The following is a 55,602-nucleotide window of genomic DNA, read 5'->3' as shown; positions in this document are numbered from 1 at the left end:
AAGGAGTGACATCGATGGATCTGGGACTGACCGGCGCGAAGGCACTGGTGACCGGCGCGAGCCGGGGCATCGGCCGGGCGATCGCCGCAACCCTGGCGGCCGAGGGCTGCGCGCTGGCGCTGTGCGCCAGGGGCGAGGAGGCGCTCGCCAAGGCAGCGGCCGAACTGCGCGGCGAGGGTGCGACGGTGTTCGCCGAACCGGTCGACGTCACCGACCCGGCCGCGCTCGCGGGCTTCGTGGAGCGGGCGGCAGGTGAACTCGACGGCCTGGACCTGCTGGTGTCCAACGTGTCGGCTGGCAACGTCAAGGGCCCCGAGTCGTGGGAGGCCAGCCTGCGCGGTGACCTGATCCCGTTCGCGGGACTCGTCGAGGCGGCCATGCCCCACCTGGAGGCCTCCGACCGGGCCGCCGTGGTGGCCATCGGCACCACCAACGCCTCCGACACCGCCCGGCCTGCCGGTGCGAACTCCTATTCCGCCCTGAAGGCCGCCGTGGTCCAGCACGCTTCGGCACTCGCGCACGCACTCGCGCCGAAGGGCATCCGCGTCAACACCGTCTCGCCCGGCCCGATCGACTTTCCCGGCGGCGCCTGGGAGACCATCCGCACCAGCCGTCCGGAGGTGTACGCGGAGGTCCTCGCCAAGCTGCCGATCGGCCGCTACGGCACCGCGGAGGACGTGGCGGCCGCCGTGGCGTTCCTGCTCGGCCGGACCGGCTCCTTCTGCGTCGGGGTCAACCTGGTGGTGGACGGCGGGCTGCTGACCCGCGTCCAGTACTGAGCCGTGGTGGGCCCGGCCGGCCGCCTGGACGCCGTACTGGTCTGCGCCGGCAGGTGGCACGATTTCGACTACGCGCGGCTCCGGCTGCTCGAACTGCTCGGAGAGCATCCGAGGGTACGTACGACGGTCTTCCAGGACTACGACTGTGCCGCCGCGCTGGAGGGGGCCGACCTGCTGGTCACCTACACCTGCGATGTCCGGCCAAGCCCGGCGGAGCGGGCTGCACTGGCTGGGTTCGTCGAGCGGGGCGGACGCTGGCTGGCCCTGCACGGCACCAACTCGGTGATCGAGCCGCTGGCTTCCGGAGGACCGCGGGTGTTCACCACGCCGCGGCTCCTCGGCGAAGTAGCGGTCGTGCTCGGCAGCCAGTTCCTGGCCCACCCGCCGATCGAACCGTACGAGGTGCGGGTGACCCGGCCCGGCCATCCGCTGGTCGCTGGGATCGAACCGTTCACGGTCACCGACGAGCTGTACGTGTGCGAGCTGCACGGCGAGTTGGAGGTGCTGCTGCACGCCGAGTACACGGGGCCGTGCCGCGGGTTCGTCGAGGGTGGCGCGGCGGCTGCTGACGATGCACCCCGGCCGGTGCTGTATCTCAAGCGGTACGGGCTCGGAGAGGTCTGCTACTTCACCCTCGGCCATTGCCGCGGCCGCTACGACGTGCAGGACCTCGGTGTGGCGGACACCGGGCGCGTGGACCGGGGGCCGTGGCAGACACCGGAGTTCCTGACGGTGCTGCGGCGTTGTGTGGCACGGACGGTGGGCGCGCGGGGTCCGGTGGCCGGCTGAGCGCGCGCAACCACGAAGCACCCGTACTCGGCAACCGGCCGTGGAGTCTCGGGGCCGCCCGGCCGTTGATCTCCCTGGCGTGCAGGCGCTGGCAAGCAACCGGCGTCTCCTCGATCGAGAAGGTCTCGACGTGCGAGGAGACAAGTCCCTGCCGCGCCGGCTCGGCGACCTCCACCAGGAAACTTATGAGGTAGTACAGCCTCAAGGGCGTTGGAGTGTGTGACATGGCCCAGTGGGCTCTGGGCGGGGGTGGCCCCAGGTAGGTCCACGTGAGGCGGCGTACTTCGTGGAGAGCTCGGACGATGTGACGTTCGGACACCGACGTGAGTGTTGCTCCCGGCCGGAGACAGTAACTACACTCATTCTAAAGTTTCTGCCGGAGGAGAGATGATGGACGAATCATCGGGGCTGGGATCGGCTCGGTGCCCCGGACCCAGCGTCCAGGACTACCTCGACCGGGACAGCCGGCCAGTTCCACCGGCGCTGAGGCTCGACCACAACGACCACCTCGGCAGCGAGGACATCGACACCGCGCGCTTCACCTCCCGCGAATGGGCCGAGCGGGAGATGGAGCTCGTGTGGCGCCGCGTCTGGCAGTTCGCCTGCCTGGAGAGCGAGATACCCGAGGTCGGTGACCACGAGGTCTACGAGATCGGCAACGACTCGCTGATCATCGTGCGGACGGCCCCCGACGAGATACGCGCCTTCGTGAACGCGTGCCTGCACCGCGGCCGCAAACTGCGTACGAACGGCGGCAACGTCGGCGAGTTCCGCTGCGCGTTCCACGGGTTCACCTGGAACCTCGACGGCTCCTTCCAGAGCCCGCCGTGCGCCTGGGACTTCCCCCACATCACCCCGGAGAAGTTCACGCTGCCCGAGGCCAAGGTTGCCACCTGGCGCGGCTTCGTCTTCGTCAACATGGACCCGTACGCGGAGCCCTTCGACAGCTACCGCGGCACCTTCGACGAGTACTACATCTGGCCGTTGGAGGACCGCTACAAGTCGCTCCACATCGGCAAGGTGCTGCCCTGCAACTGGAAGATCGCGCAGGACGCTTTCATCGAGTCCTTCCACGTGATCGCCACGCATCCGCAGATGCTGCCGTGGCTCGCCGACGCCAACTCGCAGTACGACGTCATGGCCGACCAGCCCAACTGGAACCGGATGATCAACATTCAGGGCGCTCCCAGCCCCCACGTGGCGGACTCCGTCACGGAGGAGGACGTTCTGGAGACGTTCTACGACTCGCGCTCGTTCTACTCGGCGGCCCAGGGCCGTGACCTGGTGATGAAGGAAGGGGACGACCTCCCCGCCATCCCGCCCGGCGGCACCGCCCGTCAGGTCCTCGCCCAGCGGATGCGGGAGCAGCTGGCGGCCACCTCGCACCAGGACTTCTCGCAGACCGCCGACACCGAACTGCTCGACGCCATCAACTACCTGCTCTTCCCCAACTTCAACCCCTGGGGCGGCGCCAAGTCCAACATCATCTACCGGTTCCGGCCCAACGGTCTCGACCCGGACTCCTGCACCGCCGAGATCATCTTCATGTCCGCACCGAAGCAGCCCGGTGAGATGCCGCCGCCGGTCAAGATCCGCTGGGTGCCCGAGGACGTGCTCTTCGCGGACATCCCGGAACTGGGTGTGCTCGGGCCCGTCTTCGACCAGGACTGCGAGAACCTGCCCTACGTCCAGGAGGGCCTGAAGACGATGCGCAAACCGGGCATCACCCTGGCCAACTACCAGGAGAGCCGCATCCGTCACTTCAACCAGACGCTCGACCGGTGGATGAAGCGGTGACCGTGACCCACCGGGTGGCGATCCTGCCCTCCGGCGCCGAGATCGACGTCCTCGACGGGGAGGACCTGTTCACCGCCGCCCAGCGGCTCGGCTACCGCTGGCCCACCGTCTGCGGCGGCAAGGGCACCTGCCGCACCTGCTTCGTTCAGGTGGAGGAGGGTGCCGAGAACTGTTCGCCCGTGGGTCCGCTGGAACACGAGGGCATCGAGGCCCTGCGCAAGCCGGCGGACGGCCTGACCCGGCTCGCCTGCCGGCTCCGGGTCGAGGGCCCGGTGACCGTGACCAAGCGCGGCGTGCGCCGCCGAGTGCAGGAGTGAGGGGTCCATGCCCAAGCAAGTGATCCACCCGCTGACCGGGCACGTGTACCGGCTCACCGAGGACGGCCTGGTCGAGGTGACCGATCCCGGGACCGGAGCGCAGGGCATCTTCGACTTCCAGGCCCGCTGGCTGTCGGGCGAACTGCGCCACGCGGACCTCCAGATGGCCGGCTGGGTGGGCCGGTTCGCCCAGCGGCGCGTCGCCCGGCAGCAGGAGGAGTGAGCCGGTGACACCCCGCACCACCCGGGTGGTCTGTCTCGTACGCCGACCTGGGAAAGAACCGATCCCCGGTGACTTCGCCGTCGAGGAACGCCCCCTGCCGCCCCTCGGTGAGGGGCAGGTCCTCGTCCGCAATCTCTACATGAGCGTCGACCCGTCCATGCGCGGGCGGCTGGAGACCACCGAGAAGCACTACACGCACAACTTCGCCCCCGGATCACCGCTCGACGGGCGCGCCCTCGGTGTCGTGGAGGAGAGCCGCTGTCCCTCCGTACCGCCGGGTGCCTTCGTACGTCACCAGCTGGGCTGGCGGGAGCGGGCCGTCCTGGTGGGGGCGGACACCGACGGGGCGGATCGCATCGACCCGCGACTCGCCCCGCTGCCTACTTGGTTGGGGCTGCTCGGTCAGACGGGATTCACCGCGTACGTGGGCCTGACCCGGATCGCGGCGCTGCGCCCCGGCGACACCGTCTTCGTGTCGGCGGCTGCCGGGGCCGTCGGCACCGCCGCCGGCCAGTTCGCGCGCATGCTGGGCGCGGAACGAGTGATCGGTACCGCCGGCGGGCCCGACAAGTGCGCCCTGCTGGTCGAGGAGTTCGGCTACGACGCGGCCGCGGACTACCGTGCCCAGCCAGTGCGCGAGGCGCTGGCCCGGCTGGCACCCGACGGGATCGACGTGTACTTCGACAACGTGGGCGGTGAGCAGCTCGCCGCGGCCCTGCACGCGCTGCGGACCGGTGGCCGAGTCGCCCTCTGCGGCATGATGTCGCAGTTCGGGGGCGGCCGGCGGACCGCGGACATCAACCACTTGATCCAAGCGGTCCTCAAGCGGCTGACGTTGTGCGGTTTCATCGTCCGCGACCACGACGACCTGCGGCCGGAGTTCGAGCAGCGGGTCGCGGGCTGGCTGCGCTCGGGCCGGATCGTCGCCCGCGAAACAGTGGTGGACGGCCTCGAGCACGCGGCCGAGGCACTGCTCTCCCTCCTCGGCGGCGGCAACATCGGCAAAATGCTGGTGAGGCTGACGCCGGACCCGTAGGACGGCACGCCTGGCCTGAGCGGCTTGCTCGGTATGCCGGACACCGAGGGCGTACGCGTACGCGCCCGCCTCTGTCTCAAGCCAACACAGAGCCGCCTGAGTTCCTGGCATTGGCCTTAAGGGCGTGGGGTCTCAACGCATGGTTCGTGTTTCGGCGACGCTGTGCACGTTCAGGGAGACTCCCACCCTGGTCAGCCCGGCCACCGCCGTCCGGAAATCCTTGATGTGCGGGGTGGTGAAGTGTTCGTCGAGGGCCTGCTGGGAGACCCAGCGTTCGAACACCCGAATGCGTCCCGCCTGGGTGGGGTCCGCCGTGATGGCGTAGTCCAGGCAGCCCGGCTCCGTCTCCAGGGTCCGCTCCTGGACCTCGACGAGATGTCCCAGCATGGTGTCGCGCTCCTCGGGCGCGTACTCCATCCATCCGGCGACGATGATTTCCTCGGACACAGTCGTCCTTTCCTCGTGTTACCACCTTGCGCCATCGGCAGGCCAGCACGGCAGGGTTGCCGTCCGACCAGCTGCGCGTCAGCGTGCGGTGGGTGAAGCGCCAGCCGTCGGCGTACGCCGCAATGCGTCGTCGTCGCGCCCGGCGACCACGTGAGCTCGCCGCCCGGCGTGTTCCGGCGGATGTGCTGGGCGAGGATGCAGGCCCTTGCTGCGGACGGCCAGGCTCACCCTCGGGCCACTGCGCACGGCAGCGACCCGAGGGTGGCGTTCGGTCGGTTTCAGAGATGGGCGGCCACCGGGACGCCGTCGACGGTGACCGTGCCCCGCTCACCGTCGACCGTGATCACCATGCCGTCACGCAGCCGCTGCGTACCGTCCTCGACGGAGATGACGGCGGGAATGCCCAGCTCACGGCAGACCACGACAGCGTGGCTGTTGAGCGCGCCGACATCCACGACGGCCGCTCCGGCGACGAGGAACAGCGGGGTCCAGGCGGCGTCGGTGATCGGTGCCACCAGCACCTCGCCCGGCTCCAGCGCCTCGCACGAGGCCGGATCGGTGACGACCCGGACCCTACCGGTGTACGTGCCGTAGCTGCCGCCGACGCCTTTGAGCACGTCGCCCTCGACAGCGGCCTCAGTGTGCTCTTCGCTGCGCCGCGGCCAGCTGTCGATCTCGGTCCGGGAGTCGTCCGCGATGAAGAACGGCGGTTCCAGTTCGCGCAGTTCGCCGTACTCCTGAAGCCGCTGGGCGATGACGGGGCCGAAGCGGTCCGGATCGGCGACATAGTCGTCGAGCTCGGTGTCCAGCAGCATCATCACGTCTTCGGGTTGAGCGAAGCGTCCTGCCTCGACACCGCGCCGGCCGAGTTCGCGGATCGCCATCCGGATTTCGTTGATGACGGTGACGCAGTTCGCCTTGGTTCGCTCGCGCGCCGGGATCCACACGTTGGACGCATGCATTCCGGCGTCGAACATCGGCTGCACGTCCTCGGGGAGGGCCCCACGGACCTCCGCCGCCGTCGCTTGACGGTGTGCCGTGAGCCGCTGGTGCCGCGCGGCCGGGGAATCACCGTCGGAGCTGTGCCGGATCCGGTCGACCAGGGACAGCGCCTGGATCGGGGCGGCCTCCCAGGACAGCGCGTGGATGTCCCACTCGTTGGGGCCGCGGTCGCCGGACGCGGCGAGGAACTCGGCGAAGGAGTCCCGGAACGCCGTCACGTCCCCGGTCGCTTCCTCGAGCGACTGCTCGACCGCCAACGGGCCCTGGTCGAACAGTGCCGTCAGTTCGGCGGAGGCCGCCACCTGCCGGGACAGCGCCCACAGGCCCGCCGAGGGGGCGGCCGAGTCGACGTCACCCAGCCCTCCGATGAGATCGAGCATCGCGCCGGGACGATCGACGCTCGCGCACAGCGGGCCGAGAATGGCGGGTCCGACCGACGCGGGCAGCGACGACTCGACGTGCCGTTGGAAGGTCGTCTCGACGTCGTCGAGCAGGCCGCGCGCCCACGCCACCAGCTCGGCGTCGGACAACCGCGAGAGGTCGGGCCGCTCGCGGCGGATCCGGCGCAGCCGCTCGTGGTCGGCGTCGGCCTCCGGGTAGCCGCTCTGGCCGAGCATCTGCTGGAGGATCCCGCCGGCCTTGGCCGTCAGGTCCGCGTCCTGGTCGTCGGGGTGCGCCACGTACGCCGGGGTGTCGGAGCGCTGGCCGACGAAGGCCGCGTCGATCTGGTCGGCGGTCTGCCCCATGCGGATGCCGAACAGCCGCAGGTGCGAGAGGTTGAGGTAGAAGTAGCCGCCGAAGATTCCGACGAACGGGGGCCGGGTGCCGGCGACCTCCTCATCGCGGTAGATGCCGAAGTCGACGAAGCCGCGGCGCCAGCCCTGCAGGCCGCGCCCCCAGACCAGGCTCCAGCCCAGCGGGCTGGCCGGTTCCGGCAGGGTCTCGCCCGCGTTGGCCCTGGTGTAGTGGGGCAGTCGCTCGTTGCGCTGCCAGTCGATGATCCAGTGCTTCATGGTGATGGGGCTCCTGCTGTCCGCTGCTCCGCTCACCACTGCGCCGTGCCGCCGTCGACGCTGATGAGCGTGCCGGTGATGCCCACGCCCGCGTCGCTCGCGAGCAGCCTGGCGACTCCCGCGATCTGCTCGACGGTGGTGATCTTCTTGGTGGCGGCGTGCTCGGCGAACCGGCCCAGCCACTCCTCGTAACTGATGCCCTCGGCCTCGGCCGCGGCTGGTCCCGCGGCACGCATCAGGTCGGTGTCGACGGCGCCGGGGCAGATCGCGTTGCAGGTGATGCCCAGGGTGCCGTACTCGAAGGCGGTCGCCTTGGTCAGACCGTGGATGGCGTGCTTGTTGGTGATGTAGTGGCTGATCGCGGGCTTGTTGGCCTGCTTGCCCTCGACCGAGGAGATGTTGATGACCCGCCCCCAGCCGCCTTCCAGCATGGGCTTCAGCGCACGGCGGGTGCCGTAGAAGTAGGCGTTGAGGTTCAGGTCGAGCGCCTTGTGCCACGCCTCGTCGCCCAGCTCGTGGATCAGGGCGAAGCCCTCGGTGCCGCCGACGTTGTTGACCATGATGTCCAGTCGGCCGAAGCGCTCGACCGTCCAGTCGACGAGTGCCTCGATGTCCGCCTGGCTGTTCGAGTCGCAGGCGTGGAAGACGGCCTTCTCGCCGGCCTGGAGCTCCTCCAGCGCCTGCTTGCCCTTGACATCCGAGCGGCCGCTGAGCACGACCGTTGCCCCGTCGGCCAGGAAGGCCTCGGCGATGGCGCGGCCGATACTGCGCGTGCTGCCCGTGATCACTGCGACACGTCCGTCGAGGCTGCCCGTAGCCACCATGTTGTTCTCCTGCGAGGGTTGTTGGTTCGTCATCTGGACGCCTCGTCCAGGAGGCGGTGGATGGTGCGGTGGAAGTGCTGGAGCCCGGGTTCGTTGCGTCCGAAGACGAAGTCGGTTCCGGCGAGGGCCTTCAGCCCCCGCTGCACTCCGTAGGTGGTTGCGTAGTCCTCGTCGCGGACCACCTCGTAGAACCACTCGCCGAACTGGTCGGCGGCGTGACGTTCCTCCTCGGTGACGGCAGGCTCGCGCAGCAGGACGATCTGCTGGGTCACCGATTCGGTGGCAGTACGGGGAATCACGAGGGACACGGCGATCTTGTTGCGCCAGGTGCCGGCGATGGCCAGACCGGGGAAGAGCCAGTAGATGGCTCCCACGACGTCGCCCGGATCGCGCTGCTCCGGGGGCAGTTCCACCAGATCGGCGACGGGTCGCAGGGCGGCGCCGAGACGCTGGTGGGGGCCCCAGGTGTCATGGGCCATCATGTTGGAGAAGTTCGTCTCGAAGACCGTCTTCGTGTGCAGTGAAGCGAAGTGGTAGGTCTCCAGGTACCCGTCGAGGGTGATCTTCCAGTTCGGGCTGGTCAGCTCACGGGTCGCGTAGTGGTGGCAGTCCGCGAAGCGGAGTCCTTCCAGGAGCGGCTGCAAGCCTCCCAGCCAGGCGTCCAGGTCGTGCTCGGCGGCCGGATCCAGCGATACGAAGACGATGCCGGCGCGCTCACCGACGGGGAGCTGGATCAGGCTGCGCTTCTCGCGTGGCACTTCGCCGAAGGTCTTCTCGGCGTACACGCCGCGCAGTTCGCCCGACAGGTCGTACGACCAGGCGTGGTAAGGGCAGGTGATCCGCTTCGCCACGCCGCAGCCCGGCTCGACGAGTTCGGCGCCGCGGTGGCGGCAGGCGTTGATCATCGCGTGCACGACGCCCTTGCGGTCCCGGGTGATCAGAATGGGGACGCCGAGCACGTCCAACGCCTTGTAGGTGCCCGGTCCGGGGAGCTCGCACGACATGGCCAGGGGCAGCGGAACGCTCCGGTGGACGGCGTCCATCTCCCGCAGCCAGCGGTCGGCGTCGAGGTAGTTGTCGACGGGTTCCGTCCACTGCTCCTCGGCTTCGTGCGTGGTGTTGTTGATGTAGTGCTCGACGACACGCTCGGCGAGTTCGGCCGCGTCCTGCCGCGTCGCGACGCCCGCGGCGTCCGTGGAGCGGTCCTGGCCGATCCATGAGGTGTATTCCGGAGCGGGGGGCGGTAGGGGGCGATCGTCGTCCGCCGTTCGGGTCTCCGGTGAATTGATCTGGACCACGGTGTCCTCAATCCTCCCAGCCGCGAGCTGGTGAAGGGGTCCTGGTGCTACAGCTGCGCTGTGACCGACACAACAACAGGAGTTAGTGGTGTGTGTCAATAGTAAGTGCTGAACTTCGCGGGGCGGCATCCCAGAGCTCACCCCGCCTTCTGTGAAAGAGACACGCTCGGCTCGACGGGATCTTTCTGTTGAGTGGCTCCAGCTACTCGGTGAGATGGCTGGGCAGACCGGCGGAGAGGTGGCCCGATGGCCGATGGGGCGACCGGTCCAGTCGAGGCGCCCGGACGGGCGCGGATGTCCACCTCTTCGAGGCGGGGGTCGTGGTGCGGGGCCTGGAAGTGGTGGAGCGCTTCTGCGGTGAGGCGCTCGGCTGTGCCCCCGTGCGCCGCTCCCACATCTCGCGGGCGATCGCCGGCTCGGCCGGACTCGGCGGGCAGCTCCTCGTCGTCGTCTGACTCGAGGTGCCGTCCAGTGGCTGGATCAAGCTGACCCAGCCTCGGGTGAGGGCGCGTGGCGGCGGTCCCGACGCCGGTTGAGTCCTGCCCATAGTAATTAGAGAACCTCTTCAGTAAGGTGCCCCTGGCTAGTTACTGTATACCGATACAACAAAGTCCGATCGCTGGTTACACCTCGCTCGGGGCGAAGGGACGGACGATGGCTCAGAGGACATCGAAGAAGTCGGCCGATCCGGCCGCGAACCAGGAAACCGCGCAGGTCGTCAAGGATCTGCACGAGCGCATGGTGCGCATCCGGCTGTTCGAGACCGAGGCAGGCAAGCTCATGGAGGCGGGCAGACTGCCCGGTTTCCTGCACCTCTACGTCGGCCAGGAAGCCGTGGCCGCCGGCGTGATGGCGGCCCTGCGCGACGACGACCAGATCACTTCCACCCACCGGGGCCACGGGCACGCGGTGGCCAAGGGCGTCGGCCTGCGTGAGATGTACGCCGAGCTGTACGGCCGGGTCACCGGCGCCTGCCTCGGCCGCGGCGGGAGCATGCACATCAACGACCTCACCCGCGGCATGCTCGGCGCCAACGGAATCGTCGGGGCGGGCGTCCCGATCGCCGTGGGTGCCGCCTTCGCCGCCCGGTACAAGGGCGAGGACAGCGTTGCTGTGACCTTCTTCGGCGATGGCGCCACCAACATCGGCGCCTTCCACGAGGGCGCGAACATGGCCGCGATCCTCGGCCTGCCGGTGGTCTTCGTCTGCGAGAACAACGGCTACGCGGAGTTCACCCCGCAGTCCGGGCACATGCTGCTCACCGACGTCGCCGACCGGGCCGCCGCCTACGGCATGCCCGGTGTGATCGTCGACGGCATGGACGCACTCGCCGTCCACCGCGCCGCCGCCGACGCCGTCGCACGGGCTCGGGCGGGCGCCGGTCCGATGATGATCGAGGCCAAGACCTACCGCTTCTACGACCACCAGGGCGTCAAGGGACTGCGTCACCCCTACCGCTCGGACGAGGAGGTCGCCGAGTGGAAGGCCCGTGACCCCATCGACCTGCTGGAGGCCCGGGCCGTCGCCGACGGCACCGCCACGCGCGCCGAGCTGGACGAGGTGTGGCAGCGCACCCGCGACGAGGTCGCCGAGGCCATCGCGTACGCCGAGGCGAGCCCTCTGCCCGACCCAGCCGACCTGCTGCTCAACGTCTACTCGGGATGACCGCCATGACCACCATCACCGAAGCACGGGCCGCCGCGCCGGACGGCACGGCCCGCAAACTGAGTTACGTCAAGGCCTTCAACGAGGGACTCGCGCAGGCCATGCGCGAGGACGAGAACGTCTTCGTCGCCGGCGAGGACGTGGCCGGTTACGGCGGCGTGTTCCGCATGTTCGACAACCTGCTCGACGAGTTCGGGCCCCGCCGCATGATCGACACACCCATCTCGGAGGCCGCGCTGGTCGGCCTCGGTGTCGGCGCCGCCGCGCGTGGCCTGCGACCCGTCGTCGACCTGATGTTCATGGACTTCATCGGCGTCTGCCTCGACCAGATCGTCAACCAGGCCGCCAAGATGAAGTACATGTTCGGCGGCGCCCTGTCCGTGCCGCTCACCATCACCACCGCCTCCGGCGCGGGCCTCGGCGCAGCCGCCCAGCACAGCCAGAGCCTGGAGGCCTGGCTCGCCCATGTTCCCGGCCTCAAGGTGGTCATGCCGTCCGACGCGTACACCGCCAAGGGCCTGACCGTCTCGGCCATCCGGGACGACAACCCGGTCGTCGTGATGCTGAACAAGGTCCTGCTGGGCAGCGCCGGCGAGGTGCCCGAGGAGATCTACGGCATTCCGCTGGGCCAGGCGCACACCGCGCGGCAGGGCTCCGACGTCACCGTCATCGCCCTGGGCCGCATGGTGGGCGAGGCCCTCGCGGCGGCCGACGAACTCGCGGTTCAGGGGGTGGAGATCGAGGTGATCGACCCCCGTACCGTGCAGCCCCTGGACACCGAGACCATGTTCGCCTCCGTGCGCCGGACCAACCGGGCGCTCGTGGTGCACGAGGCCGTCACCTTCGGCGGACTCGGCGCGGAGATCGCCGCCCAGATCCAGGACGCGGCCTTCGACCACCTGGACGCGCCGGTCCTGCGCATCGGCGCCCCCTTCTCCCCGGTTCCCTTCTCCCCGGTCCTCGAGAAGGCGTACGTGCCCGATCGCGCGCGGATCGCCGAGGGCTGCCGCCGCCTTCTCGAAAGGTCGTGACCGACGTGGCGGTCGAGGTTCTGCTGCCGAAGATCGGTCTCTCCATGCAGGAAGGCATGATCGACGAGTGGCTCGTGGCCACCGGCGCCGTCGTCGCCGAGGGTGACGCACTGCTGCGGCTGGCCACCGACAAGGTGGACGTGGACATCGAGGCGGAGGCCGGGGGAATCTTCCACCCCGTGGTTCCGGCGGGGACCACGGTCCCGCCCGGGGCCCTCATCGGCTGGCTGCTGGCGGAGGGCGAGCAGCCACCGGATCCAAGGGGTACGCCGATGTCCGCCGGGCCCGCGGCCGTGGAGCCCGTGCTCGTCGGCGCTGCCTCTGCGGTGCCGACCCCGAACGGCGCGGCGAGCTCTCCCAACGGCAGCGCCGCCCCACGCGGCGCCGGTGGCCGGCTCCTGTCCTCACCGAACGCACGGCGGGTGGCGGCCGCGGCCGACGTCGATCTCACCGCGGTACGCGGCACCGGACCCGGTGGGCGGATCATCTCCGAGGACGTCGAGGAGTTCTTGGCTGCCTTCCCCGGCGGCCTCGTCGCACCGGCCCCGCCGGGCGCTTCCGCCTCGCCGCTGGTGCGCAAGCTGGCGAAAGAACGGGGCATCGATCTCTCCGAGGTGAACGGCACCGGCCCGGGCGGCTGGATCCGCAGGGCCGACCTCGAGGCCGTCACGCCGACGCCCGCGCCGACGCCCGCGCGCCGCACTGCGGACGAACCCCAGGCCGGCGATGTCCTCCCGCTCACCGGGATGCGCGGCACCATCGCCCGCCGGATGCACGCCAGCCTCCAGGAGATGGCGCAGCTGACACACGGCTACGAAGTGCGGATGGACGCCGTGGTGTCCCTGCGGGAGCGGCTCAAGGAGGAGTGGGCCGACGGTGACCTGCCGGTGCCCAGCCTCAACGACTTCCTGCTCAAGGCCGCCGCGCTGGCGCTGCGCCGGCACCCGCTGCTCAACGCGACGGTGCGGGAGGACGGCATCCATCTGCTCGGCGCCATCCACCTCGGGTTCGCGGTGGCCGTTCCGGGTGGCCTGCTGGTCCCGGTGATCGAGGACGCTGAGGCACTGCCGCTGCCCGAGATCGCCCGCCGGTCGAGGGCCCTGGCGGAGGCCGCGCGCGAGGGGCGGATCTCTCCGGCTCAGCTGGAAGGCGCCACTTTCACGGTCACTTCGCTGGGCGGATACGGCGTCGACTTCTTCACGCCCGTCATCAACACCGGAAATGTCGCGATTCTCGGTGTGGGCAGGCTCAAGGACGGCGTCGAGTGGGTGGACGACCGGCCTGTGCGGACGCGTGTGCTCACCCTGAGCCTGACCTTCGACCACCGCGCCGTCGACGGGGCACCCGCGGCCGAATATCTGCGCACGATCGGTGAACTGCTGCGCAAGCCCCTGCGTCTGCTGGTGTGATCCGAGGTCTCGGCGACCCCGGTCCGCTCAGGTGGCCGGGTCGGCGATCCGCTCGGCGAGCAGGCCGACCTCACGGACGAAGGAGCGGTGGCCGAGCGAGCGGTAGACGTCGTCACCGCGGACCTGCGAGATCGCCGCGGTCTCCAACAGCGCCAGCAGACCCAGGGCGATCACCGCCGCCTCGGCGTCGGAGACCGACGTGCGGGCCTTGCGGATCAGCAGCACCAGTTCACGCACCAGCGCCGTACGGCTCTCCTGCCGCAGCGCCTCCGCGTCCTGGCTCATGCCGGCCGACGACACGAAGAACACGGTGGCGGCCGACCGGTGCTCGCCCAGCCAGGCCAGCAGCGCGGTGACGGCGGGACCGATGTCGGAGTCGGAAGTGTGGGCCTCGGTGAGCGCCTCCATCTGCTCGCGCAGCGCGGCCGCGAACACCCGCATACCTTCCACCAGGACCTGGTCCTTGGAGGAGAAGTGGTAGTACACCGCAGCCGAGGTCATCTCCGCGCGAGCGGCGATGTCGGCCACCGTCACCTCGTCCGGCGGCTGGGTGGCGAACAGCTCGGTGGCCGCCTCGATCACCCACTGCTTGCGCGAAGGGCGGTGAGCAGCGCGGGTTCTGGGCGTCGTCATGATGTCAAGTATGCCGGGAGCCTTGAGCTCTGGAGTCATCTGTGCAGCTGGAGTTACGCGTTCCAACGTCGGAGTTACTGGATAGCATGGTCAGTAAACGGGACGCGCGGACGCGGTTCACGGCAGTCGCAGGGGAGCATGATGGCCAGCACGGAGAACGGCAAGCAGCCTGCCCACCGCCCCTCGCGACGGCAGCACATCATCACCGCCGCCGTACGGGTGTTCGGCCGGAACGGATTCGCGGAGACCAGCATCCAGGACATCGCCGACGAGGCCCAAGTCGTGCCCACGGCCGTCTACTACCACTTCGACGGCAAGGAGGAGCTGCTCGAACTCGCCATGCGCCGGGTCTTCGACCAGCTGAACGCGGTCGTGGAGGCGGCCCGGCCGGAGTCCGAGCCGGGTGACGCGGAGGGCCTGCTGAGGGTCATCGACGCCGTGTGGGACTGGGTGGAGCGGAACCCGGACGAGGCCCGCCTCTACCAGGTACAGGTCGCCTCGGCCAGCGGCAGCGTCAAGGCGCTGAGGGACGAGTTCGAACAGCGGCACGTCCAGCGAGGCTACGACTATCTGCCCGAGGGCATCACCCGCAGCCCCCGGGCGGCCAAGTCACGGCACGCGGCGCAGGCACTCGCGGTCCGCACCCTGATCAGTGCGACCATGCTCGTCACGGCACTGCGGGCCGAGGGAGGGCCGCTGTCCCAACTGCCGTCCCAGGCCGTGCTGGAGGCGGTGAGGTCGTTGGCGCTGCGCATCGTCGCCGCCGACCAGAAGCCGGCCGCCGCACAGACCTGACGCACACGTCGGCTCACCGGGTCAGCGTTTCACCAGGGCAACGGCTCGCGGCCCGCGACCAGCCCACCCGTCGTCTCGTGGCCCTCCGGCAGCGTCGCCGGCCAGGCCGGGGTATCCGCGCCCCTTCGGGCTGCGCGGGGCGGCCGGACCGCCCATCCCGCTGCGGGTCCGCCCAGTGTCGGCTGCGTCCGCTGCCTCTCAGACCGTCAGCACCGCGCACGCACTGATACCGGGCGCCCCGTACACATGCGTGAAGCCCACCTGGGGAGCGCCCGGTACCTGCACTCCCGGCGCCCGGCCCTGCAACTGCCGTACGACTTCGTGGAACTGGCGCAGCCCCGAGGCGCCGACGGGCTCACCGCCGGCCAGGCAGCCGCCGTCGGTGTTGACCGGGATCCGGCCCGTGGCGTCGGTGTCCCCGGCGGCCAGCAGTTCCTCCTGCTCGCCGTGGCCGCAGAGCCCGGTCTCCGCCAGGTGGATCAGCTCCGAGCCGCTGTCGGTGTCCTGCAGCTGAGCGACCCGCACATCCGCCGGCCGCAGACCGGCCCGGCGGAAGACCGCCTCCGCGGCGTCCACACTCGGGCTGCGGTGCGGCCCCGGCGGCAGCCAGGGCGAGAACACCTCGAACGACCCGAACCGCCGGGTGCGCAGCGCCAACGACGCCAGTCTGACCGGACGTTCGCACAGGTCGAAGGCGCGGTCGCCGAGGGCCAGGACCAGTGCCGCCGCACCCTGCCCTGGCGAGCAGAACATGTACTGGGTGAGCGGGGGACTGACCTCGGCGGAGTCGAGGATCTCCTGCTCCGTGAGCGGCTTGCGCCGCCAGGCCATGGGGTGCTGGGCGCCGTTGCGGAAGGCCCGTGCCGCGACCATGGCCAGCGCCCGTTCCGAGACTCCGTGCTCGTGCAGATACCGCCGGGTCTTCAGGGCGAAGAATTGGGTCGTCAGCATCATGCCGCTCTCGGCGTACCAGTCGCCAAGGCCGTAGCGGGCCGCGGACACGGTGAAAGCGCCCCGCTCGTGCTTGTCGAAGCCCACCGCCAGGCCCAGCGAGGCCTCGCCCGCGCGGAGGGCGTTGGCCACCGCGAGCACGGTCGAGGCGCCGGTCGCGCAGCCGTTCTGCACGTTGACGAACGGCACACCGGTCAGACCCAGGCGGCCCACCAGCGTGTCGGGCTTGCCGGACACGTCGGAGCCGCCGGCCGCGTAGCCGATGTCCTCCCAGCCGACACCGGCGTCGGCCAGCGCCTCGCGCACGGCCCGCTCGGCCATGGCCATCCCGGTGACGGTCTCGTCGCGGCCGAAGGGGTGCATACCGCAGCCGACCACGTAAACCTCGTCGGACCTCGCCCTGGTCATCTGTCCTCTTCCGGGTCCGGGCGGAACGCGAAGGTCAGCACCTCGGTCCCGTCCTCGTCGTGGTAGGCGGGCATCGTGGTGAGCCGGACCGGCAGCCCGATCCGCATCTGCCGGCGGGGCACCTCCAGCCGCGCCTCGACCAGCACCTCACCGAGGTCCACATAGCCCACGTGATACGGCTGGAAGCCCCCGGACGGCGGCCGGTACGGCGGCTTGGGCGGGAACGCCTGGAGTGTCCACGACCACACCAGGCCCCGCACCGGCAGCACATGCGCGGACATGGCACCGACGGCACACCGGGGACACGAGTCTTGCCGGGGGAAGACGACAGTGTGGCATCCGGAGCATCGCGCGCCCACGAGCCGCAGGGGATCGGCACCCTCGAACAGGCCCTCGGCCATGAGCCTGGTGGTCATGACGGTCCCGCCTTCCTCGTCACCAGGCCAGCAGCCCAGCCAGTCGTTCCCGGTGATGCGCGGCGTCGCCCAGCAGGACGGCGTCGGACTGGGCACGCCGGAAGTACAGATGCGCGTCGTGCTCCCAGGTGAAGCCCATGCCGCCGTGGAGCTGAACGCACTCGGCGGCGACGGACACGAAGGCCTCGCAGCACCACGCCTGGGCGACCGCCGCCGCTTCGGCCAGCGCCTCGGGCGAGCCGGCCGCCCGGACCGCGCGTACCACCGCCGACCGTGCGGACTCGACCTGGAGCAGCATGTCGGCGCACGTGTGCTTGACCGCCTGGAAGCTGCCGATCGCCCTGCCGAACTGGGTGCGGTGCCGCACATGGGCCACCGTCATGTCCAACGCCGCCTGCACACCGCCGAGTTGCTCGGCGGCCAGGGCGACCAGGGCCACGTCCAGCGCGCGGGAGACGACATCCGCGCCCTCGCCCCCGGTGGTCAGCGCCCGGACCCTGGCGCCGGAGAAGGCGACCACCGCCTGGCCTCGGCTGAGGTCCAGGGTGGGCACCCGGCGAACCGTGACCCCGGGCCCGCTCGGATCGGCGAGGAAGAGGTCCACGCCGTCGACCCCGATGCCGGCCACCACCAGCGCCTGGGCATCGGCGCCGTCGAGGACGAACGGCACGGTGCCGTCGAGGACCGGGACACCGCCCTGCCAGGAGACGGCCACCGTCACGGCGTCGGACCGCCACGTTCCGTCGGGCGCCGCCACCGCCAGGGCGTGCACCGTGCCCCCGGCCAGCTCGGCGAGCGCCTCGTCGGCCGTATCGCACCCGGCCAGCACCTGCCCGGCCAGCACGGTGGAGGACAGCAGCGGTACCGGTGCCAGCGTCCTGCCCAACTCCTCGCAGACCACGGCGATCTCGGCCAGGCCGCCGATGCCTCCCGCCGACTCGGGCAGACCGAGGGCGGCGAGGCCGACCTGCCGGCCGAGGGTGTCCCACAACGCGGCGTCGATGCCGGGGGAGCGCTCGGGCAGCCGGCGCACCGCCGCGGTGCCCCCGGCGTCCGCGCACACCGACCGCACGGTCTCGCGCAGGTCGTCGAGTTCGCCGGCCGACAGGGCCGTGCCGTCGGTCACGGTGCTCGTCATCGTGCGCTCCCGGTCTCGTCACGCCGCTTGCGCAGGGCACTGTGCGCGGCCGCCATCCGGGCCACGGGCACGCGGTGCGCGGAACAGGAGACGTAGTCGAGGCCCAGGCCGTCGCAGAACGCGATCGACTCCGGATCCCCGCCGTGCTCTCCGCACACGCCCAGCTTGATACCGGGCCGCACGCTCCGTGCCCGCTCGGCCGCCAGAGCGACCAGGGCGCCCACGCCGTGCGGGTCGAGCCGCGCGAAGGGGCTGGCCGTCAGCACACCGCGCTCTTGATAGTTGGCGAGCACCTGGCGCTCGACGTCGTCCCGGGAGAATCCGTAGGTCAGCTGGGTGAGGTCGTTGGTGCCGAAGGAGAAGAACTCGGCGTGGTCGGCGAGTTCGCCGGCGAGCAGTGCGGCCCGCGGGGTCTCGATCATCGTGCCGAACCGGTACGGAACCTGCACACCGGTGCGGGCGGCGACTGCCTCGGCGGCCCCGTGCACGTACGCGGCCGCGGCGGCGAGCTCCTCCGGCACGCTGACGAGCGGGATCATCACCTCCAGCTCGGGCCGGACTCCGGTGGCGGCGACGTCCGCCCAGGCGGCGAAGAGCGCCTCGGCCTGCGCCGGGTAGAGCCGCTCGTGCAGCAGCGCCAGCCGCACCCCGCGCAGCCCGAGCATCGGATTCGCCTCACGCAGCGCGGCGGCCCGCTGCTCCTCGCCGGCGTTCTCGGCCTGCCCGGGGGCCGGCAGGAACTCGTGCAGCGGGGCGTCCAGCAGCCGTACGGTCACGGGACGGTTCCCGACCGCGGCCAGGAGAGCTCTGAAGTCCTGGTGCTGGGCGTGTTCCAGTGCCGACAGCGCCTCGTCGCGGGCCGCCGGGTCGGCGGCCAGGATCACCCGGCGGATCAGCGGCAGCCGCTCCCCGAGGAACTGGTGCTCCGTACGGCACAGCCCGACACCCTCCGCCCCCAGGGCGACGGCGGTGCTCACCTCCGCGGCGCTGTCGGCGTTGGCCCGCACACCCAGTCGGCGCATGCCGTCCGCCCACTGCAGCAGTGTGGACAGTTCGGGCGGCGGTCCGGCGACACTGACGCTCAGCGTCCCCGCGTAGACGGCGCCGGTGCGGCCGTCCATCGAGACGGGGTCGCCCTCGCGCAGCACCCGGTTCCCGATCCGCACCGTCCCGGCGGCCCGGTCCACGCGCAGCCCCTCGGCGCCGCACACCGCGGGCTTGCCGGCGCCCCGCGCCACCACGGCGGCATGCGAGGCGATACCGCCGGTGCCGGTCAGCACGGCGGCGGACGCCAGCATTCCCGGGACGTCCGCCGGGCTCGTCTCGTGGGCCGCGAGCACGACCTGGCTGCCGTCCGCGCTCAGTTCGAGGGCACGTTCACTGGACAGCACGATCACACCGGTCGCCGCGCCAGGGGAGGCGGGCAGTCCCTTGACCAGGAGCTCCTCGCCGCCGGTCAGCCGGAGTTGGGGGTGCAGCAGTTCCTGCACCTGCGCCGGGCTGATCCGGAGCACGGCCTCCTCGGGGCCGAGTGCGCCGTCGCGTGCCAGGTCGGCGGCGAGACACACCGAGGCCCGTAGTGGCGGCCGTTGTTGCGCGCCGGCGGCGAGCAGGGAGATCTCGCCGTCACGCACCTCGAAGTCGACGGAGACAGGTGCGTGCAGATGACGTTCGAGGGTGAGCAGGGAATGCTCCAGGAGAGCTGTTCCGCCGGCGAGCCGGTCCAGCGGTTCACTGGTGTGCGGTGGTGGGGCGCTGCGGCGCACCCCCCGGAAGAACGAGCCGTGGGGAAAGAGGCGGCCGGTCTCGGGATGGCGGCTGACCGCCGTGCCGTAGCCGGAGTGGTCCGCCGGGCCGATGCGCAGCGCCTGCACGTGCAGGGCGATACCCAGATCAGCGGGCAGCCGCTGTGCCTTGCGCGATCTTCTCGCTCGCGGTGAGTCCCACCGGACGAGGAGGGCACGGGCGGCCAGTGCGAGCTGCTGGGCCGGGTCGTCGGGGAAGGGCCGTGCACCGTGCCGCGTGACCAGGGACAGCAGCGCATCGACCCGTGCCCGCGGCTCGGGCGTGTCGAGGAGAGCGTCGTCGAGCACCGCGCCGGGTACGTCGAGGGCGTACTCGGCGATCATCCGCACGGTACCGGCCCACACCTCGTACAGCGCGTCCTCGCGTCCGATGACGGCGCACAGGCCGTCGGCGCCGGCGGAGGTGATGCCGAGGCAGGCGAGGTCGGGCGGCAGTCCGGCGATCTCGATCGGGGCGCTCGCCGACAGACGCAGCAGCAACGGCCGGCCGGCGTCGCCGATCCGCCGCCCCGAGAGCTGTTCGATCAGGTCGACAGCGGCTTCGGCGGTGCCGGGTTCACACAGCGACGCGGAGGCGCCGGCCGGCACGGTGAGCCCCGGTACGACGGGTAGCCCGAGAGCCACCAGACGGTCCATCGCTGTGCCGTGGGCGCCCAGTTCTTCGGCGTCGAGCCCACGGATCCGGCCCTGCCCGTAGGGCACCAGGATCCGGCCGGGGACCTCGGACGGTGCGAGGGAGGCCGTCTCGCGGTCGGTGACGCTCAACCCCGGCTCCTCGTGACCAGTTCCTCTTCACGAGCCTCGTCCTCGGCCCGGCTGATCCCCAGCACGAGCAGCAACTCCTGGTGCAGCCGCATCCACACGGTGTGGTACGAGTCGCACAGGGGCGAGGCCAGCCACTGCACCGCACCGTCGTCGAAGCGGTCGAGGGCTTCCTCCAGGGCGGTGAGGTACCAGCCGCTGCCTTCGAGCACCCGCTCCAGCCTGCGCAGCACGGGCTGGATGGCCTCGTGCACGTCTTCCAGCGACTCGCGCACCCCGGCGTCGTAGACGCTGTCGGAGTGGTCGTTGGCGGTGCCGTCGGTGCGGCACTGCCATGCCGTGCACACCTCGCGGATCTTCCTGTTGAGCGGCAGAAAGGCCTCGTACGCCGCGGTGATCTGCTCCTCCTGCGCTGATCCCGGGGAGATCCGCAGGATCCGCGACACGGCGGCCTTGGCACGCTCGGTCGGCAGCGCCAGCGGACCCTTCACCATCGCCAGCCCGGCGTCGACCAAGGGGCGGTGCTCCGACTCGGGCCTGCCGCGCCACATGCCACGCAGAACGAGGTCGACGACGGCTTCGGCGAGTGCGTCGTCGGGAGAGTCCGGAAGGTCCACGGCAGCAGAGTGCATCGCCACACCTTTTCCCCGGTTCTGTGGTGACCGGTTCCTCGGTTCTGAGTTGCCCGGAGGTTACGCTCCGGCGGGCTTGTTAGTGAAGAGGGAATCAAGAAACACCCTCAGGGTTCCCTGGGTTGTGTCCGGCTGTTGCCCGTCCGGGCGCGGTCCCGGGCGGCGAGGAACGACGCCATGCGGTCCTGGGCCGCCCGTCCGTCCGCCAGCGCGGCGATCTGTCGCGCCTCCTCGACGAGGTGGCGGCCCAGTCCGTGCCCGGCACGGCCCCGCAGCAGGCCCTTCGCGGCGCGCAGTGCGGCACCGGCGCCGGCGGCCAGTCCAGCAGCGGTCCGGTGCGCCGCCGCATCCAGCTCCGCGTCGTCGACCGACCGGGAGACCAGGCCCCACCGTTCGGCATCGTCCCCGGTCAGGACCCGGTTGGTGAGGATGAGGTCCGCCGCCAGTCGAGGGCCGACCAGGCGCGGCAGGAACCAGGAGGCCCCACAGTCCGGCGTGAGCCCGACGTCCGTGTACGCCAGCCGGAACCGTGCGGACCGGCCCGCCAGGACGATGTCGCCCACGAGGGCGAGGCCCACCCCGCCGCCCGCGGCAGCGCCCCGCACGGCGGTCACCACCGGTACCGGCAGCTCGTGCAGGACCTGTATCGCGGTGTGCGCGGCAGTCGCCACGGCATGCACATAGGCGCCCGTCCCCTCGCCGCGACCGGCGAAGGCGCGCAGGTCACCGCCCACGCAGAAGGTGTCGCCCGCCGCCCGCAACAGGACCGCGCCGCCCGGGTCCGCGGCCACCTGGGCGGTCGTGTCCCGCAGTGCCTCGGCCGTTGCCAGGTCAAGGGCGTTGCCCCGCTCAGGGGCGTCCAGTCTGACCTCAACGACTCCGTCGGTGTGACGGACGACCCGGACCGGCTCGGTGCTCACGGGGTGGCTCATTGGACGTCTCTCCTGCCGTCATCCCGTCGCCGGGTGCTCTCGGCAAGATACTCAAGACGCTATACAGTTTCTAGGTACGCGGCGGGCCTGATGCCCGTACGCCTGTCGGCGGGAGGTCCCGTGCCCATCCAGTTCGATGTCGATCCGGCTGTTGCCCAACTTGCCGCCTCCACTTCCGCGTTCGTACGCGAGGTGGTGATCCCGGCGGAGCGCGACTGCGGCGGGTCCCTGCACGACGCCCCCGAGTCCGTGCGGGAAACCCTGCAGAAAGGCGCTCGTGAGGCGGGCGTGTTCGCTCCGCACGTGGCGACGCGGTGGGGCGGGCACGGACTCGACCTGCGCGGGCAGGCGGTGGTGTTCGAAGCAGTGGGTTACTCGCTGCTCGGCCCCCTGGCGCTGAACTGCGCGGCCCCGGACGAGGGCAACATGCACCTGCTGGAGAAGGTCGCCACCGAAGACCAGAAGGAGCGCTATCTGCGCCCGCTCGCCGCCGGCGAGGTTCGGTCCTGCTTCGCCATGACCGAACCGGCACCGGGAGCTGGGGCCGATCCCCGCTCCCTGAGGACCACCGCGACCCGGGTTCCCGGCGGGTGGCGCATCGACGGGCGCAAGTGGTTCATCAGCGGCGCCCGCGGTGCCGGCTTCGCCATCGTCATGGCCCGCACCGCCGGCAACCCCGGAGATCCAGGCGGCGCCACCATGTTCCTGGTCGACGCCGGTACACCCGGCATGAGCATCGTCCGGGATATCGAGACCCTGGACGAGGGGCTCTTCGCCGGGCACAGCGAGATCGTCTTCGACGAGTGTGTGGTGGGGGACGACCAGGTGCTCGGCGCGGTCGGCCACGGCTTCGAGGGAGCGCAGGTCCGGCTCGGCCCCGCCCGTATTACGCACTGCATGCGCTGGCTGGGAGCCGCGCGGCGCGCCCAGGACGCCGCACTGGAACGGGCGGGCAGTCGCATGGCGTTCGGCTCCGTCCTGGGGGACCTCGGCATGGTGCAGCAGATGCTGGCCGACTCCGAGATCGACATCGAGGCGAGCCGTGCTCTGATCCTGCGTACCGCCTGGGAGCTGGACACCGGCTCCACCGCCGCGCAACTCACCTCGGTGTCCAAGACCTTCGTGGCGGAGGCCGTGAACCGGGTGGTCGACCGGGCGGTGCAGATCTGCGGAGCACTCGGCATCTCGGCGGCCGACGCCCCGCTGGCCCGTCTGTTCAGGGAGGTACGACCGTTCCGGATCTACGACGGGCCGTCGGAGACGCACCGTTTCGCAATCGCGCGCCGTGCCGTGCGGCCCTACCGGCAACCGAGCGCGAGTGCCGCCGGCTCATGAGGGCGTAGGCGGCGAACACCTGTGGACGCGCGAGGCCCACGAAGAAGCGGCTTGAGGCGGCTGACGCCAAACTGCGACGGTTTCAGGCGGCGATCGCGGAACCGAAGGGCTTGCCCACGCCGACAACGCTGGTGCTGCCTCTACACCGACCCGCTACGGACCAACGACGCCTTCAAGGCCCGGCGCTGACCACCTGACACAGCGCACAGCCACGCAGGCCCGACCTGGTCGGAAACCGAATGGCGCAGCTTCGGCAGCGAAGCCGACAACCGCCGGTTCGGCGGCGCGTGGGAAGGCGAGCCCGGCACCCTCGACCTGCCCGCCTACCCCTACGACGAACTGTGCGTCATGCTCGCCGGCCGCGTAGCCCTCACCGACGAACGTTGCCCTGATGGCGGGGAGGGGGCTCGACCATGACGTGCGCGATGCCACCATGCACTTCCCCGCATGACCGGCCGCGTCGTGGCTCAGGTGCGCACTTCTTTCGTGTCGCGCATCCGGTGCGAACCCCCGATGAGCATCAGGTTACGTCGGACGCGTCAGCGTCGCGGAAGGCCTCGCGGAGTTGCGCGGGCACCAGATCAGGAGCCAGGTGCGGGTCGTCGAGGTCATGCTGGTGGGTGCCCGCTGTCACCGCTCCCGACCGTCTCGTTGCCCACTGATCCAGACGGCCAGCTCGGTGCGATTGGCGAGGCCGGATTTGGCCAGGATGCTTTCCAGGTGACTCTCCGCGGTGCGCAGCCCGATCACCAGGCGCAGGCGATCCCTGCGACGCAGGTGTCAATGGTCCGGTGTGGACGAATACTGCGGCTCGGACCCTTACCGAGGTCCGACGTGCAGGCGGAGTGTGTGGACTGCCTCGTCCACGTCGAGGGGCCACAGGTGCAGGGTGTTGTCCGTGCTGGCAGACACGAGTGCGTGTCCGTCGGGATGCCAGGCCAGATGCGTCACGTTGTGGGTGTCGTCGCTCAGCGTTGCCCAGTTCTGGCCGGAGGGTATGTCCCACACGGTGATCTTGTGGTCGGTGCTGCTGATCGCCAGGCGCGCGCTGTCAGGGCTGAACGCCAGCACAGCCACCTCGTTAGGGGGCGATGCGATCGTGTCAGCGGCTGCGTCCGAGATGTCGACGGTTACACGCCAGGTTGTGGTGTCCCAGACGGTCACGATGTGACGTGAGGTTGCGACGGCGAGCCAGCGGCGGTCCGGGCTCAAGGCGATCCCGTTCTTGGGACCGTCACATGCGGGCTGCAGCGTCCGCCAGGTGACGATGTTGCGGACGTTCATGCAACCGTCATCGTTCACCAGCACCACGTCGTCGCCTGCGCCAAAGGTCGCCGCGGCGCGCTGCGGCTGGCTGCCGATCAGCGTAGGCTCGTCGGGTCTGTCCAAGCGCCACACCGCGTCCGGGTTCCTGCGGCCAACAGCGAGCAGGGCATGCGAGTCGGGCTTGAAGGCGAGCAGTTGTGGCGCGTCCGGCACGAAACCCGCGCCAGTCAGGTGCGTCTGTCGCCCTGACGTCAGGTCGTGCACGGCGAGTGGCTTTCCTGGGCTTGCGACCGCGACGAGTGTGCGGTCGGGGCTGAAGCGGCCTGTCGTCCCGTCGGCTCCGACGCTCGTTGTGCCGGTGCTGCGCAGTCGATCGTCGAACTTCTGCACGGTGCCCGCTGAGGTCAGCGCCAGCACGCTCGAGCCGGAGGCGTCGAACGAGAGCGCCTGAACAGGGGGCAGAGACGAGTTGAGGTACGTGGCGGCCGGCCAGAAGCTGATGGCGTTGCTGCTCAGCACAGCCAATGTGCCATCGGGGGCGAACTCCAGACCCAACGCTCGTTCACCGATGATCAGGGATCCACGTGGGATACCACGCTGGATGTCCCACAGATTCACCTTCGCGACTTTGCTCGCGACGGCGATCGTGGTTCCGTCGGCGCTCACGGCCACACCGCGCCCTGCGGGCTCATGCGATGGGAGGCTGCCGGCCGGTGCGCCTGCGGCGGTGTCCCACACCACGACGCCGCTGTCTTCAAACGACACCACGACAAGGGAGCTGTTCGGCACGGCCCGGATCCGCGAGATATGCGTATCGCCGAAGCGGTAGCTGCCTCGGCGTTCGCCGGTTTCGATGTCCCAGACCTGGAGTTCACCCCCGTCGCCGATCGCGAGAGTGCGGCTGTCGGACGCGATTGCGTGCGTTCCGCGGACGGCGAGATCTCTGCGTTTCCGGCCGGATGCGACGTCCCAGATTGCCGTTGTCGTCGCGCCCGCGGCGACCAGTGAACGGCCGTCGGCGCTGAAGTTCAGCCCGGAGCCCACGTGAACGCCCAGCTCCTCTGGCTCGGAGGGACTGGTCCTGTCCACCAGGAAAAGGCGGCCGACGTCGTCAGCCACCGCGACGGTCCGGCCATCCTGGCTCAACGCGAAGGTCGCGATGCGGTCGGCACCGGCAGGCGGGCTCACCATGCTGGTGACGGTGAGTGTCGCGCAATCGTACAGCGTGAGCTGTGAGCGGCCGTCGAGGACGGCGAAAATCGTGCCGTCGGGGCTGTATGCCCCTTTCAACAGAGATCGATCGTGGGCGAGAGGGATGTGATGCGGCGGCCGTGCCGCGTTGGCGGTGAGCAGGCGGCTGCGGGCTTCGACGGTGGGATAGGTGTTGTAGGCCTGTAGGGCGGTGCGGATGGATTCCTCTGGATTGGTCGCGGCCTGTTCCTGGGACAGAGCGGCGAGCTGCCGGGATTGGGTGATCAGGCTGAGGCGTTCGGTCTCGCGGCGTTGGTACACGGCGATGCCCGCTCCGGCGGTCGCCAGCACGAGCAGGGCGGCCAGTCCTGCGGCGAGCCAGCGGAGTTGGCGTGTGCGCCGGCGGGCCGCGGTGCGTTCGGCGTTCTCTTCGGTCCAACTCGCGGTGAGAAATTGCTGTTCGCGCGCGGTGAGCGCGGGGCCGGCGCGATCGGCCCATTCCGAGGTCAGGGCCAGGCGTGTGGTCCGGTACAGGGCGCCGGTGTCGCGCCCGAGCTCGTCCCAGATCCGGGCCGCCTCGGTGAGCTGGTGGTGGATGCGCAGCCCGTCACGGTCCTCGGCCAGCCACTCGCGCAATCGAGGCCACGCTCGGAACAGCGCTTCATGCGTGATCTCCACGCTGTCCTGGTCGAGGGTGATCAGCCGGGCGCCGGCCAACACGTCGAGCACCGGGCCCGTCTCCGGCACCTCCGCGCGGCCGATGCGGCGTTTGGTGTCCTCGGTGCCCTCACCCAACGCGGTCAGACGCAGGAACAGATGGCGTGCGGCCGTTCGCTGATCCGCGGGCAACGCCGCGAACACTGCCTCGGCGCTGCGCGCCAGAGCGCCGTGGATGCCACCCGCGGCCTGATAGCCGGCGAGGGTGAGGCTGTGGCCGCGGCGACGGCGCCATGTCTCCAGCAGCGCGTGCGACACCAGCGGCAGCACCCCGCTGCGTCCGGCCGCCTCCGCCACCAGCGTGGTCAGCAACGCGGCTTCGACGCTGCAGCCCGCCTTCACAGCGGGTTGGGTGATCGCGCGGCGCAGCTCGTCCGGGGTCATCGCGCCGAGCAGGATCTGCGCGTCGGTCAGTGCGGCGGCCAGCGCCGGATGCTGGGCGCAGTGCGGGTAGAAGTCGGAGCGCACGCCCAACACCACACGAGTGCGGCTGTTCGATGCGACGACGGCGGCCAGCAGCATGTCGATGAACTGCGACCGTCGCGAAGGGGCGGCACAGAGGGTGAAGATCTCCTCGAACTGGTCGATCACCAGCACCAGATCATCGTCCGGGGACGCGCACCGCACGAAGCGGTGCAGATTGAGCGGATCGGCCAGCAAGTCCTCATACACCGGGCCGGGTGTGCGACCGGTGTGCGCGGCCAGGCGGACAGCGCACTCCTCGACCGGGTTCGGTCCAGGAGTGAATACCACCGCACGGATCCGCGGTGCGAGCCCGGCACGCAGCAGCGATGACTTGCCCTCGCCGGAGGCGCCGAACACCGCGACGAAACGCTGCCGCACCAACCTGGCGAGCAGTGTCTCGACCACGGTTTCCCGGCCGAAGAACCGATCGGCATCCTGCGCCCCGAACGCCGCCAACCCGACATACGGTGCAGGCCCGTCCTCCTCGGCGCGCGCAGGCGGGACCTGCTGGGCGACGGCGAGTTCGGCGGCGACGTCGTGCCAGCGTTGCCGCCACTGCTCCTCATCTCCGCCGCACGCACGGACGTAGCCCAGCACGACCTCCAGGCCGGGAAGCCTGCGTCCGCCCGCCGCATCCGACAACGCCGTGGACGAGAAGTGCGACCGGCGCGCCAGCTCCCGATAACTCAGACCGCCCGCACTCGCCCGCAACCGCCGCAGATCAGCCGCGAACCGCAGCACCGGACCGTCGCCGTCATCCAACGGCCGTTCCCCACGCGGCATCCGCCACCCCCAGCTCGTGTCTCCCAGAACGACCATAGTCCGCAATCCGTTGTCCGCCAGGGCTTACACCGATCGCGGACAACGCGGGTCGGGTAGATCTCCAGATGTGCCAACGGTTACAGACCGGCAAAGGCATCTATCAGGGCGGAGTCGAAATCTGACCGAACTTCGGTAACCGATACCAAACCACGTTACGGAGGTACACATTGTGATCGCGCACAGGGCAAGGGCGCTCAGGAGAATCGGTGCACTCGGCGTCGCGATGATCGTCGCGGTCGCCGGCCTCATGCTGGCCGCCGCACCGGCGTCTGCCGCCCCAACCACAACCTACGCGTACCCAACCACACACTACGAGAATGTGGGCAACCCAACCTGGTGCTTGGACGGCAACGACAGAGGCGACGACGCCTACCTCCACAAATGTGGACATGGGCAAGTCGACTACCAGAAGTGGCAATACACGGCCCCCGCGAGTTACCTCCAACTGATCCACAACGCGACCGGCACATGCCTCACGGCCTGGTCGCCGGACGACGTCACTCTGAGTTGGTGCGCTAGCGGCGTCGACCGCTGGAACGCGCTGCCCACGGGCACGACCGGCCACGTGATGCTGCAGAATGCGTATTGGGGCGGTTGCCTGGCGCCGTACTACACCTGGATTCCGGGATCGTCGACCTACCCCCTCGTCCTGCTGCCCTGTGACCGGACCAACACCCTCGTCAAGTGGCGCTATCACAACTAGCGCGAGCCCAGGCCTGAGCTGCGGAGACGCGGCTCAGGCCCGCCGGGCGGGATGAACGCGGTCACCGGAGTCACCACAGCCCGAGCTTCTTGATGACCTCGGCATGCTTAGTGGTCGCTTTCGGAAGTTCTTCGGGGGTGATCATGCCGCGCGGGGAAGTTCGGCCGAGGCGTCCTGGCGTTCGTGCTCGCTGATCCTGGTGAGAAGGTCGCGCAGGTCACGGCGGGTGAACTTCCAGCGGAAGGGCTGGGCGGTGGCGTTGTGGCGGTTCTCGAACGCGGCAAGTCGTTGCTCGACCTCGGCCAGATCGGTGAAGTCGTTGGGTGACACGACTTTGCGTTGCACCACCGAGAAGTAGACCTCGACCTGGTTGACCCACGAGGCGTGCACCGGGGTGTGCACCATGACCGCGTTCGGGAACCGCGCGGCCAGCCGATCGATCGCCGCCTGGCCGCGATGTGAGGAGCCGTTGTCCACCACCCAGAACACTCGCTTGGCCGAGGCATACGGCTGCTGGGTCATGACCTGCTCGACCAGCGTCATGAACGGCGCGATCCCTGTCGAGGGCGCGCATCGCCCGAACACCCGTGCCTGGTGCACGTCGTAGGCGGCCAGATACGCCACCGCGCCACCGCGCGTGTAGTCGTGGCTGACCCGCATCATCCGCGCCCGCCCCGGTGCCAGGCTCGGGTGGCAGCGGCACCGGGCCTGGATCGAGGTCTTCTCATCGCTGGAGATCGCATACTCCCGCGGGCCCAGCTCCCGGCCCTGCCAGCGACGCTCATACAGGTCCAGCACCCGCTCGGCCTTGGCGGCGAAGTCCGGGTCACGGGGGAACAACCACGACCGGTACTGCCAGGGTTTGATCGCCTCCCGCGTCAGCCACCGCCACACCGTCGAGGCCGACATCGCCTCCGCGATGCCGCCGGTCACCACCTCCCGGGCCAGTTCCGGGCACGACCATCGCGACAACGGCGCCCCCGCACGGGCCGGTAGCTGGCAGGCCAGCGCCTTGACCTGAGCGACCTGCACCGGGGTGAACCGCGGCGGCCGGCCTGAGCGGGCCCGATCGGTCAGTCCCGCCAGCCCCTGCGCCGCGAACCGGCCGCGCCAGGTCCGGACCGTGTCCACGGTGACTCCCACTTCCGCCGCGATCACCGCGTTGGAGCACCCGCGGGCGGCCAGCAGCACGATCCGGGCCCGGATCTTGTCCCGATACGGCGTCTTCTGACCTCGGGCGCGGCGGGTCAGCACCCGCCTGATCGCGCCGGTCACCGTTACCGGGCAGGCCTGGGCCACGGGCATCGCGACGAGGCTCGTTTCATGATCGACGGTCAGAGCGCCGCCCAGGATTGCGGTCGGGCACGATGTCGGTCATGGCTACCCCACCGGAGTCCACCAAGATCTCTGTCGGGCAACGGTTGCGCGCCCACGCCGCCACGCACTGGCCACAGGCGGGTGAACTCGAGTTCCGCTACCGGGACGCGTTCGTCTACGTCGAGGCACACCTGCCCGACGGGACCACACAGCCGCTGATCCGGTTGCGCTACGGCGGCTCGGCCCGCCATTGGGGCTTCGGGCTCTACCTCGCCAGCAGCGACCGCTACGAGAACCAGATCCTGCCCTCCGGATTCCCCAGCGGCAGCCCCGAAGAAGCCCTCGACTGCGCCTGCCGCCTCTACCTCGACAACCCCTACTGATCAGGTCGCCACGACCCCCGAAGAACTTCCGAAAGCGACCACTTAGCTCCGCTGACTCTGGATTAGAACTTTCGTGGCAAATGTTGAATACGCGCGGGCCTTAAACAGGCCACCCATGGCACGTGCTGCGTGAGTGCGAGTGGCACTACAACGAGCATCGCACCCACCGATCGCTCGGCGGGGTCGTCGGGGAAGACCGGCTGGACACCGGGCCGTCGGAGCCAGCGTCCAGTTCGCAGACGCAGATAACGGAGTTCCGCGGCCTGGCGATTTCCAGCGGCACCAGTTTGGTGCGTGGTGCCGAGCTCACGGGCAGCGGCGATCAGCCGGGGCCACTCGTCGACTACCTCGACACCGTGTCCGAGGGCAGGCAGCCGAACTTGCGCCGGTAGGCGGCGGCGAACCGGCCGTGGTGGAAGAACCCCCAGCGAGCTGCGACGGCTGCGACGGTGCCGCCCGCGCGCAGGTCGGCGTGCACGCGGTCAAGTCGCACTTCGCGCAGGTAGGCCATGGGGGAGAGATCGAATGAACGCTTGAACCCGTACTGCAACGTGCGGACGCTGACAGCCACCTTGGCGGCGAGGATGCCGGGTGTCCACGGGCGTTCTGGCGCTTCGGATATGAGTTCGACCGCCTTCTGGATCGCGGCGGGTGCTCGGCGTTGCGGCGCGTCGAGCTGGTCGCGGTAGTTGTGCGGCTGTGTGAGCAACAGGCCCGCGATCACCATGTTCTGCAGATGGGTGGCGAGCAACGGATGGTGCGTCTGCGGGCTTTCCAGCAACTTCAGCACATCGAGCCACGATCGTGCGGCGGGCGTCGTGAGGTCCATCGCCGGCGCGAACTCGAGCGGAGCGCCGAGCGGCCGGCAGAGCTGACGTTCCAGCTCCCGTTCCACTTCGGTGCGGTCGAGCATGAGACACAGCTGACCGCAGTCGGGACCCCAGTGCAGGTCTGCGGGGCGGCCCGGCATGAAGACGGCCGCGCGGCCGGGGTCGGAGGCCACTGGCTCGGCTGATCCGCATCGCTGCTCGCACCGTCCGGTGAGCGGGATGTTCACGTGGAAGTTGGAGGCGTCCACCGTCGTCAGGCGGACCGGCGCGCCGTAGCTCAGGTGTCCGGCGGTGAGTGCACCGACCTTGACCGCGTTGAGCCGCATGTCGAACCGCTCCAACGGTTCCCGCACGGACAGCTGGTGCGGCAGGTAGGTGCGTTCGATGGCGAGGCGGGCCTCGTCGAGGTCGGTCACGTGGACTACGGGGAACGCGGACAACGTGATCACTCAACCGAGCCTAGAACCCCGCGCGTTCCGGCCGGAACTCTGCGTCCTCCGGCTGGCCCGAGGACTTCGGGCGCCAGTTGACTGGCACAGGTGCGGGGGTCGACGGAGTACGAGATGACCGTGTTCCCCTTGGACGACATCCGTCCGGGGGCACGGCTGGTGCGGATCGCCAGCGGATCGCCCGATCGCGCCGTCATCGGCCTCATGGGGCTGGTCGGCAGGCAGATCACCGGCGGCGCGAAGCTGATCGTGCTCGAGCTGGCGGAGCGGGCCGGAATGCACCCCGTCACGGCTCAGCTGCTGGTCAAGTTCGTGGAGTGGCTCGGTCGTCTGCACGTCGAGTTCTGCGTGGTGCAGCGCGGAGGCGCGGTGGACACGGCACTCGGCGAGGCGAGCGCCGCGGGCCTGATCGGGCTGTACGAGACCGTCGAGGAAGCGCTGCGCGTTCCGCATTGAGTTCCCAGGCCTCAGGTGCGGTCGTGCATGGTGTGCACGGTGGTCCACGCCCGCGTGGCCAGCTGCAGGTTGAACCTGGTGTCCGGGTCGTTGAGCTCATATCCGGACACGGAACGGATTCGCTGCAACCGGTAGCGCAACGTGCTGCGGTGCAACGCGAGGCGGCGTGAGGTCTCGTCGTAGTTGCCGCCGTGCTCCAGGTACTCGGACAGCGTTTCCACCAGCTGCGCGCCCTTGGCAGTGTCGTAGTCGAGCAACGTGCCGAGCCACCGGTGGATGAAGGACTCGACCGAGCCGATGTCGCTGATCTCGGACAGCAACCGGTACACGCCGAGATCGTCGAACACGGTGACCTGGGGAGGGCTGCCGGTGGTGATCTGCATCTTCAACGCCAGCTGCGCCTGTCCGTGTGAGCGCGGGAAGTCCGGCGGGTCCACGCACGGTGCGCCCACGCCGACACGGCACCGGCCGCGGGCACCGAGCCGGGTCTCGATCGCCTTGCGCAGTCGTTCCCAGTCGTGGTCCGTGTGGCACAGGACCGCGACTCCGCCGGGCCTGGTCGCCAGCAACGAGCCGATGCCGACCGCGGAGAACGCGTGCCGGACCGCGTCGAAAAGGTGCTCGTGGTTGCCGCGCTGGCCGCCGTGCGCGACCAGCAGCACCCGGTGCGGCCTGGCCAGGTCGTAGCCCAGCGCGCGGGCCCGTTCGCGGGCGCCGCCGGTGTCCGTGCCTGCCAGCAGCTCCTCCACGAGGTCGCGCCGCAGCCGCAGTTCGACCTCGGCCAGGGCACGCTGGTGGGCGAGTTCGAGCGTGAGCACCGTGTTGCCGTGTTCCAGCGCGACCCGTTCGGTGTCGTGCGCGGCGCGCTCCGGGTCGACCAGGGCCAGCACGCCGAGCACGTCGCTGCCGACCTGCGCGGCCACGATCAGCCGGTCGCCGTCGCGGACCGGCTCGTGCGCGGTGATCAGCCGGTGCAGGAGGCGTTCCCGCTGTGCGGCCGGTGCTTTCGGGTACGGGTCCGGCCTGCCGGAGCCTGCCCACGCGGTGAGGTTGCCGTGCCGGTCCTCGACCGCGACGACCAGTCCGGTCAGCTCGTGCACGGCGTGGGCGATCCCCTCCTGCCCGCCGCCCGCCGAAGCGACGGCGGTGAGCCGGTTGTGGATGTCGAGGCTGCGCTGCAGCTCCGCGTTGGCGACACGTTCGCGCTCCAGGCTCTCGCGTTCCCGCCCGCGCATGACGGCGTTCGCGAGCGCGACAGCCGTCTGCTGGGCCAGCACCTTGAGCAGGAAGCGGTGGTGCTGCGCGGGTTCGGTGTCACGGCTCACCACCAGGTGTCCCGGTACGCGCGCCGAGTTGGCCAGCGAGTACGCCCACGCCCAGCCGGTGCCGACGTCGACCGGGCCCTCCGTCTGCCCGAGCATCTCCAGCCGCGACCGCAGCCGCCCGTCGTGACCGTCGGACCACCAGAGGTCGCCGAACAGCACGGCCTCGGTGCGGCACCCGCCCAGCGCGGGCACGGACGAGGTGGCGATGCGCAGGATCGAGGTCTCGTCCCGAGTGTTGGTCATCACCATCGACAACGCGAGCAACGGCCGGAACAACGCGAGCTCGTCGCGCAGCGCGGCTTCGCGGCCGGGTCCGGCGGCGCTCACGACCAGTGGTGGATCAGCTGGTCGGGAGGCACGTGGTAGAGGTTCTCCACGACCGTGGTCCCCATGAGCACCTTCGGGTGCGTCCTGATGACGTCCATCAGGAGCGCGCCGCCGAACTTCTCCAGGTCGTACAGGCACAGAATCACCTGGTGGTAGCGCGGTGCGAACCGGTTGAGCTCGGACTCGTAGGTGATCAGGTTCGCGGGCCCGATGACCTCCTGGACCGCCCACGTCATCTCGCCCAGCACGCGGGCGACGGTGTAGCTGCCGGACAGGGCGGCCGACGACCACGTCTCCCAGAACCCCAGCATCTCGGCGGCGGCGAACTCGCCACGCCCGAGGTAGATGTCTCGCGGCGAGCGGATGTCCAGCTGGCTGCCCTCGGCCTCCCAGGCGGGCAGTTCCATCTCGTCCACCGCGCACAGGCACCTGTCCCCGGCGGTCAGCCCGGTGTCGACGTAGGGCACCACCATGTTCCTCCGTTCGTCGGATCCGCGGTAGAACCCGCACAGGTGCGTTCCCGGTGGCACCGCCAGGTCCGCGATGCCGAGTTCGATCGTCTCCGCCCTCATGCCGAAACCTCCTCACGCTCTGCCGCCTCAGGTGTCGGAGGTGGCGGAAACGGGCAACCACGGCAGCAACCGAAGGGAGCTGTCTCATGGAAGCTCGCGAGTTCTTCCACACCGTCGCGGAACGCTCCGGTCTGTCCCGCGAGGAAGCCGCGGACCTCACCAGGGCGACGCTGAGCGCGCTCGCCGAACGGCTGAGCGCCGGGGAGGCCCGGCACCTCGCCGGTCTGCTGCCGCCGTCGCTGAACGACCTGCCCGCGGGCCGTGCGGAGACGTTCGGCTTCGACGAGTTCGTCCGCAGGGTCAGCGACCACACCGGTCTGACCGTCCGCGAGACCACGGACGGTGTCCGCGCCGTGCTCACCACCGTGCACGACACGGTCGGTGACGAGCAGTTCGAGCACGTGACCGCCCAGCTGCCGCGGGAGTTTCAGCCGGCGTCGTAGAACGTCGCCAGCGTGGTCGTGCCGTCCCGCTCGACGATCCGCAGCGCCGGGCCCGCGGCCACGTCGATCTCGTCGGGCCGCCACACCATGTGCCGCAGGACGACGGGATAGCGCGCGTCGCCGCCGACGGCGATGATCGCGACGTCGTCCTTCGGGTCGTAGGTGGCGTAGGCGAACGGCAGCCGCTCCACCTCGTGCTGGTCCCCGAACTCGCGGTCGAGCACCTCGATGGTCACGGCCTTGCCCTTGGACTGCGCGGTGAGCTGGTCCAGCGCGCCTTTCCAGTCGTCCGCTGTCATGGTCACCTGCTCCTGTCGGTCGGCTGATCTCGCACTTTGGCACTTCCTCTCGCCGGTCTGCTTCGTCCTGACAGGACGAGCCCGGTCGCAAACCTCACCCCGTCAGGACGAGAACCCCGTCACAGCAACAGGTCGAACAGACGGAACGCCGTGTCCCAATGCCGAGTCCGGGGATTCACCAGATCCGGTTCGATGATCTTGAATGTGCGGGCGAGGCCCAGGCTCACCCCACCCGCCACCCGCGGCACCCAGGCCTCTGCCTCGTCGGACAGCACGACGTCCGGCGGCCGGGACGTCATCTCGTCCAGCACGTCCTCGAGCTCGGGGAAGAGCTTCTCGAACTCGCGGACGAGCTCCTGCAGGCCCTTGGTGATCGGGAAGTCGTAAGGCTGCAGCACATCCCGGCCGTTCGTCTTCGCCGTGACCCCGGCCATCAGGTACAGGTCAGCCAGGTTGCGGTCGACGAACTCGTTGTAGCGCTTGAGATCTTCCTTGTCGACGTCGAGACCGGCGGCGGTGCGGAAGAAGTGCTCGAACCTGGTCACGTTCATGACAGGCATCGGTGGCTCCTCGGTACTCTCGGGCCATGGGTCTGGAAATGCGGAAGCGCACGTGCCCCTGGTGCACGGTGACGCACGTGTGGGCGGTGACTGAGGAACGGCTGACGATCGCGCTCAGCGACCACCTGAAGGAGTGCCGGGGCGACGGTTCGCAGCTGCTCGGTCCCGAGTCGGCGGGCTAGGCGTTCACGGCAGCACGCCCGCGAGGTCCTTGGGCATTGACGCCTTGACGTCCTCCCACTCGCCCTCGGTGATGTGGGCGCGCAGTACGTTCGACACCGTCCGGACGACCTCGTCGACGTCGGCGTCGTACACGAAGTCGTGCCGGACCCGGTCGACGAACTCGTCGTGGTGCATCTTGATCGGCACCTCGGCTGGGCGCCAGCCCTCGTAGTAGATGCCGCGCACCAGCATCGGCAGCTGGGCCCCGAGGTGCGCGGCCTCCTGCACGGTCAGCCGGTCTCGCAACGCGTGCAGGACGCCGCGCAGTGCTGCGTAGGACTGGTTGCGGCGCTCGCGTGGCCAGCCGAACGCCTCCTCGATCTCGTGCAGCATCCGGTTGGTCTTGTCGACGGTGGCGGTGAACGGTGCGAAGCCGGTGTCGCTCATCGGCTTTCTCCTTCCTGCCCGGTCATGGCGAACGGGCCGGTGCGGATGCGGTAGAGGGGAGACGGCGCGCGCCGCTCCCGGCGCGCCTGGCGGGCCATCGACCACAGCCACAGCAGGCCGATGACCGAGATCAGCGCCAGGCCGAGCCAGTTCGTGGTCGTGTACACGGCGACCTGGGACGGGGTCGGCTCCGGGAGGGCGCCGCGCAGGAGCAGCTGGTACTGCCACGGTTCGCCGGTCAGGGCCAGGGTCACGAGCACCGCGATCATCGACATCGAGTCCCACAGTGCGTGCAGCGCCGACACCCCGAGGAAGGCGAGCACCAGCGGCCAGGTCAGCACGAAGTGACGCCTGGTGCTCCACGCGAAGAGCGTGCCTCCGAGGATCGCGGTCCACAGGCCGTGCCCGACGGGTGCCAGCAGGCCGCGCAGGATCTCGGTGGTCACCAGGTTGCTGAGCGACAGTCCGGAGTCGGTGAACAGCGACGTCAGTGCGTAGCCGGCGGACTCGAAGGCGGAGAACCCGAAGCCGACCGAGGCGCCGAGGATCATCCCGTCGCGGGTGGATTTCACCGCGAGGTGCCGGGTGAGCAGCGCCAGCGCCGCCAGCTTGACGGCCTCTTCGATCAGTCCCACGCCGACGTACATCCACGGCGACGGGTGGAGCAGGTACGCCTCCAGCACGGACGCACCGAGCACCCCGAGCACGCCGCCGACGACGAACGTGCGGAACACCAGCTCCGCCGTGATCTCCCCGGTATCGCGGCGCCCGAACGCCCACGTCACGAACGTCACCGGCACGAGGAAGCTGCCCAGCAGCACCAGGGTCGGGATCAGGATCGGGTTGCCGGTCAGGTACGTGATCGCGACCGCCAGCAGCCACAGCACGAGACCGGCCAGGAAGATCCGCCACCACGTCATGTCGTCGCTCCGAACGAGAGGTGTTCGTGGACGAGCCGGACCACCATCGCTCCCTCACCGACGGCGGAGCCGACCCGTTTGATGGAACCGCTGCGCACGTCCCCGATGGCGAACACACCCGGTCTGTTCGTCTCCAGCGGGAACGGCCTTCTGCCCTTGTGCCACCAGGTGTCGCCGTTCGCGACGTGCTCGCCGGTCAGCACGAAGCCGTCCTCGTCAAGTGCAACCAGTCGCGAAAGCCATGCGGTGCAAGGGGTCGCGCCGATGAACACGAACAGCGCCCGCACCTGCAGCGTGCGCCGGTGGTGGTTCTGGTTGTCCTCCACGACCACGCCCTCGACCTGGTTGTCGCCGAGCAGCTCCACGACCTCGTGGTGCAGCAACACCTCGATCCGCGGATGGCGCAGCACGCGGTCGACCAGATAGCGGGACATGTTCTTGTTCAGATCGGCGTCGCGCACCACCAGGTGGACGCCGGGTACCCGGTCGGCGAGGAACACGGCCGCCTGGCCACCCGAGTTGCCCCCGCCGACGATCGCGACCGGGTTCGCCTGACACTCGCGAGCTTCGTGGATCGTGGCGGCGTAGTACACGCTGGTGGACTCGAAGTCGGCGAGCCGCGGCAGGCTGAGCTTGCGGTAGCGCGCGCCGGTCGCGATCACCAGCGACCGCGTCCGGACCTCGGAGGAGTCGTCGAAGCCCACCACGTAGTGGCCGTCACGCGGGGAGAACGAGACCGCCTCCACCGACACGTTCACCGGCACGCCGAACTTCTCCGCCTGCAGCACCGCGCGTTCGGCCAGCTCGGGGCCGGAGATGCCGGCGGGGAAACCCAGGTAGTTCTCGATCCGCGACGTCGTCCCGGCCTGGCCACCGGCCGCGACCGAGTCGACGGCCACGACACCGAGCCCGTCCGCCGCGCCGTAGACGACGGCCGCGAGCCCGCCGGGTCCCGCGCCCACCACCAGCAGATCGGTCACGTCGCTCGGAGGGGTGGACGAGTGCAGGCCGAGTGTCTGCGCGAGCTTCCGGTTGCTGGGGTTGCGCAGCGTCTGGCCGCCAGGCACGACCACCACGGGTGTTTCGTCGGTGGCCACGCCGAACCGGCGCAGCAGTTCCTCGGCGTGGTCGTCCTTGTCGGTGTCGACCAGCCGGTGCGGAATCCGGTTGCGGGCGGCGAACTCCAGCAGCCGCTTGGTGTCGGGGGAGAAGCACGACCCGATGATCTGCAGTCCGCCGCCGCGGCCGATGAGCACCGCGCGCCGCATCAGGTACGCGCGCAGGATCACGTCCCCCAGCACCGGATCGTCGTGCACCAACGAACGCAGCTCGTCGGTCGTCAGCTGGACCACCTCACCGGGCTCGGCGACCACGGCCGAGGCGAACGACGGTTGTCCTTCCAGGAGACCGAGCTCGCCGAGAAACCGCCGCGGCCCGTGCACCCGCACGACCTGACCGTTCTCCAGCACGTGCACCAGCCCGCTGACGATCACGAAGAAGTCGTGGCCGCGGTCGCCCTCGGAGTACAGGACCTCGCCTTCTCTCACGGGGCGCCTGGTTCCGTACCGCGCGAGCTGGTCGATCTGCTCGTCGTCGAGGCGGGGGAACGCCCCGTGTTCGTCCGGTGTCTCCAGTACCCCGGATTCCGACGACTCAGACGAAAGCTTCGTGGACATAGCACCACCGCCAGTTCTCGCCGGGTTCGAAGGACCGCACGATCGGGTGGCCGCCCGCGAACGCGTGCCGGCGGGCGTGCTTCATCGGCGAGGAGTCGCAGCAGCCCACGTGGCCACAGGTCAGGCACAGTCGCAAGTGGACCCAGGGCGTGCGGGCGATGAGACATTCCCGGCAGCCCTGCGGGGTCTGCGGTACCACTTCCCGCACCAGGGCGAGATGTTCGTCCACGACGGTGGTCATCGGTCCTCCCGAGTCGCGTCGTCGAGCACCAGAGACAGTCCGATGCCCAGCAGCCACACGTCCTTCGCGAGCGAGGTGCCCTCCTCGGTCGGACGCAGGCTCCGTTCCTTCCGCATGCCCGGTGTCCTCAGGTAGAGGCCGAGCAACGCGCCGGCGAACCCCGTGAGTGCCGCACCGGCGACCATCGCGGGCACGAACGGCACCAGCAGAGCGACACCGGTCGCGATCTCCCCGGCCGCCAGCAAGGTGGCGAACTGCTTGGGATCGAGCTTGCCCAGCACCGGATAGGTGCTCGCGGCCCAGCCCTGCATCGACTCGGCGGCCTCCTGGTCGGCGTGCAGCTTGCCCAGGCCCGAGTTGAGCACGTACGCGCCGGTGGTGACGCGCGCGGGCAGCTGCCGCAACAGGGAACGGTTGATCATGTTTTCACCTCCGGGGTGAGCGCCTGGTCCAGCCAGGCGCGCAGCTGGGGCGCGGGCAGCGCACCCGGTTGCCTGGCGATCACCTCGCCGTGGCGCAAGATCAGCAACGTGGGCACCGCACGCACCTCGAACCGTTGCGAGAGTTGAGGTGCGCGATCGACGTCGACCCGCACGAGCTTGATGTCGCCCGCCCGTTCGCGGGCGAGCTGGTCCAGCACCGGACTGACCATCCGGCACGGCCCGCACCACGTCGCCCACAGGTCGACCAGCACCGGGACGTCCGCCTGCTCGGCGACCGCGGCGAAGGTGTCGTCGAGCGCGTCGGCGATCCAGGGGAGCGGCTGCCCGCAGTTGCCGCACTTGGGTTTGCCTTGTGCGGCAGCGGGAACGCGGTTCTTCTTGCCGCAGTTCTGACACTCGATGGTCATGCGGCAGCCCTGCTCTCGGCGGCCGTGGTGACGGACAGCTCGCCGTCCACCACGTCCACCCGGATCGTCGCGTCCTCCAGCACCTCACCGGAGATCAATGCCCGCGCGACGCGGGTCTCGACCTCGTGGGCGATGTAGCGGCGCAACGGACGGGCGCCGTAGACCGGGTCGAACCCGCGCCGCGCGATGAACTCGGACGCCGCCGGCGTGAGCTCGACGTCGATCCGGCGCTCCGCGAGACGAGTGCGCAGCTCGGCGAACTGCAGGTCGACGATGCGTTCGAGCTGCTCCAGCCGCAACGGGGTGAACAGCACGACGTCGTCGACGCGGTTGAGGAACTCAGGGCGGAAGTGCTCCCGCAACGACGCCATCACCGCTCCGCGCGCGTCCGGCTTGATCTCGCCGTCCGCCGTCACGCCCTCCAGCAGGTACTCCGAACCGATGTTGGACGTCATGATGATCACCGTGTTGCGGAAGTCGACCGTGCGGCCCTGCGAGTCGGTGATCCGGCCGTCGTCGAGCACCTGCAGGAACGTGTTGAACACGTCCGGGTGCGCCTTCTCGATCTCGTCCAGCAGGACGACCGAGTAGGGCTTGCGCTGCACGGCTTCCGTGAGCTGACCGCCCTCGTCGTAGCCGACGTAACCGGGCGGCGCGCCTACGAGCCGCGACACCGTGTGCTTCTCCTGGTACTCGCTCATGTCCAGGCGCACCATGTTGTCGTCGCTGTCGAACAACGCGGACGCCAGCGTCTTGGCCAGCTCGGTCTTGCCGACACCGGTGGGACCGAGGAAGAGGAACGACCCGATCGGCTTGCGCGGGTCCTTCACCCCAGCGCGCGCACGGATGATCGCGTCGGCCACCAGCCGCACCGCCTCGTCCTGGCCGATCACCCGCTCGTGCAGGATCTCGTCCAGCCTCAGCAGCTTCTCGCGCTCGCTCTCCTTGAGCCGCGACACCGGGATGCCGGTCCACGCCGCGACGATCTCGGCGATCTCGTCCTCGGTCACGACCTCGCGCAGCAGCCGGTGCTCACCCTGTTTGGTGGCAAGCCTTTCCTCCTCGGACACGAGCTGTCGCTCCAGCTCGGCGAGCCGGCCGTACCGCAGCTCTGCGGCCCGGTTGAGGTCGTAGGACCGTTCCGCCTCCTCGGCTTCGCGGCGCACGCGTTCCAGGTCGCCGCGCAGCTCCTGCACCCGGCGGATGGCCTGCCGTTCGGCCTCCCACTGCGCCGTCATCGCGTCGAGCTCGGCGCGCAGGTCCGCCAGCTCACGTCGCAGCGTTTCGAGCCGTTGCTTCGACGCCTGGTCGGTTTCCTTGGACAGTGCGGCTTCCTCGATCTCCAGCCGGGTCACCCGGCGGGAGATCTCGTCCAGTTCGGCGGGCATCGAGTCGATCTCGGTGCGCAGCCGCGCGCACGCCTCGTCCACCAGGTCGATCGCCTTGTCCGGCAGGAACCGGTCGGTGATGTAGCGGCGGGACAGCACGACGGAGGACACCAGCGCGGCGTCCTGGATCTTGACGCCGTGGTAGACCTCCAGCCGTTCGCGCAGCCCGCGCAGGATCGAGATCGCGTCCTCCGGCGTCGGCTCGTCCACGAGCACGGTCTGGAACCGGCGTTCCAGCGCCGCGTCCTTCTCGATGTGCTTGCGGTACTCGTCGAGCGTGGTCGCGCCGATCATGTGCAGCTCACCGCGGGCGAGCATCGGCTTGAGCATGTTGCCGGCGTCCATCGATCCCTCGGCGGCGCCGGCACCGACGACGGTGTGCAGCTCGTCGACGAACAGCAGGATGCGCCCCTCGGCGGCCTTGACCTCGGCGAGCACGGCCTTGAGCCGTTCCTCGAACTCGCCGCGGTACTTGGCGCCCGCGACCAGCGACCCCATGTCGAGTGCGAAGACCGTCTTGTCCCGCAACCCTTCCGGCACGTCACCGCGCACGATCCGCTGCGCGAGCCCTTCGACGATCGCGGTCTTGCCGACGCCGGGCTCGCCGATCAGCACGGGGTTGTTCTTCGTCTTGCGGGACAGGATCTGGATCACGCGACGGATCTCGGCGTCCCGCCCGATCACCGGGTCGAGGTCACCCGTCCGCGCGTCGTCGACGAGGTCGCGGCCGTACTTCTCCAACGCCTCGTAGGTGCCCTCCGGCGTCGCGCTCTGCACGCGCTGGTTGCCGCGGATCTTCGTCAGCGACTCCAGGAACTTGTCCCGCGTGATGCCGTGCCGCGCCAGGATGTTGCCGGCCTTCGTGCGGTCGCCCTCCTCGGCCAGCGCCAGCAGCAGGTGCTCCACGCTGACGTAGGAGTCCTTGAGCCGCTTGGCTTCTCGTTCGGCGGCGTCGAGCACGGCCAGCAGGCGGCGGGTGACGTTGATCTGTCCGGGTTGGACACCCGGCCCGGTCACCTTGGGGCGCCGCGAGAGTTCGGTGTTCACGTCGTCGCGCAGGGTCTGCACGTTCACGCCGACCTGGGCGAGCAACCGCGGTACGAGACCGTCCGGCTGGTCGACCAGTGCGAGCAGGAGGTGTTCGCCGTCGGTCTCGGTGTGCCCGAGCCGCTGGGCGATGTCCTGGGCGGACTGCAGGGCCTCCTGCGACTTCTGCGTGAGCCGGTTCACGTCCATCGTCGATCACTCCCGCGTGCTTGTGCTTCCAGGACACGGATCCGGTCGAGCAAATCCAGCACGAGCCCGACCGAGGTGTAGTTGAGCGACAACCCGCTGCGCAGCCGCTGGATCCGCGCGATGCGGGCGACGGTCTCCGGCGGGAACCACAGCCGTCCGGTCTCATCGGCCGCGCACTCGATCAGCCCGAGCGCGGCGAACCGGCGGACCAGCTCCGGGTGCAGTCCGGTGTGGGCGGACACGCGGTTCGTGCTCAGCCGGACGGGTTTGGTCAGCGGGTACATCACGACCCCCTCGGGTCGAAGTCGGACACGGCGGCCAGTTCCTCGAACAGCTCGCGTTCCCGCTTGCCGAGGCGCTTGGGCACCATGATCTTCACGACCGCGTACAGGTCACCCGGTGTGCCGCGCGGGTTCGGCATGCCCTCGCCCCGCAGCCGCAGCCGCCGACCGCTCGACGATCCCGGCACCACCCGGACCTTGACGTCGCCACCGGGCGTCATGATCGGCACGGTGGCGCCGAGTGCTGCCTCCCACGGCGTGACGGGCAGGTCCACGATGATGTCGCGGCCCTCCAGCCGGTACCGCGGATGGGGCGCGATCCGCACCACCAGGAACAGGTCACCGGCGGTGCCGCCGCCCGAGCCGCGCCCGCCCTGGCCGGACAGCCGGATGCGCTGGCCGTCGACCACACCGGGCGGGATCGTCACGTCCAGCTCGCGGTCGCTGATGGTCAACCTGCGCTGCCCACCCCGGTAGGCCTCCTCTACCGAGAGCGTGAGCACGGCCTCCTGGTCGGCGCCCGGAATCGGGCCGCTCCGGCCGCCGCGGCGGAAGAAGCCGCCGAGCAGGTCCTCGAAGTCGAAGTCCTCGAAGCCTCCGGAGCCCGGCCCGCTGGTGTACACCGTGCGGCCGCCGCGACCGGCACCGACGCGTTCGTCGTAGTCTTCGGGGATCCGGCGGAAATCCGCGCCGAACCGGTCGTACCGCTTGCGCTGCTCCGGATCCGACAGGACCTCGTACGCCTCGCTGACCTCCTTGAACCGGTCCTCGGCACCGGGGTCGCGGTTGACGTCCGGGTGGTACTGACGTGCGAGCTTGCGGTACGCCCGCTGGATCTCCTCGCTGTTCGCCCCGCGTGGCACGCCGAGCGCCTCGTAGAAGTCCCTGGCCACGGCGGTTCACTCCCGCGCGGCACGGGAGACGGCGACCGCGGCCGGGCGGAGGACGCCGTAGCCGGGCCGCAGCACGCGCACGACTGTGCTGGGCGGTGCGTCCGGGTCGTCCAGCACGGTCACCACCTCGTGCAGGTTGGGGTCGAACGGCACGCCGGTCGCGTCCTGGCGCGGGTAGCCGAGCCGGGCGAGCACCTCGACCGCCTGGTCGCGGATCGCCCGCACGCCCTCGGTGAACGCGTCGTCGGACGCGTGGCCCAGTGCCAGCTCGAGGTTGTCGAGCACGGGCAGCCACGCCGACGCCACCCGTGCGCGTTCGGCGGTTCGTTCCCGGTCCAGCTCACGGCCGTAGCGCTTGCGCACGTTGTCCAGCTCGGCCACTGCACGCAGCCAGCGGTCCTCCAGCTCGGCGAGCTCCGGGACCGGCGTCGCGGGGGGAGCGGCGCCGGTCCCGTTCTCGGCCGCGACCTCGGGGGCGGAGTTCGCGGCGTTCCCCTGGGTGGTCATCGGCTACACCCGATCGAAGTCGGCGTCGACGACGTCGTCCTCCGACGAGGACGAACCCTGCTCCGATGCGGGCGGGGGACCGGACGACCGCGCCACCTGCAGGCCCTGCAGGACCTGTGTCAGCTCGTCGGTCAGCTCGCGCACGCGCTCCACCGGTGCCTCCGACTTCAGCGCCTCGCGGGCGTCGGAGATCAGCAGCTCGGCACGGGCACGCTCGTGCGACGGGGCGTTGTCGCCGAGGTCCGACAAGGTCTTCTCGACCTGGTAGGCGATCGAGTCCAGGGTGTTGCGGGCGTCCACGGCTTCGCGCAGCCGCTGGTCCTCCGCCTGGTGCGCCTGGGCGTCGGTCACCATCCTCTCGATCTCGGACGTGTCGAGGTTCGAGCTCTCGCTGATGGTGATGCCCTGTTCCGCGCCGGTGTCCTTGTCCCGGGCGGTCACGTTGAGGATGCCGTTGGCGTCGATGTCGAAGGTGACCTCGATCTGCGGTTCACCGCGCGGCGCGGGCCTGATCCCGGTGAGCTGGAACCGGCCCAGCACGCGGTTGTCGGCCGCGCGTTCGCGTTCGCCCTGCAGCACGACGATGTCCACGGCGGGCTGGTTGTCCTCGGCGGTCGAGAACACCTCGGAGCGGCGGGCCGGGATCGTCGTGTTGCGCTCGATGATCCGGGTCATGACGCCGCCGCGGGTCTCCACGCCCAGCGACAGCGGGGTCACGTCGAGCAGCAGCACGTCCTTGACCTCGCCCTTGAGCACACCGGCCTGGACGGCGGCACCGAGTGCCACGACCTCGTCCGGGTTGACGCTCATGTTCGGGTCCTTGCCGCCCGTGAGGCGGCGGACGAGCTTCTGCACGGCCGGGATCCTGGTCGAACCGCCGACGAGGATGACCTCGTCGATGTCGTTCGCGGACACCTTGCCGTCGGCCATGGCCTGCTCGACCGGGCCGAGGCAGCGCTCCACCAGGTCGGCCGTGATCTGCTCGAACGTCGACCGCGTGACGGTCTCGGTCAGGTGTTTGGGGCCGTCGGAGTCGGCGGTGATGAACGGCAGGCTCACCTGCGTCTGGGTGACCGAGCTGAGCTCGACCTTGGCCTTCTCCGCGGCCTCGTAGAGCCGTTGCAGGGCCTGCGGGTCGGTGCGCAGGTCGATACCGGTGTCGTTCTTGAACTTGTCCGCCAGGTGGTCCACCAGCCTGCGGTCGAAGTCGTCGCCGCCCAGGTGGGTGTCGCCGGAGGTCGAACGGACCTCGACCACGCCGTCGCCGACGTCGAGCAGCGACACGTCGAACGTGCCACCGCCGAGGTCGAACACGAGCACCGTCTCGTGCTCCTTCTTGTCCAGCCCGTAGGCGAGCGCGGCGGCCGTCGGCTCGTTGATGATCCGCAGGACCTCCAGCCCGGCGATCTTGCCGGCGTCCTTGGTGGCCTGACGTTGCGAGTCGTTGAAGTACGCGGGCACCGTTATCACGGCCTCCCGCACCTTCTCGCCGAGGTAGTTCGACGCGTCGTCGACCAGCTTGCGCAGCACCTGCGCGCTGATCTCCTCCGGCGCGTACGGCTTGCCCCGCACCTGGAAGCGCACGGAGCCGTTCGGGCCTTCGACCACGTCGAACGTGACGGTCGCGGCCTCCTCGCTGACCTCCTCGAAGCGGCGGCCGACGAAACGCTTCGCCGAGTAGATCGTGCCCTTGGGGTTCAGGATCGCCTGGCGCTTCGCCAGCTGGCCGACCAGCCGTTCGCCGCTCTCGGTGAAGGCCACGACGGACGGGGTAGTGCGGGACCCTTCCGCGTTCGGGATCACGGTGGGCTGGCCGCCCTCCATCACCGCGATCGCGGAGTTCGTCGTGCCCAGGTCGATTCCGACTGCCTTGGCCATCAGGAACCACTCCCGGCGCCCAGCTTGGCCAGCAGCTGCTGCGCCTCACCGGCGACCTCCTCGTCCACGACGAGGTCGTACCGGCTCGGCACCATCGCGGTGACGGAACTGAAGTCACGCCGGCCGCGCTGCATCCCGTAGGAGATCGCCCCGATGATCGCGCCGATGATCGCACCGAACACCAGGCCGTACAGGGCCAGCGTCAAGGAGGTGACGAGTGGGTTGATGAGGTCGAACAGGCCGAAGATCCAGCCGAACAGCAGGCCGGGGATGGCACCGGACACGGCGCCGTTGAGCAGTGCGCGGCCCCAGTTCATCCGGCCGACGACCTGCTCGACCATGCGGACGTCGTTGCCGATGATCGCGGTGCGGTCGACCGGGAACTTGTTGTCCGACAGGAAATCCACGGCCCGTTCGGCGTCGCGGTAGTTGGTGAACGACGCGATCGTCCGCCGCTGGCCGGCAGAGGTCGTCGTACGCGCGTGCGCGCCTGAGTGCTGCGTGGTCATCAGTGTCTCCTCAGGAGATCTCGATCTTGCGAGGCTTGCTGGACTCGGCGACCGGAATCGTCAGCACGAGCACGCCGCGGTCGAAGTCGGCGGACAGGTTGCCGGCGTCGAGCATGTCGCCGAGGAAGAACTGGCGGCTGAACTCGCCGTGCGGACGTTCGTCGATCAGCACCTCGTCGTTCTCCTGCCGCAACGGGTGCCGCGTCGCCTTGACCGTGACCACGTTGCGTTCCACGGTCACGTCGACGTCCGCACTGTCCACACCGGGAAGGTCGAGCGCGACGACGCACTCCTCGCTGCGGCGGAACGCCTCCATCGGCAGCGCACGCGGCGTGCGGACCGTCTGTTCGGAAAGCCGGTCGAGTTCGCGGAACGGGTCGAAACGCATCAGTGTCATGGCTTCCACCGTGGCGAAGGTGGTTGCGCGGCGCGTCCGCCTGGGAGGGCGAAATCAGCCCTCCGCGCTGGACCCGGCAGCACAGTGACGGCGGGGCTAGGCTCGTTGACAAGGCAACTACGGCACAGGGGAGGACATGGCCATCGGCGCGGGAGGCTTGGACCGTTGGGCGCGGGCGCAACTGTCCAATCTTTACGGCCTGTTCGTGTTGTCGATGATGATGTTCGACGGCCGGGACGCGGCGAAGATCCTTGCCCTCGCGGCGACTTCGGTGCCGTCACTCGGCCCGTGCGCGGCCGACACGACCTATCTGATGGTCGGCGGAAGACTGGTGCGCACACCTTCGGGCCAGCCCGCCGACCGCGAGCTCGACCGGATCGTGTCCGAACTGGAGGATCATGACACCGGTGTGACGCTTTCCGACGGGAAGTGGCGCTGGGCGATCCTGTTGCGGGGCCTGAGCGGCGTCACCGGGTGCCTGGTCGTGGTCGCGGAGCGGGAGCCGACGGTCGACGAGCTGTTCCTGCTCAACGTGCTCGGCCAGCAGACCAGCGCCGCGCTGGCCAGCGCCGCCCTGCACCGCAAGGAGTACGAACAGCGGGTCGAGCTGCGCCGGTCCAACGACGAACGCGCGCTCGTCAACGCACAGCTGACCGAGACCGTGTCCCGGTTGCGGCAACAGCAGGAAGTGCACGACGTGCTGACTCGGGTGACCGCTTCGGGCGCCGGCGAACCAGGGATCGCTCACGCGCTGAGCGATCTGACCGGACTGCCCGTCGCCATCGAGGACCGGTTCGGCAACCTGCGCACCTGGGCGGGAGCGGGCCGCCCGGACCCGTACCCGAAGATGCCCGCGCGGCGCCGGGAGGACCTGCTGCGCCGCGCTGCTCGTGCGACGCGGCCGCTGCGGGACCGTGACCGGCTGATCTCGTTGGTCAGGCCGCACCACGAGGTGCTGGGCGTGGTCGCCCTCGTCGATCCCGGGAAGACCGCGAGCGAGCACGAGATCTTCACCCTGGAGTACGGCACGACGGTGCTCGCCCTGGAGCTGGCCCACCAGCGCAGCCTCGCCGAGGTCGAGCTCAGGCTGCACCGTGAACTGGTGGACGACCTCGTCATCGGCACGGACAACGACAGCGCGTACGCCCGCGCCGACGCACTGGGCCACGACCTGCGCGGACCTCACCACGTCGTGGTCGCGCAGTGGCACGGCGTGCAGGCCGATGACGCCGTGTCCGACGCGATCACCCGCGCGATGGCCGAACTGGAGTGGAGGGCGCTGTGCTCGCGGCGCTCCGGTGTGGTCGTGATGCTGGTGCACGGCATTCCGGACGGTGAGGCGTTGTTCCGTGCGATGACGCGGGAGTTGGGGGCCGACACCGGTGTGATCGCGATCGGTGGAAGCTGCTCCGCGCCGGACGAGCTGCCGCGCTCGTTCACCGAGGCGATGCGCACGCTGCGCATCCGGCAGATGTCCCGCACGCCCCGCGGAGCCACGTCGTTCGCCCAGCTCGGCCTCTACCGAATTCTTGACACGGGCAACAGCCGTGCCGACGTCGAGGCGTTCGTGCGGGAGTGGCTGGGCGGTCTGATCGACTACGACGACAGCAGGACCGCGGACATGGTCCACACGCTGTCCGAGTTCCTGGAGAGCGGTGGCAACTACGACCGGACGGCGACCGCGCTGTTCATCCACCGCAGCACGCTGCGGTACCGGCTCGGCCGGATCCGCAAGATCACCGGTTTCGACCTGACAGATGTGGAAACTCGCCTCAACGTGCACGTGGCCACACGTGCGTGGCAGGTGCTGCAAGGGCAGCCCTGGGAGGGGCGGGGATGAGTACGTCTTTCAACGGCGTGACGCTGGACGTCCACGCACATCTGTGCGTCTTCCACCACGGTCGTGCCGAACGGGACTTGCTGCTGGTCCCGTTCCTGCGTGAGGGGCTGCGCCGCGGCGAGGCGTGCCGGTACTTCGCCGCCGCGGGGGGAGGGAAGAAGCCGTGAGCAGCCTGGGTGGACCGGATCCGTTGCTGGAGGTGCACGAGCCGGAAGGCGGGCACCTGGGCGGTGGCACGTTCGACAGCGACACGATGCTCGCCGAGCTCGACGCCTGGTCCGCCACGGCGCCGACGAGCTGCCGGGTGGTGGGGGACATGGGGTGGGCGGAGCGGACGCTGGGGCACGCGGAACAGATGGACGCCCTGTTCAGCCACGAGGTGAACGCCGGTGTGTGGGCGAGCAGACGCTCGGTGTACGTGCTCTGCTTCTACGACCTCAACGTGTTCGGTGGTGAGGTCATCGTGCCGATGGTGAAGGCGCACCCGCAGAGCTGGATGGGAGGCGTCCTCCTCGACAACCCGTACCACCAGAGGGGCCACGCCCTGCAGGAGTAACCAGGGCCAGCCGAGGTACCCGATGGCACATGCGAGAAACAGTGGTGCTGGGCCTGCTCGCCGATCCGGGGCTGGCCACCGTCATCGTGGAGGACGTCGCGGAGGAGCTGCCGCGCCGGTTGTCCCGTGACGTGGACGGCGACGTGACCTGGCGGATCGTGCCAGTGTGCGACCAGTTCGCGGCCGACGAGCACGGCACGGTGCGGCACGTGGTGCAGGCCGTGCGCGACCAGGTCGTCGAGGAGCGGTGCGACCTGTGGGTGTGCCTGACCGACCTGCCGCGACGCGCGGGCACGGACCCGGTCGTCGCCGACGCCAGCGCCGCCGACGGCCTCGCCGTGGCGTCGCTCCCGGCACTGGGAAGCTGGGGCCTGCGCCGCAAGACCGCGGACGTCGTGAGCGCCGTCGTGGGTGAGCTGACCGACCGCGAGGGGCGGGTGGGGCGGCTGGCCAAAAGAATCGACTCACCCTCCGATGACATCGGCGTGCGGTTCGTGGCGCCCGGGCTGGCAGGCCGCTTGAGGCTGGTCGCGGGCATGGTCAGGGCGAACCGGCCCTGGCAGCTCGCGATGGGACTGTCCAGTGTGCTCGTGGCCGCGTTCGGCACCGGCGCGTACGCGTTGATCAGCTCGACCATCTGGCAGCTCGGCGCGTCCGGGTCGGCCGTGCGGCTGACGGCGGCGATGCTGCTGTCGATCACCGCGATGGTGGTGTGGCTGATCGCCACCCACGGGCTGTGGGAACGACCGTCCGATGAGCTCGGACGGGAACGAGCGAGGTTGTACAACCTGACCACCGTGATCACGATCGGGCTGGGGATCACAACGCTCTACCTGGCGTTGTTCCTCCTCGTGCTTGCGGCGGGATGGCTCGTGCTCGATCCTGCCGTGCTGGGGCGGCAGATAGAGCATCCCCCTGCCCTTTCGGACTACCTCGGCGTGGCGTGGCTCGCGGCGTCGGTGGCGACCGTCGCCGGTGCGTTGGGGGCGCGGCTGGAGAGCGACGAGGCCGTGCGTCAAGCCGCCTACGGGTACCGCCAGCAGGAGCGGCGCAAGAAGCTCCGCGCGTGACACGGCAGGCCCATGGCGTGCCGGGGATTTGCGCCTGGCGGATCGAAGCGTCGAACCCGCGCAATACGCGATCGTCCACTCACGACAACAGAGCTGGAGGTGGGCGTGGTGGTTCCCGTCGCGGTCGCGAAGGTGATCAGGGTCAGTGTGAGCGGAGAGATCGACTCGTACACGGTGGACAGGCTGATTCACGCCATAGAGCCACATCTGGACATTTCGGACGCGTTGATCGTGGTTGATCTCAGCGATGTCACGTTCCTCGGTGCCGCGGGGCTGCGGGCGCTCGTGGAGGCTGAGAACCACGTGCGCCGGGTGGGATCGAGCCTGTGCCTGATCAGCAGGACCGCGGCGGTGCACCGGTCGCTCGCCTTGCTGGACGTGGTGCGCGGATGACGCTCAACGGGTCCGCTTGCGGTACGTGGTGTGCAGGCAGACGCCGATCATGCCGCAGACCAAGCCCGTGAAGACGAGGAACAGGCTGGTGGTGGTGATTCCCAGCACCAGCAGGGCGAGGGCGAGCAGGTCCACCGCAACGCGGACGGACCTGCGGTTCGCCGTTTTGTGGACTGGTCCGCTCAGTGCCTCGGCCAGCCGTGGGTCGTTGGCTTCGAACCAGTTCTCGATCTGTCGCAGCTGTTGCTTCTCGTACGAGGAATCCATGACTCAGTCCGGGTCGGTGTCGTCGCGGTGGGTGGGTGCGAGGGCCTTCTCGGTGGTCTCGTCGACGCCGGCCGGTCCGCGCCGCAGGACCGACACGTGGGCCTCCTTGCGCATCCGTTCGACCATGTGCGGGTGGTGCAGCTCGAAGGCCGGTCGCTCGGAGCGGATGCGCGGCAGCTCGTGGAAGTTGTGCCGGGGCGGCGGCGACGTCGTGGCCCATTCGAGGGAGTTGCCGAAGCCCCACGGGTCGTCGCGGCCGGCGGGTTCGCCGTAGCGGTAGCTGCGGACCACGTTGTAGATGAACAGCAGCGTGGACAGGCCCAGCAGGAACGCGAACACCGTGGAGACCATGTTGAGGGTCGTGAAGTCGTCGGTCGGCAGGTAGTCGGCGTAGCGACGCGGCATGCCGTTGGAGCCGAGCCAGTGGTGCACCAGAAAAGTGCCGTGGAACCCGATGAACTGCGTCCAGAAGTGCAGCTTGGCGAGCCGTTCGTTCATCATCCGGCCGGTCGTCTTGGGAAACCAGAAGTAGATCCCCGCGTAGGTGGCGAAGACGATGGTGCCGAACAGGACGTAGTGGAAGTGCGCGACGACGAAGTACGTGTCGTGCACGTGGAAGTCGAGCGGTGGCGACGCGAGCAGGATGCCGGACAGGCCACCGAACAGGAACGTCACCAGGAACCCGACGGAGAACAGCATCGGCGACTCCAGCGTGATGGCACCCTTCCACATGGTGCCGATCCAGTTGAAGAACTTGATGCCCGTGGGGATGGCGATGATGAAGGTGGTGGCGGAGAAGAACAGCAGCAGAACCGCGCCGGTCGCGAACATGTGGTGTGCCCACACGACCACCGAGTACAGCGCGATCGCGAGCGTCGCGTAGACGAGACCCTTGTAGCCGAACAGGGGTTTGCGGCTGAACACCGGCAGCACCTCGGTCACGATCCCGAAGAACGGCAGCGCGACGATGTAGACCTCGGGGTGGCCGAAGAACCAGAACAGGTGCTGGTACAGGATCGGCCCTCCGTTCGCCGGGTCGAAGACGTGCGCGCCGAGGTGCCGGTCCGCGAGCAGACCCAGCAGCGCGGCGGTGAAGATGGGAAACGCGATCAGCACCAGGATCGACGTGACCAGGATGTTCCAGGTGAAGATGGGCATCCGGAACATCGTCATGCCCGGTGCGCGCAGGCACACCACGGTGGTGACCATGTTGACCGCGCCCAGGATGGTGCCGAGCCCGCTGATCACGAGTCCGGCGGCCCACAGGTCTCCGCCGACGCCCGGTGCGTAGGTGGCCGTGCTCAGCGGGGGATAGGCGGTCCAGCCGAAGTCGGCCGCACCCGCGGGCGTCACGAAGCCGTACATGACGATCAGCCCGCCGAAGAGGTAGAGCCAGTACGCCAGGGCGTTCAGCCGCGGGAACGCGACGTCCGGTGAGCCGATCTGCAGCGGCAACACGTAGTTCGCGAACCCGAACACGATCGGTGTCGCGTAGAGCAGCAGCATGATCGTGCCGTGCATGGTGAACAGCTGGTTGTACTGCTCGTTCGACAGGAACTGCAGGCCGGGCCGGGCGAGCTCGCCGCGCATCAGCAGGGCCATCAGGCCGCCGGCGAGGAAGAACCCGAACGATGTCGTCAGGTACATCAACCCGATCTGCTTGTGGTCGGTGGTGGTGAACAACTTCAGCAGGGTGGAGCCCTTGAGCTGCCGTCCGGTCGCTCCCGGGTCGGCCACCGGCGTGGGCTTGAGCGCGGTCATGGTGCGTGACTACCCGTCGATTTCGGGCCGACACCGGTGTGCTCACGCCATTTGGCGACGGGCACAGCCAACGTGTGGCCGTTCCCGTTGGTCGTTGCGACGTGGGACCTGGGCAGCCCGACGCCGTTGCCCGCTCGTGCGATGACCGAGCGGTACAGCGACTCGTAGCGCGACGCCATCAGGTCGACGTCGAACCGATCCCGAGCGTCCGAACGACAGTGCAGCGGGCTCAGCGATTCCACGTCGCGCAGCCCGGAAATGAGTTCTGCCACGGAGTCGCAGACGAACCCGGTCCTTCCGTGCACGACCACCTCCGGCACGGAACCCCGGCGCAGTGCCACGACCGGAGTGCCGCACGCCAGCGCCTCCGCCATCACGATGCCGAACGGCTCCGCCCACTGGATCGGGAAGAGCAGGCAGCGCGCGGCCGCGAGCAGGGACAGCTTGCGCGTCCTGCCGACTTCGCCGAGCCACTCGACCCCGCTGCCCAGCATGGGTTCCACCACGTCGTGGAAGTACCTCCGCTCGTCGGGTTCACGGCACTTCGCGGCGATCAGCAGCCGCACGCCCGCCGCACGCGCGGCCGTGATGGCCGTCGGGATGCCCTTCTCCGGTGTGGCGCGACCGAGGAACAGTGCGAAGTCCTTCTTTCGTGAGCAGTACGGGAAGTCACCGACCTTCACGGCGTTGTGGACGGTGCCGGCCCAGTGCATCGACGGTGCGGCGACGCGCTGCGCGTCGGACAGCGCCACGAGGTGCACGCTGCGACCCAGGTGCCGGTAGTACCGCCCCATCTCGCCGGTCACCGGGCCGTGCGCGGTCACCACGGTCGGCAGGTCGCGGCCGCGCGCCAGCAGCGGACCGGCCAGCGTGTGGTCGTGCACGACGTCCACGTCGAGGCGGTCGAGCAGGTCCGGCAGTGCGGCTGCGTGCACCACCTCTGGCATGGCCTGTCCGATGCGTTCCTGTTGCGCTGTCAGTGAAACAGCGATGAATCGGGCACGAGTCCGGTTGCGGCCGACGCCGATCAGAGTGACTCGCACGCCACGTCTTGTCAGCTGGTCGGTCAGGTCCGCGCACATCGACTCGATGCCGCCGTACGCGGTCGGGGGAAGCTCGAACCAAGGGGGCGCCACCATGGCGACTTTCAGCTGCTCCATTCTGGACGAATCCCCGTGGCGCGCGCGGTGAAACCTGTTGGGACGTCGTGGACTGCGGAGATTTCGTCTGGTAGCCCGGCAACCCTGACCTCCGTGTCGACCTCCACCGTGACCCGCGCGCCCGCCAGCGGCACGTTGTCGATCGCGAGCGGCAGGAACGCGCCGGGCAACGCGGGCGCGAGCCGGACCTCACCGTCCGGCACCGACGGCTCCAGCCGCAGCAACACCCGGAGCAGGTGCACCGGTGCGGCCGAGGCCCACGCCTGCGGCGAGCAGGATGTCGGGTACGGCACCGGGCGGGCATAGGAGGCGCGGTCGAACCCGCACAGCAGCTCGGGCAACCGGCCGCCGAACGCGTCGGCGGCGTCGAACACGGCGGTGGCGACGCGTTGTGCGTGCTCGACGAACCCGTACCGCATCAGGCCGGCGGCGACGATGGCCGAGTCGTGCGGCCAGACGGATCCGTTGTGGTAGCTCATGGGGTTGTAGGCGCCCATGTCCGACGCGAGCGTGCGCACACCCCAGCCGGTGAACATCTCGGGTGACAGCAACGACGACGCGACGTGCGACGCCTTGTCGTCGTCGACGATGCCGGTCCACAGGCAGTGCCCGACGTTGGATGTGACTGCGTCGACCGGCCGCTTCTCGTGGTCCAGCGCCACGGCGTAACGACCCTGTGCGGGAAGCCAGAACGTGTCGTTGAAACGCTTCTTCAACTCGGCCGCGCGCTCGTCCCAGTACCGGGGATCGGCGCCGGTGGCCCGCGCGAGACCGGCCCGCGCGCGAAAAGCCGCGTACACATAGCCCTGGACCTCGCACAACGCGATCGGGCTGCGGGCGATCGTGCCGTCGGCGAAGTTGACGCCGTCCCACGAGTCCTTCCAGCCCTGGTTCACCAGTCCGCGTTCGGTGGCCCGCTGGTACTCGACGAAGCCGTCGCCGTCGCGGTCGCCGTAGCGGTCGACCCACTCGAGCGCGCGGTCGGCGTGCGGCAGCAGCGCCTCGACCTGCTCACGCTCGATGCCCCACCGGCTGAGCTCGCCGAGCAGCACTACGAACAACGGCGTGGCATCGGCTGTGCCGTAGTAGATGTTGCGGCCGCCCAACGCGAGCGACACGTCCGCGCCGAACCTCATCTCGTGCGGGATGCGGCCGGGTTCCTCCTCGCTGTTCGGCTCGACCACCTGACCCTGATGGCGCGCAAGGGTCTGCACCGTGCCGAGCGCGGGCGACGGGTCGAGGGCGAGCGCCATCAGCGACGACAGGATCGAGTCGCGCCCGAACAACGTCATGAACCACGGCGCCCCCGCCGCGAGCACGACGTCTTCCGGCCGGTCCGGATCGAAGATCCGCAGTGCGCCCAGGTCCTCGCGGCTCTGCCGGAGCGTGCGCATCAGCGCGGGGTCGCCGAACACCCGGAGCACCGGGCCCATCTCATGCCACCGCCGTGCCCGCAGCACCGGTGCCGACTGTTCGACCGGGTGGTCCAGTGGGAACAGCGGCGGAGCAGGCTCGCCGTCCACCACCGGCCGCGCGACCACACGGGTCGACCACTCGCCTCGCGCGGGCACGAGCACGTGGAACGTCAGCCGATCCAGCGCGTACTCG

The 55,602-nt window shown here is 69.7% G+C and carries 57 protein-coding genes and 1 pseudogene (1 of these 58 cut by a window edge); 22 read left to right on the top strand and 36 right to left on the bottom strand.

Going from position 1 to position 55,602, the window contains the following annotated elements; genetic code table 11:
- Positions 1-14: 14 nt before the first annotated feature.
- The 6 genes from AOM45_RS13675 to AOM45_RS13650 all read left to right on the top strand — a co-directional run bounded on the left by AOM45_RS13675 (position 15) and on the right by AOM45_RS13650 (position 4,941).
- A complete protein-coding gene (locus tag AOM45_RS13675) occupies positions 15-779 on the top strand; it encodes an SDR family NAD(P)-dependent oxidoreductase (protein ID WP_030466747.1) in 765 nt (254 codons plus the stop codon).
- 3 nt (positions 780-782) lie between these two features.
- Complete coding sequence (locus AOM45_RS13670; protein ID WP_030466748.1) at positions 783-1,568, top strand: ThuA domain-containing protein; 786 nt, start codon at positions 783-785, stop codon at positions 1,566-1,568.
- A 390-nt stretch (positions 1,569-1,958) separates the two neighbouring features.
- Positions 1,959-3,365, top strand: a complete 1,407-nt coding sequence (locus AOM45_RS13665) for an aromatic ring-hydroxylating oxygenase subunit alpha (RefSeq protein WP_201779952.1) — start codon at positions 1,959-1,961, stop codon at positions 3,363-3,365.
- A complete protein-coding gene (locus tag AOM45_RS13660) occupies positions 3,362-3,682 on the top strand; it encodes a 2Fe-2S iron-sulfur cluster-binding protein (RefSeq protein WP_236703447.1) in 321 nt (106 codons plus the stop codon). The genes AOM45_RS13665 and AOM45_RS13660 overlap by 4 nt, the downstream gene beginning before the upstream one ends.
- A gap of 7 nt (positions 3,683-3,689) precedes the next feature.
- Positions 3,690-3,905 carry a hypothetical protein gene (locus AOM45_RS13655; protein WP_030466751.1) on the top strand — a complete coding sequence of 72 codons (216 nt, stop codon included), beginning with the start codon at positions 3,690-3,692 and terminating at the stop codon, positions 3,903-3,905.
- 4 nt (positions 3,906-3,909) lie between these two features.
- On the top strand, positions 3,910-4,941 hold the full coding sequence (locus tag AOM45_RS13650; RefSeq protein WP_030466752.1) for an NADP-dependent oxidoreductase: 1,032 nt from the start codon (positions 3,910-3,912) through the stop codon (positions 4,939-4,941).
- Between the two features lie 132 nt (positions 4,942-5,073).
- On the opposite strand, the gene AOM45_RS13645 is transcribed toward AOM45_RS13650, so the two are convergent.
- The 4 genes from AOM45_RS13645 to AOM45_RS13630 form a co-directional block, all read right to left on the bottom strand.
- Positions 5,074-5,388 (bottom strand): putative quinol monooxygenase, encoded by a 315-nt coding sequence (locus AOM45_RS13645; protein ID WP_030466753.1) that lies wholly within the window; start codon positions 5,386-5,388, stop codon positions 5,074-5,076.
- Between the two features lie 278 nt (positions 5,389-5,666).
- Complete coding sequence (locus AOM45_RS13640; RefSeq protein WP_030466754.1) at positions 5,667-7,403, bottom strand: PEP-utilizing enzyme; 1,737 nt, start codon at positions 7,401-7,403, stop codon at positions 5,667-5,669.
- Positions 7,404-7,435: 32 nt separating this feature from the next.
- A complete protein-coding gene (locus AOM45_RS13635; RefSeq protein ID WP_201779950.1) occupies positions 7,436-8,260 on the bottom strand; it encodes an SDR family NAD(P)-dependent oxidoreductase in 825 nt (274 codons plus the stop codon).
- Positions 8,257-9,525, bottom strand: coding sequence for an aromatic ring-hydroxylating oxygenase subunit alpha (locus AOM45_RS13630; protein WP_030466756.1), 1,269 nt, complete (start codon positions 9,523-9,525; stop codon positions 8,257-8,259). The genes AOM45_RS13635 and AOM45_RS13630 overlap by 4 nt, the downstream gene beginning before the upstream one ends.
- Before the next feature lie 188 nt (positions 9,526-9,713).
- Here AOM45_RS13630 and AOM45_RS51740 point away from each other — a divergent pair, with 188 nt between their 5' ends.
- The 4 genes from AOM45_RS51740 (at position 9,714) to AOM45_RS13615 (ending at position 13,630) form a co-directional block, all read left to right on the top strand.
- Positions 9,714-9,980, top strand: coding sequence for a hypothetical protein (locus tag AOM45_RS51740; protein ID WP_169792637.1), 267 nt, complete (start codon positions 9,714-9,716; stop codon positions 9,978-9,980).
- A gap of 199 nt (positions 9,981-10,179) precedes the next feature.
- Positions 10,180-11,190 carry a thiamine pyrophosphate-dependent dehydrogenase E1 component subunit alpha gene (locus AOM45_RS13625; protein ID WP_169774244.1) on the top strand — a complete coding sequence of 337 codons (1,011 nt, stop codon included), beginning with the start codon at positions 10,180-10,182 and terminating at the stop codon, positions 11,188-11,190.
- A gap of 5 nt (positions 11,191-11,195) precedes the next feature.
- Positions 11,196-12,221 (top strand): alpha-ketoacid dehydrogenase subunit beta, encoded by a 1,026-nt coding sequence (locus AOM45_RS13620; RefSeq protein ID WP_030466758.1) that lies wholly within the window; start codon positions 11,196-11,198, stop codon positions 12,219-12,221.
- Positions 12,218-13,630, top strand: a complete 1,413-nt coding sequence (locus AOM45_RS13615; RefSeq protein ID WP_201779949.1) for a dihydrolipoamide acetyltransferase family protein — start codon at positions 12,218-12,220, stop codon at positions 13,628-13,630. Before AOM45_RS13620 ends, AOM45_RS13615 begins: the two co-directional genes overlap by 4 nt.
- A gap of 27 nt (positions 13,631-13,657) precedes the next feature.
- Here the strand turns inward: AOM45_RS13615 and AOM45_RS13610 are convergent, their stop codons facing one another.
- Positions 13,658-14,263: a TetR/AcrR family transcriptional regulator gene (locus tag AOM45_RS13610; protein ID WP_030466760.1), complete on the bottom strand. Its 606-nt coding sequence runs from the start codon at positions 14,261-14,263 to the stop codon at positions 13,658-13,660.
- A gap of 141 nt (positions 14,264-14,404) precedes the next feature.
- Here AOM45_RS13610 and AOM45_RS13605 point away from each other — a divergent pair, with 141 nt between their 5' ends.
- On the top strand, positions 14,405-15,058 hold the full coding sequence (locus AOM45_RS13605; protein WP_201779948.1) for a TetR/AcrR family transcriptional regulator: 654 nt from the start codon (positions 14,405-14,407) through the stop codon (positions 15,056-15,058).
- Between the two features lie 198 nt (positions 15,059-15,256).
- Here the strand turns inward: AOM45_RS13605 and AOM45_RS13600 are convergent, their stop codons facing one another.
- From AOM45_RS13600 to AOM45_RS13575, 7 genes and pseudogenes are all read right to left on the bottom strand, one after another.
- Positions 15,257-16,417, bottom strand: a complete 1,161-nt coding sequence (locus AOM45_RS13600; RefSeq protein WP_030466762.1) for a thiolase family protein — start codon at positions 16,415-16,417, stop codon at positions 15,257-15,259.
- Positions 16,414-16,698, bottom strand: coding sequence for an OB-fold domain-containing protein (locus AOM45_RS13595; RefSeq protein ID WP_236703533.1), 285 nt, complete (start codon positions 16,696-16,698; stop codon positions 16,414-16,416). Before AOM45_RS13595 ends, AOM45_RS13600 begins: the two co-directional genes overlap by 4 nt.
- A gap of 9 nt (positions 16,699-16,707) precedes the next feature.
- Positions 16,708-16,818: pseudogene (locus AOM45_RS53465) on the bottom strand (zinc ribbon domain-containing protein); the annotation flags it as partial.
- Positions 16,819-16,852: 34 nt separating this feature from the next.
- Positions 16,853-17,971, bottom strand: coding sequence for an acyl-CoA dehydrogenase family protein (locus AOM45_RS13590; RefSeq protein ID WP_030466764.1), 1,119 nt, complete (start codon positions 17,969-17,971; stop codon positions 16,853-16,855).
- The gene (locus AOM45_RS13585; RefSeq protein ID WP_030466765.1) at positions 17,968-20,541 is read right to left on the bottom strand and encodes a putative PEP-binding protein; all 2,574 of its coding nucleotides are present in this window, start codon (positions 20,539-20,541) and stop codon (positions 17,968-17,970) included. The genes AOM45_RS13590 and AOM45_RS13585 overlap by 4 nt, the downstream gene beginning before the upstream one ends.
- Positions 20,538-21,170, bottom strand: a complete 633-nt coding sequence (locus AOM45_RS13580) for a hypothetical protein (RefSeq protein WP_030466766.1) — start codon at positions 21,168-21,170, stop codon at positions 20,538-20,540. Before AOM45_RS13580 ends, AOM45_RS13585 begins: the two co-directional genes overlap by 4 nt.
- A gap of 107 nt (positions 21,171-21,277) precedes the next feature.
- Positions 21,278-22,090: an enoyl-CoA hydratase/isomerase family protein gene (locus tag AOM45_RS13575; protein WP_063756998.1), complete on the bottom strand. Its 813-nt coding sequence runs from the start codon at positions 22,088-22,090 to the stop codon at positions 21,278-21,280.
- Positions 22,091-22,222: 132 nt separating this feature from the next.
- On the opposite strand from AOM45_RS13575, the gene AOM45_RS13570 reads away from it, so the two are divergent.
- Positions 22,223-23,437 (top strand): acyl-CoA dehydrogenase family protein, encoded by a 1,215-nt coding sequence (locus AOM45_RS13570; protein WP_030466768.1) that lies wholly within the window; start codon positions 22,223-22,225, stop codon positions 23,435-23,437.
- 819 nt (positions 23,438-24,256) lie between these two features.
- Here AOM45_RS13570 and AOM45_RS13565 read toward each other — a convergent pair.
- On the bottom strand, positions 24,257-27,838 hold the full coding sequence (locus AOM45_RS13565; protein ID WP_162185634.1) for an nSTAND1 domain-containing NTPase: 3,582 nt from the start codon (positions 27,836-27,838) through the stop codon (positions 24,257-24,259).
- Positions 27,839-28,067: 229 nt separating this feature from the next.
- Between AOM45_RS13565 and AOM45_RS13560 the strand changes: the two genes are divergently transcribed.
- Positions 28,068-28,601 (top strand): ricin-type beta-trefoil lectin domain protein, encoded by a 534-nt coding sequence (locus AOM45_RS13560; protein WP_030466770.1) that lies wholly within the window; start codon positions 28,068-28,070, stop codon positions 28,599-28,601.
- Between the two features lie 141 nt (positions 28,602-28,742).
- Here the strand turns inward: AOM45_RS13560 and AOM45_RS13555 are convergent, their stop codons facing one another.
- Positions 28,743-29,906: an IS630 family transposase gene (locus AOM45_RS13555; protein ID WP_030466771.1), complete on the bottom strand. Its 1,164-nt coding sequence runs from the start codon at positions 29,904-29,906 to the stop codon at positions 28,743-28,745.
- 71 nt (positions 29,907-29,977) lie between these two features.
- Here AOM45_RS13555 and AOM45_RS13550 point away from each other — a divergent pair, with 71 nt between their 5' ends.
- Positions 29,978-30,301, top strand: coding sequence for a hypothetical protein (locus AOM45_RS13550; protein WP_035909749.1), 324 nt, complete (start codon positions 29,978-29,980; stop codon positions 30,299-30,301).
- A gap of 343 nt (positions 30,302-30,644) precedes the next feature.
- On the opposite strand, the gene AOM45_RS13540 is transcribed toward AOM45_RS13550, so the two are convergent.
- A complete protein-coding gene (locus AOM45_RS13540) occupies positions 30,645-31,580 on the bottom strand; it encodes an AraC family transcriptional regulator (protein WP_051783036.1) in 936 nt (311 codons plus the stop codon).
- Positions 31,581-31,694: 114 nt separating this feature from the next.
- On the opposite strand from AOM45_RS13540, the gene AOM45_RS13535 reads away from it, so the two are divergent.
- Positions 31,695-32,036, top strand: coding sequence for a hypothetical protein (locus AOM45_RS13535; protein ID WP_156093720.1), 342 nt, complete (start codon positions 31,695-31,697; stop codon positions 32,034-32,036).
- 11 nt (positions 32,037-32,047) lie between these two features.
- On the opposite strand, the gene AOM45_RS13530 is transcribed toward AOM45_RS13535, so the two are convergent.
- Together AOM45_RS13530 and AOM45_RS13525 are read right to left on the bottom strand one after the other, a co-directional pair.
- Entirely contained in the window at positions 32,048-33,688 is a 1,641-nt protein-coding gene (locus tag AOM45_RS13530; RefSeq protein WP_035909718.1) for a PucR family transcriptional regulator, read from the bottom strand.
- On the bottom strand, positions 33,685-34,260 hold the full coding sequence (locus tag AOM45_RS13525) for an MEDS domain-containing protein (RefSeq protein WP_030466777.1): 576 nt from the start codon (positions 34,258-34,260) through the stop codon (positions 33,685-33,687). Before AOM45_RS13525 ends, AOM45_RS13530 begins: the two co-directional genes overlap by 4 nt.
- An 86-nt stretch (positions 34,261-34,346) precedes the next feature.
- Between AOM45_RS13525 and AOM45_RS13520 the strand changes: the two genes are divergently transcribed.
- A complete protein-coding gene (locus tag AOM45_RS13520; protein WP_030466778.1) occupies positions 34,347-34,703 on the top strand; it encodes a DUF2267 domain-containing protein in 357 nt (118 codons plus the stop codon).
- Here AOM45_RS13520 and AOM45_RS13515 read toward each other — a convergent pair.
- Positions 34,688-35,002: a DUF5335 family protein gene (locus AOM45_RS13515; protein ID WP_030466779.1), complete on the bottom strand. Its 315-nt coding sequence runs from the start codon at positions 35,000-35,002 to the stop codon at positions 34,688-34,690. The genes AOM45_RS13520 and AOM45_RS13515 overlap by 16 nt on opposite strands.
- Positions 35,003-35,121: 119 nt before the next feature.
- The gene (locus tag AOM45_RS13510) at positions 35,122-35,562 is read right to left on the bottom strand and encodes a DUF1931 family protein (RefSeq protein ID WP_030466780.1); all 441 of its coding nucleotides are present in this window, start codon (positions 35,560-35,562) and stop codon (positions 35,122-35,124) included.
- A 26-nt stretch (positions 35,563-35,588) separates the two neighbouring features.
- On the opposite strand from AOM45_RS13510, the gene AOM45_RS50825 reads away from it, so the two are divergent.
- The gene (locus AOM45_RS50825; protein ID WP_156093721.1) at positions 35,589-35,744 is read left to right on the top strand and encodes a hypothetical protein; all 156 of its coding nucleotides are present in this window, start codon (positions 35,589-35,591) and stop codon (positions 35,742-35,744) included.
- 4 nt (positions 35,745-35,748) lie between these two features.
- On the opposite strand, the gene AOM45_RS13505 is transcribed toward AOM45_RS50825, so the two are convergent.
- Genes AOM45_RS13505 through AOM45_RS13445 form a run of 13 tightly spaced genes read right to left on the bottom strand, consistent with a single transcriptional unit; the run spans position 35,749 to position 46,947 of the window.
- The gene (locus AOM45_RS13505) at positions 35,749-36,171 is read right to left on the bottom strand and encodes a DUF2267 domain-containing protein (protein ID WP_030466781.1); all 423 of its coding nucleotides are present in this window, start codon (positions 36,169-36,171) and stop codon (positions 35,749-35,751) included.
- Positions 36,168-37,091, bottom strand: coding sequence for a PrsW family glutamic-type intramembrane protease (locus AOM45_RS13500; RefSeq protein WP_051783037.1), 924 nt, complete (start codon positions 37,089-37,091; stop codon positions 36,168-36,170). The genes AOM45_RS13505 and AOM45_RS13500 overlap by 4 nt, the downstream gene beginning before the upstream one ends.
- On the bottom strand, positions 37,088-38,767 hold the full coding sequence (locus AOM45_RS13495; protein ID WP_030466783.1) for an FAD-dependent oxidoreductase: 1,680 nt from the start codon (positions 38,765-38,767) through the stop codon (positions 37,088-37,090). Before AOM45_RS13495 ends, AOM45_RS13500 begins: the two co-directional genes overlap by 4 nt.
- Positions 38,745-39,008: a UBP-type zinc finger domain-containing protein gene (locus AOM45_RS13490; protein WP_030466784.1), complete on the bottom strand. Its 264-nt coding sequence runs from the start codon at positions 39,006-39,008 to the stop codon at positions 38,745-38,747. Before AOM45_RS13490 ends, AOM45_RS13495 begins: the two co-directional genes overlap by 23 nt.
- Positions 39,005-39,430, bottom strand: a complete 426-nt coding sequence (locus AOM45_RS13485) for a DoxX family membrane protein (protein WP_030466785.1) — start codon at positions 39,428-39,430, stop codon at positions 39,005-39,007. The genes AOM45_RS13490 and AOM45_RS13485 overlap by 4 nt, the downstream gene beginning before the upstream one ends.
- Positions 39,427-39,858, bottom strand: coding sequence for a thioredoxin (trxA, locus tag AOM45_RS13480; RefSeq protein WP_030466786.1), 432 nt, complete (start codon positions 39,856-39,858; stop codon positions 39,427-39,429). Before trxA ends, AOM45_RS13485 begins: the two co-directional genes overlap by 4 nt.
- The gene (gene clpB, locus AOM45_RS13475; RefSeq protein WP_030466787.1) at positions 39,855-42,482 is read right to left on the bottom strand and encodes an ATP-dependent chaperone ClpB; all 2,628 of its coding nucleotides are present in this window, start codon (positions 42,480-42,482) and stop codon (positions 39,855-39,857) included. The genes trxA and clpB overlap by 4 nt, the downstream gene beginning before the upstream one ends.
- The gene (locus AOM45_RS13470) at positions 42,473-42,766 is read right to left on the bottom strand and encodes a chaperone modulator CbpM (protein ID WP_030466788.1); all 294 of its coding nucleotides are present in this window, start codon (positions 42,764-42,766) and stop codon (positions 42,473-42,475) included. Before AOM45_RS13470 ends, clpB begins: the two co-directional genes overlap by 10 nt.
- Entirely contained in the window at positions 42,766-43,656 is an 891-nt protein-coding gene (locus AOM45_RS13465) for a DnaJ C-terminal domain-containing protein (RefSeq protein WP_030466789.1), read from the bottom strand. Before AOM45_RS13465 ends, AOM45_RS13470 begins: the two co-directional genes overlap by 1 nt.
- A gap of 6 nt (positions 43,657-43,662) precedes the next feature.
- A complete protein-coding gene (locus AOM45_RS13460) occupies positions 43,663-44,163 on the bottom strand; it encodes a nucleotide exchange factor GrpE (protein WP_035909721.1) in 501 nt (166 codons plus the stop codon).
- 3 nt (positions 44,164-44,166) lie between these two features.
- A complete protein-coding gene (gene dnaK, locus AOM45_RS13455; RefSeq protein WP_030466791.1) occupies positions 44,167-46,041 on the bottom strand; it encodes a molecular chaperone DnaK in 1,875 nt (624 codons plus the stop codon).
- On the bottom strand, positions 46,041-46,550 hold the full coding sequence (locus AOM45_RS13450; RefSeq protein WP_035909724.1) for a YflT domain-containing protein: 510 nt from the start codon (positions 46,548-46,550) through the stop codon (positions 46,041-46,043). Before AOM45_RS13450 ends, dnaK begins: the two co-directional genes overlap by 1 nt.
- Positions 46,551-46,560: 10 nt before the next feature.
- Positions 46,561-46,947, bottom strand: a complete 387-nt coding sequence (locus AOM45_RS13445; protein ID WP_030466793.1) for an Hsp20/alpha crystallin family protein — start codon at positions 46,945-46,947, stop codon at positions 46,561-46,563.
- Positions 46,948-47,083: 136 nt separating this feature from the next.
- Here AOM45_RS13445 and AOM45_RS13440 point away from each other — a divergent pair, with 136 nt between their 5' ends.
- The 5 genes from AOM45_RS13440 to AOM45_RS13425 all read left to right on the top strand — a co-directional run bounded on the left by AOM45_RS13440 (position 47,084) and on the right by AOM45_RS13425 (position 50,806).
- Positions 47,084-48,787 carry a PucR family transcriptional regulator gene (locus AOM45_RS13440; RefSeq protein ID WP_030466794.1) on the top strand — a complete coding sequence of 568 codons (1,704 nt, stop codon included), beginning with the start codon at positions 47,084-47,086 and terminating at the stop codon, positions 48,785-48,787.
- A complete protein-coding gene (locus AOM45_RS50820; RefSeq protein WP_156093722.1) occupies positions 48,784-48,954 on the top strand; it encodes a DEAD/DEAH box helicase family protein in 171 nt (56 codons plus the stop codon). The genes AOM45_RS13440 and AOM45_RS50820 overlap by 4 nt, the downstream gene beginning before the upstream one ends.
- Positions 48,951-49,343, top strand: coding sequence for an MEDS domain-containing protein (locus AOM45_RS13435; protein ID WP_030466795.1), 393 nt, complete (start codon positions 48,951-48,953; stop codon positions 49,341-49,343). The genes AOM45_RS50820 and AOM45_RS13435 overlap by 4 nt, the downstream gene beginning before the upstream one ends.
- A gap of 29 nt (positions 49,344-49,372) precedes the next feature.
- The gene (locus AOM45_RS13430) at positions 49,373-50,413 is read left to right on the top strand and encodes a hypothetical protein (RefSeq protein WP_030466796.1); all 1,041 of its coding nucleotides are present in this window, start codon (positions 49,373-49,375) and stop codon (positions 50,411-50,413) included.
- A gap of 105 nt (positions 50,414-50,518) precedes the next feature.
- The gene (locus tag AOM45_RS13425) at positions 50,519-50,806 is read left to right on the top strand and encodes an STAS domain-containing protein (RefSeq protein ID WP_162185635.1); all 288 of its coding nucleotides are present in this window, start codon (positions 50,519-50,521) and stop codon (positions 50,804-50,806) included.
- A gap of 3 nt (positions 50,807-50,809) precedes the next feature.
- Here AOM45_RS13425 and AOM45_RS13420 read toward each other — a convergent pair whose 3' ends face one another.
- The 4 genes in view from AOM45_RS13420 to AOM45_RS13405 are tightly spaced (at most 3 nt apart) and all read right to left on the bottom strand, a layout consistent with a single transcriptional unit that may run on beyond the window.
- Positions 50,810-51,073 (bottom strand): DUF3040 domain-containing protein, encoded by a 264-nt coding sequence (locus tag AOM45_RS13420; protein WP_030466798.1) that lies wholly within the window; start codon positions 51,071-51,073, stop codon positions 50,810-50,812.
- A gap of 3 nt (positions 51,074-51,076) precedes the next feature.
- The gene (ctaD, locus tag AOM45_RS13415; RefSeq protein ID WP_030466799.1) at positions 51,077-52,834 is read right to left on the bottom strand and encodes an aa3-type cytochrome oxidase subunit I; all 1,758 of its coding nucleotides are present in this window, start codon (positions 52,832-52,834) and stop codon (positions 51,077-51,079) included.
- Positions 52,831-53,994, bottom strand: a complete 1,164-nt coding sequence (locus tag AOM45_RS13410) for a glycosyltransferase family 4 protein (RefSeq protein WP_063756999.1) — start codon at positions 53,992-53,994, stop codon at positions 52,831-52,833. Before AOM45_RS13410 ends, ctaD begins: the two co-directional genes overlap by 4 nt.
- A protein-coding gene (locus AOM45_RS13405) for an amylo-alpha-1,6-glucosidase (protein WP_301313412.1) crosses the window boundary here: on the bottom strand, positions 53,982-55,602 show its 3' portion. It continues 491 nt past the right edge of the window; 1,621 of the gene's 2,112 nt are visible here — the last part of the coding sequence; its start codon lies beyond the right edge, outside the window; its stop codon occupies positions 53,982-53,984. The genes AOM45_RS13410 and AOM45_RS13405 overlap by 13 nt, the downstream gene beginning before the upstream one ends.

The sequence above is a fragment of the Lentzea aerocolonigenes genome (genome assembly GCF_000974445.1).
GTDB lineage: Bacteria > Actinomycetota > Actinomycetes > Mycobacteriales > Pseudonocardiaceae > Lentzea > Lentzea aerocolonigenes.
Note: the sequence above shows the minus strand (reverse complement) of the source record. Positions and strands in the feature narration are given on the sequence as shown.

Coding starts and splice junctions, on each gene's coding strand:
- AOM45_RS13640 (WP_030466754.1), bottom strand. CDS start 7,403: ATGAAGCACTGGATCATCGACTGGCAGCGCAACGAGCGACTGCCCCAC.
- AOM45_RS13445 (WP_030466793.1), bottom strand. CDS start 46,947: ATGACACTGATGCGTTTCGACCCGTTCCGCGAACTCGACCGGCTTTCC.
- AOM45_RS50825 (WP_156093721.1), top strand. CDS start 35,589: ATGGGTCTGGAAATGCGGAAGCGCACGTGCCCCTGGTGCACGGTGACG.
- AOM45_RS13495 (WP_030466783.1), bottom strand. CDS start 38,767: ATGTCCACGAAGCTTTCGTCTGAGTCGTCGGAATCCGGGGTACTGGAG.
- AOM45_RS13510 (WP_030466780.1), bottom strand. CDS start 35,562: ATGCCTGTCATGAACGTGACCAGGTTCGAGCACTTCTTCCGCACCGCC.
- AOM45_RS13460 (WP_035909721.1), bottom strand. CDS start 44,163: ATGACCACCCAGGGGAACGCCGCGAACTCCGCCCCCGAGGTCGCGGCC.
- AOM45_RS13470 (WP_030466788.1), bottom strand. CDS start 42,766: ATGTACCCGCTGACCAAACCCGTCCGGCTGAGCACGAACCGCGTGTCC.
- AOM45_RS13420 (WP_030466798.1), bottom strand. CDS start 51,073: ATGGATTCCTCGTACGAGAAGCAACAGCTGCGACAGATCGAGAACTGG.
- clpB (WP_030466787.1), bottom strand. CDS start 42,482: ATGGACGTGAACCGGCTCACGCAGAAGTCGCAGGAGGCCCTGCAGTCC.
- AOM45_RS13550 (WP_035909749.1), top strand. CDS start 29,978: ATGGCTACCCCACCGGAGTCCACCAAGATCTCTGTCGGGCAACGGTTG.
- AOM45_RS13580 (WP_030466766.1), bottom strand. CDS start 21,170: ATGCACTCTGCTGCCGTGGACCTTCCGGACTCTCCCGACGACGCACTC.
- AOM45_RS13505 (WP_030466781.1), bottom strand. CDS start 36,171: ATGAGCGACACCGGCTTCGCACCGTTCACCGCCACCGTCGACAAGACC.
- AOM45_RS13515 (WP_030466779.1), bottom strand. CDS start 35,002: ATGACAGCGGACGACTGGAAAGGCGCGCTGGACCAGCTCACCGCGCAG.
- AOM45_RS13600 (WP_030466762.1), bottom strand. CDS start 16,417: ATGACCAGGGCGAGGTCCGACGAGGTTTACGTGGTCGGCTGCGGTATG.
- AOM45_RS13410 (WP_063756999.1), bottom strand. CDS start 53,994: ATGGAGCAGCTGAAAGTCGCCATGGTGGCGCCCCCTTGGTTCGAGCTT.
- AOM45_RS13635 (WP_201779950.1), bottom strand. CDS start 8,260: ATGACGAACCAACAACCCTCGCAGGAGAACAACATGGTGGCTACGGGC.
- AOM45_RS13590 (WP_030466764.1), bottom strand. CDS start 17,971: ATGACGAGCACCGTGACCGACGGCACGGCCCTGTCGGCCGGCGAACTC.
- AOM45_RS13625 (WP_169774244.1), top strand. CDS start 10,180: ATGGCTCAGAGGACATCGAAGAAGTCGGCCGATCCGGCCGCGAACCAG.
- AOM45_RS13490 (WP_030466784.1), bottom strand. CDS start 39,008: ATGACCACCGTCGTGGACGAACATCTCGCCCTGGTGCGGGAAGTGGTA.
- AOM45_RS13430 (WP_030466796.1), top strand. CDS start 49,373: ATGCGAGAAACAGTGGTGCTGGGCCTGCTCGCCGATCCGGGGCTGGCC.
- AOM45_RS13485 (WP_030466785.1), bottom strand. CDS start 39,430: ATGATCAACCGTTCCCTGTTGCGGCAGCTGCCCGCGCGCGTCACCACC.
- AOM45_RS50820 (WP_156093722.1), top strand. CDS start 48,784: ATGAGTACGTCTTTCAACGGCGTGACGCTGGACGTCCACGCACATCTG.
- AOM45_RS13440 (WP_030466794.1), top strand. CDS start 47,084: ATGGCCATCGGCGCGGGAGGCTTGGACCGTTGGGCGCGGGCGCAACTG.
- AOM45_RS13655 (WP_030466751.1), top strand. CDS start 3,690: ATGCCCAAGCAAGTGATCCACCCGCTGACCGGGCACGTGTACCGGCTC.
- AOM45_RS13520 (WP_030466778.1), top strand. CDS start 34,347: ATGGAAGCTCGCGAGTTCTTCCACACCGTCGCGGAACGCTCCGGTCTG.
- AOM45_RS13595 (WP_236703533.1), bottom strand. CDS start 16,698: ATGTCCGCGCATGTGCTGCCGGTGCGGGGCCTGGTGTGGTCGTGGACA.
- AOM45_RS13535 (WP_156093720.1), top strand. CDS start 31,695: ATGACCGTGTTCCCCTTGGACGACATCCGTCCGGGGGCACGGCTGGTG.
- AOM45_RS13620 (WP_030466758.1), top strand. CDS start 11,196: ATGACCACCATCACCGAAGCACGGGCCGCCGCGCCGGACGGCACGGCC.
- AOM45_RS13500 (WP_051783037.1), bottom strand. CDS start 37,091: ATGACGTGGTGGCGGATCTTCCTGGCCGGTCTCGTGCTGTGGCTGCTG.
- ctaD (WP_030466799.1), bottom strand. CDS start 52,834: ATGACCGCGCTCAAGCCCACGCCGGTGGCCGACCCGGGAGCGACCGGA.
- AOM45_RS13555 (WP_030466771.1), bottom strand. CDS start 29,906: ATGCCCGTGGCCCAGGCCTGCCCGGTAACGGTGACCGGCGCGATCAGG.
- AOM45_RS13525 (WP_030466777.1), bottom strand. CDS start 34,260: ATGAGGGCGGAGACGATCGAACTCGGCATCGCGGACCTGGCGGTGCCA.
- trxA (WP_030466786.1), bottom strand. CDS start 39,858: ATGACCATCGAGTGTCAGAACTGCGGCAAGAAGAACCGCGTTCCCGCT.
- AOM45_RS13665 (WP_201779952.1), top strand. CDS start 1,959: ATGGACGAATCATCGGGGCTGGGATCGGCTCGGTGCCCCGGACCCAGC.
- AOM45_RS13610 (WP_030466760.1), bottom strand. CDS start 14,263: ATGACGACGCCCAGAACCCGCGCTGCTCACCGCCCTTCGCGCAAGCAG.
- AOM45_RS13675 (WP_030466747.1), top strand. CDS start 15: ATGGATCTGGGACTGACCGGCGCGAAGGCACTGGTGACCGGCGCGAGC.
- AOM45_RS13605 (WP_201779948.1), top strand. CDS start 14,405: ATGGCCAGCACGGAGAACGGCAAGCAGCCTGCCCACCGCCCCTCGCGA.
- AOM45_RS13450 (WP_035909724.1), bottom strand. CDS start 46,550: ATGACCACGCAGCACTCAGGCGCGCACGCGCGTACGACGACCTCTGCC.
- dnaK (WP_030466791.1), bottom strand. CDS start 46,041: ATGGCCAAGGCAGTCGGAATCGACCTGGGCACGACGAACTCCGCGATC.